The organism is Tunturibacter empetritectus (genome assembly GCF_040358985.1).
GTDB classification, from domain to species: Bacteria; Acidobacteriota; Terriglobia; order Terriglobales; family Acidobacteriaceae; genus Edaphobacter; species Edaphobacter empetritectus.
This window is the reverse complement of record NZ_CP132932.1, coordinates 3,274,544-3,332,214: the sequence shown is the minus strand read 5'-3', so window position 1 is coordinate 3,332,214 and position 57,671 is coordinate 3,274,544. Positions and strand designations below refer to the sequence as shown.

Below are 57,671 nucleotides of genomic sequence, written 5' to 3'. Positions count from 1 at the left end.
CATCTGCGCCCGCCCCTCCATCACCAAGACGCTCCAGCCGAGAAGCGCTGCCATGCTCACGACCGGCTTTGCATCGTCGCCCGCCCCCAGAACAAACAACCTCTGTGGAGCCACGATTCGCTCCACAAAAACTCCCGAGTCCGAACTGTTAATGTCAGCCTTCAGTAGAACATTAGCTCTTGCCTTAACCAGTTCAAGCTCGGTCAGTCCTTCGCTGGCAAACGTAAAGTCCCCATTCGCAGCCAGCACCGCACGTTCCAATCGCCTCCCTGCCCGTGGCAGCCAGGTCAGCACCGTTACCTCGTCCCCACCAAGCGCACCGTCCAATGCCGCAAGGACAGCTCGGCACTCAGGAGTCTCGACCGGTTCGATCAGCAGATCAACAACGCCGCCACACCCCAACCCAAACGGCATCTCGGCCGTATCGTCAAACATCGTCGAGTACCGCTCCATGACGGCACCCTCGCGAATCAGCCACGCTGCCTTGCGCACTACCTCGGCCTCCAGGCACCCTCCGCTGATTGTGCCGGCGTATTCTCCTGCTTTGCCCAGCAGCAGGCGAGCTCCAGGTCGTCGATAGCTCGACCCCTCGGTCCGCACCAGCGTCACCAGAGCCGTTGCTCCACCCTGACGCCACAACCGAACGATCTGCCGACCTTCTCTCATGCCAGAAGTCCTCTTTCCATCGCTCTGACTCCCATTCTCCACGCGGACAGTCTCATCTGTCTATCAAGACAGGAAGAACCACGATCACTCCCGATGAGCGATTAAACCATGAGACGTAGTTTCGCTATCGCAAAGGGATCTACGCGAAGAGATCGGAGTCTCGCGAAAAACCGTACCCTTGCTCGCACCCCTGCCACAGCTCTGCTCCAATATCGCCAAAAACTCAACCATCCAGAGGCGTCTACAACTGCCACTTTATAGGTAGTTCCCCCAAACCCTCTATATGCAATACTTTTGGCGCAGGAGACCGGATTTCGATCTTCATCGGAGGGGGTTGTAGCTCCGAAGAAGCGCATTACCTGCTACTTGCGCTGTTTTGATTCACTTTGCAGCACGAACCTAGGAGCTTCACCCCATGCATCTCAGACGTTTTTCTGGTGTACAGACTCTCTCTGCACTGGTTGTTCTTGTCGCATACGCCATCACTCCGTCTCTAGCGCGCCCCCAGGCCCTGACCTTGGTGCAGAGTGGAACCCGATATGCCGGAACCATCACACCAGGTTTCAACGGAGACTTCGGACCGGCGACGACAGTCAGTCTCAACACTCCGTCTTATATCGTCTTCGATTCAAACGGCAATCAATACCTCTCGGATACTCTGAACAACTGCGTTCGAAAGATCGACACCACAGGCTCGATGAGCACACTCGTCGGACTCGCCGTCTCGGGTAAAGGCGACACCTGTTCCACCGCCTCAAACAGCACCCCGACACCCGTCCAAGGCCTCTATCTGCCCACGGGCCTCGCCATAGACAGCGCCAATAATCTCTACATCGCAGATAGCAGTCACAACTGCGTCCGGAAACTCGCTGCCGGAGCTTCAGGCGTCGCCTCGCTTACTACCATCTCCGGCACTTGCGGCTCCACTGTCTCCGCCACTCCTAACCCCAACGGTATCGTTCTAGACGCCAGCAATAACCTCTACATCGCTATCCAGGATACTGAAGTTCCTGCCACTCTCAGCAACTATCAGGTCCTGCTTCAGGCTCCCTCCTCCGGCCTCTGCGTCGTCGCTGGCGCACCCTCTGCACTCGTTCCTACAACCTGCGCGGGCATTACCGGCAGCGTCGCGCTGAATGCTCCCTCTGGTCTCGCAATTAGTGGCGCAGGAGATCTCTTCATCGCAGACACAGGCAACAACTGCGTTCGCCAAGTCGTCGGTATCGCAACGTTCCAAACAGCCGTTGGCCAGTGCTCCAATGACAACTCAGGCTCGATCGCCACGGCAATAAATAAACCATACGGTCTAGCCTTCTCGCCCACCCAGTCCCTCTACATCACCGAGACCAGTCCCGATGTCGCCGTCAGCTACGTCCTAGGCTCCAATAGCGCGACCATTGTCGCTGGTCTGCCTAATGGCGCCTCCGGCTCCTACAGCCCTGTTCAGGACGGAACCTCCGCCCTCAACTTCCCTCTTAACGGTCCCCGAGGAATGGCTGTCGACAGTCTTGGCAACTTCTCTCTCTCCGACTCCGCCAACAGCATCCTGCGCAAACTCAGTGGCAATATCATCTTTCCGGCTACGCCAGTCGGCAGTCTTAGCGCCGGTCTCCCGGTGACCTTCACCGTCAACCAAAAGGTGAATCTTACCGTTACGTCAGGGCCAGATTTCAACATCACTACAAATACCTGCGCAGGAGTCCTTACGCCCGCGGCGCCGGGCACCCCGCCTGTCACCTGTCAGGTCTTTGTGCGCTTCACACCTACTCTTCTCGGCCTGCGGAGCGCCCCCATCAAGCTCGCTGACTCGATCTCCGGAAACAGCATCTCTCAGGGCCTCGAAGGTACGGCAACCGGCTCGCTCGGTGTCTTCACCCCTGGTATCGTCAAAACCGTTGTCAGCTCTCTCACCGCGCCCTCTGCCGTTACAGTTGACCCCGCCGGCAACGCGTACATCCTCGAGTCAGGCGCAACTCCCGGCAGCGGCAACCTACTTAAACTTCTAGTTGGTGGTGGACCACCTTCCCCCATCATTCCGGGAGGCTCTGGTCTCCTCACCTCCTCGGCCATCGCGATCGACTCCACAGGCAACTACTTCATCACCGACGCCGTCCACGGCACTGTCGCCCGCTTCGGGGTCGACGGCAGCCTGAACACCAGTTACGTCACTGGACTTATTGCCCCGACATCCATCTACGTCGACGGCTTCGACAACCTCTTCATCGCCCAGGCTGGCTCGGCCCATAACGTGATCGAGGTCTTTGCGGGCGGTGGCAGTCGTACCATCGCCGGAAGCGGCAGCAATGCCTCCGCCAATAGCGTTCTTGCGACCACGGCCAGCTTCATCTCCCCCGGCGGGCTAACCCTCGACATCAGTGGCATCCTGTACATCGCTGACACTGGCGGCCACTTAGTCTATGCAGTCGATAAATTTGGCATCATTCATCAGATCGCTGGCAACGGGACCGCAACGACCACTGTTCCCGGACAAGCCACCGGCACCGCTATCCTCGCTCCCTCTTCCCTCGCCTTCGACGCAGCCGGTGACCTGTACATCGCCGACGCCACTGCCAATCTCGTCTATACGGTCTTCGTCTCTACCACCAGCACCGGCAGTAACATCTCAACCACTCTCGGCACTGGCATCGCAGGAAATACAGGCGATGGTGGCTTTGCGAACCTCGCCCAGATCAGCAATCCTGTCAGTATCGCCGTTGAAGGCAATAGCGATCTCTTCGAGGTGGATAACGGCAACAACTCCGTTCGGGAGATTACATATCCCAACCCCACCCTAGCCTTCGGCAGCGTGGTGGTCGGCCAAACCTCGTTTGTCCTTCAGCAAAACCTGAGCAACTTTGGCTCGGCCCCTTTCACACTCAATGGTTCAATCACCACCTCCGACCCGCACTTTACCGTTGATCCCGGAACAACAACTTGCGGTACTACTATCATCTCGGGTTCTACGTGTAACCTGGGTTTCGTCTTTACCCCTACCGCTAAGGGCCAACTGACCGCTTCCGCTACCATTATTTCCAACGCCTACAACAGCCCTCTTACGATTACGCTCACAGGAACTGGAAAGGTCATCGCGCCGCTTCAGTTCACGCTGCCAACGGAGACAGAGGTCTACGGCCAGCCCCTTTCTCAGACCGTCAACGTAACCAATGGCAGTCCCGCTCCAACTGGCACCATCACCTTTAGTCTGGGTGCACGAATCCTGTGCACCACCACCGCGACTCTAGGAGTCGGTTCTACGTGCAGCGCACTCAATACCGGCCTTGCCGTAGGCACCTACGGGATCACCTTCACCTACTCCGGAGATACCAACTACTTGCCAGCTACTGGCAACACAACCCTGACCGTTACGCCAGCCCCACTCACCGTCACAGTCAACAACATCAGCCGTCTCTATGGAGCGTCGAACCCCACCTTCACCGGCTCCCTTACCGGCGTTGCCTCGGGCGACACCATCCTCGTCGCCTACTCCAGCGTCGCCACTGTCACCTCTCCCATCGGCCCCTACCCCATTATTGCTACTCTCACCACGGCGGGAACCACAAGCCTCTCCAACTACACCGTCACCAACACGCCCGGGACTCTGACCGTCACTGCGATTCCCATTACCGTCACAGTTCTCAGCACGAGTCGTCAATACGGCCAGTCCAATCCTCCCTTCAACAGCACAACCCTCGGCGTCCTGAACGGCAATACTGTGAGTGGCGGCACCATCAACGGCGACGTACTAACCATCGCCTACTCCTCGCCAGCTACCGCCACCTCACCCGCTGCGACCTATCCCATCAACGCGACCGTCGCCGGAGCAAACGCCGGTAACTACGCCATCACCGTCACCCCCGGAACGCTCACCGTTACTCAAGCCATACTCACCATCACCGTTGGCAACGCAACCCGGGTCTACGGGGCAGCCAACCCCGCCTTTACCAGCCTGGTTACTGGCGCTCTCAACGGCGATACCTTCACAAACTCTTACTCGACCACTGCCACCGTCGCGTCCCCAGTCGGCTCCTATCCTATCAACGACACCATCGGGGGCCCCGCGGCCTCCAACTACACTGTTCAGGTCACTCCCGGAACCCTCACCATCACTCAAGCCTCCGTCGCCGTGAACGTAACGGCGAACAATGCCACGCGCAGCTACGGCGCAGCCGATCCCACCTTCACCAGCACAGTCACTGGCGCGCTCAACGGCGACACCTTCACCATTACCTACACCACCAACGACACCCCGACCTCGCCGATCGGCACCTACACCATCGTCCCCACTGTCTCCGGCCCCGCCGCCGCCAACTACAGCACCATCACAACGACCAACGGAACACTCACCATCAGCCCGGCCACACTTACGGTAACCGCGAACAACGCCACCCGCATCTACGACACAGCGAACCCCGTCTTCACCGGCACGACTACAGGTCTAATCAAGGGCGACTCGATCGCCACAACCTACAGCAGTTCCGCCGTCCTCGGTTCGCCTGTGGGCACTTATCCAATCATCCCCGCTGTATCCGGCGCAGCTCTCTCCAACTACTCCGTCAACCTTGTCAATGGCTCACTCTCCATCACCCAGAATCAGACGGCCTTGATCATCAACGTCAACAGCGCCAGCCGTCTCTACGGAGCACCAAACCCTGCCTTCTCCGGAGCAGTCACCGGTGTTGCCCCCGGGGACGACGTAGTCGTTAGCTATACCACCACGGCAACTCCCGCCTCGCCCGCAGGCCAATATTCCATCGGCGCCAGCGTCTCAGGAACCTCCGCGGGCAACTACATCGCGACCATCCACCCGGGCACACTCGACGTCAGCCCCATCAGCACTCTTACCACTGTCACAAGCTCCGGCTCGCCCGCAGCTGCTGGCACTAACATCACCTTCACCGCGACGGTCACCAGCGCAACCAGTGGGCCCACCGGCACAGTCAACTTCACTGACGGCGCCAACCTACTCGGTACTGGGACCATAAACAGCAGCGGCGTCGCCACCTTCTCCACCAGTTCGCTAATAGCAGGCAGTCACACCATCACTGCCACCTTTCTGGCCAACACCAACTTCGTCACCAGCTCAGCGACCCTCACCCAGGTCATCAATGCGCCGGTGGGCAGCTTCACAATCTCTGCCACACCTCCCACTCAGCTCATTCGCGGCCCCGGTGCGACAACCTATCAAGTCATCGTTACCTCCGTCGGAGGCTTCACCGGCCAGATCAATCTCTCCTGCTCAGGCCTTCCTGCTGACGCCAGCTGCGCCTTTGCCAGCAACCCGACGCTCACCGCAGGAGGCACAGCCACCGTTGCGCTGACCATCAACACCACCGCAGCCGATGCCCAGCTTCGCAATTCATTCATCCCCAGCCTGAGCCCGAGGGATCTCGCGCCGATCACCGTTGCCGCCGTCTTCCCGGTCGAGCTCACCGGCCTTGGCATCTTCTTCGCCGGCCTCCGACGCCGTAGAAAGCCAGGTACTCAAAAGATTCGCCTACTCGCAGTGATCCTCCTTTCTTTCGGTATCCTTGGCCTGGCGGGTTGCTGCTTCAACAACACATTTCAGACCTACACCGTCAGCGTCACCGGCACCAGCGCGAGCTCCACGGCGCTGGCTCAATCCACCTCGGTCTTTCTGTCCGTCGGAAATTAGCAGCAGTGTCCCGTAATGTCCTGCCAATCTCACAGGACATACAGGGAAGAAAAATCAGGAAGCACCGCAGTTGGAGGTTTCATTCTTATGCATCTTCGTCCCGTGAGCCCCGTCAGATTGAGCTCCCGTGCCGCGCGACTCGCCGGCGCCCTTCTCCATTCCGGGACAAGGCTCCTCGTCGCCCTTTGCATCGCAGCTTCGCCATTGTCCGCAGTGGCGCAGGCTGTCAAAACCGGCTCGACACCGCCTCCCGATTTTTCCCGCTTCGACCTCTACGGCGGCTACGCCTACTTCCATCCCTTCAACAGCGGAATCACCCCCTTCGTCTATCAGCCCATCAATCTTGGGGCAGTCGCCAACGCCACCGCCTACTTTAATCGCTACCTCGGGGTTCAAGCCGAAGGCAGCTTCTTCCCCGACGGTCCAAACGATTGTTATTACACCGCCCAGGCCGGCCCTGTACTCCGTTACCAGAAAGGCCGGCTGATTCCGTTCGTCCACGCTCTCGGCGGCGGTGCCAGAGCAGGTGGTCCAGCTTTCCAACCCTGCACCTGGGGTTGGGGAATCACCGCCGGCGGGGGCCTCGATCTCGTCCTGCCGGTCTTCAATAATCACGTCGCCCTTCGCGTAGTCCAGGCCGACTTCAACTACTCCCACGTTGACTACGGTCCAGTCGATCCCGCCCAGGTAACCGGAGGCATCGGCGACATCACCGCCTACCGACTCTCCGCCGGCGTAGTTCTCCGCCTAGGCCAGCTGACGCCTCCCCCACCCGTCCAGCTCGGCTGCACAGTTCAACCCACTAACGTCTTCCCAGGCGACCCCGTTACCGCCACCGCCACCGCGACCAATCTCGAACCAAAGAAAAAGCTCTCCTACACCTGGACCGCCAGCGGCGGCGAACTCACCAATAATGAAGCCACCGCTAACATCAACACCGCGGGCCTGGCTCCAGGCGACTACACCGTCTCCGGCCATGTCAGCGAAGGCAAGCGCCCAGGCGAAAGCGCCAACTGCACAGCCGGCTTCCGCATCCATAATCCCGCACCACCGACCATCGCTTGCTCTGCCAACCCCAGCACGGTCATGCCGGGTGATCCTTCCACCATCACAGCCGTTGCCAGCAGTCTCGAAGGCCTCACGCTGAGTTACTCCTACTCTTCCACCGCTGGCCAAATATCCGGAACCACCCCCACTGCCACACTCGTTACAAGCGGTGCTCCTTCAGGCGTCGTCACCGTCACCTGCAATGTCGTCGACGATCTCGGCAAACATGCCTCCGCCGACACCACCGTCACCATCGTCACTCCTCCGCCACCTCCGGTCCCGAAGGTACGTCCCCTCTGCAGCATCTCGTTTGAGCGTGACATAAAGCGTCCTGTGCGCGTCGACAACGAAGGCAAAGCCTGCCTCGATGACATCGCTCTCACTCTCAACCGCGACACTACTTCCAAACTCGTAATCGTTGGCAGACACTCCGACGACGAGACACCTGATGCCGCAGCCCAGCGCGACCTCAACGTAGAGCAGTACCTCACCGACGAGAAAGGAATCGACCCGGCACGCATCTCGATGCGCACCAGCGGACAGCCCGGCCGCATCCTCGACAGCACCCTCGTTCCCGACGGAGCCTCATTCACCCCCGGAGACACTGCCACCTTCGACGCAGATTCCGTGAAACGGCAGGGCCAGCCTTACGCTAAACCAAAGGACACACCGAAACACTAACCCCAGCAGATTCGATCGACCATGCGATTCAAGGGGAGTTCGAGAGAACTCCCCTTTTGCACCGTCCCTCAACGCACAACTATCTCGAGCGAGGACAGTAGAGCATCATCATCGCGATCGAGCATCAAGACATCATCGCGTAGTCGAGCAGTTGCCGCCCTCGTTTCGTATTTTTGATACTTCAAAGGTCGCGACGAAACTCCGCAACCGAATCTCCCCGGGGCTTCCCGCTCCTTCGCCAACCGCCGCGAGATCTGCTAAACTACCTGAGTTGGTAGCGATCCACCAAGCCCGCCCGTGTGCTTGAGCCGTACGGAACGCACTCCTCATCGACACTCATCGCAGCACATTCGGGGCGTAGCGCAGTCTGGTAGCGCACCTGGTTCGGGACCAGGGGGTCGGAGGTTCGAATCCTCTCGCCCCGACCATTTAAATCCCGCGTTATCAACTATCTAGAGCCTTCGGCTTTTTGGCCTCTGGCCCGATTTGGGTCCATTTGGGTCCAATCGCCAATTCCTCGATCCGGCCCACCGCATTTCGCGACTCCGAGGGGACCGCGTGAATGTAAGGCTCTGTTGCATTAACTGGGACACACGCAACTCGCTTTTACCGATGTTGCACATCAGGCAGCAACATTGAATAGCTTGTTGATGAATTGAATTTCGCCGGCGACCTTGGGCTTGCAGAGGAGGCAATGGCGGCGGCGGATCATCCGCGTGACTTCGAATCCCTTGATGGTGGCAGACGCTGTTCTCATCGTTTTAAAACCGCATGTGGGACGGATCACCCGCTTAAGGCCACCGTGGTCTGCCTCAATGATGTTGTTTAGATATTTCGACGTGCGGTGCTTCGTGTCCTGTGGCAACTTGCCTTCGCGCTGCAGCCGGCGAATCGCCTTGGGATAGGAGCCCAGCTTATCGGTTGTGATCGAGTGCGGTGGCCAGTTACGCATCTTCTTCAGTGCCTTGCCCAAGAAGCGGTGTGCCGCGCACGTGTTACGGCGGTCCAGCAGCATGAAGTCGATCAACCGGCCATGCTTGTCGACGGCGCGGAACAAGTACTTCCACTGTCCACCGACCTTGACATAAGTTTCGTCCACTCGCCAAGAGCTCGAGCGGTAGCCTTGATACCAGCGGATGCGCTTTTCGAGCTCAGGTGCGTAGCGCTGCACCCACCGGAAGATCGTCGAGGCATCGACCTCAACTCCGCGCTCTTGCATCATCTCCGCGAGATCGCGATACGTGATGCCGTACTTGCAATACCACCGCACGCATACCAGGATGATCTCAACCGGAAATCGGCGGCGCTTGAAGATAGACCTCTGCTGGACTCCTCCACTCACCTCTCACCATACACGGCCTTAGTTAATGCAACAGAGCCCTATACACCAAATTAGACGTCCCAAAGGTCGCACTTGGGCTAGCTGATGTGAGAGCCACTTGCTTCAATGGGACTGCTCCAGTCAGTTCTGCACTCTAGTGTTGCGGCGTGAGCAAGAGTAGATGAGACGGCTCGCCTTTGCGACGAGCAGAACAAGCGATCTGTCCTCGATCGTTGATGCTGAACGCATCCAGCAGAATCCAGCTCGAACCTCCTGGCAGGAAGACATTTAGATCTTTGATCTGTCCGTCCCGCCATAGAAAGGCATGCCGTCTGGTACCGGTGATGTTCGAGGCGCCTACCACTTCGCTATGGTTATTTATTCCCGAGGCTTCGCTTGGATCGCTTCCCAAGGTCCCGAGATCCTGCATTACGCCGTCAGAATACAAAAAAGCATGAACACCATCGGGAGTGTCGCTGAAGCCGACGATCTGCCCGCGGTCGTTCACTGAACGGGCGCTACTAACGATCCCTTTAGGGAGAGTCCCGAGATCGACAATCTTTAGGTTTGACCATGAAACTGCGTGATTGGCCTTGGCATCGACGTCGGAAGAGCCAGCGATCAGACCACTATTGTTGATGGCATAGGCCGTGCTCGATTTGCCGAAAGGAAGGGTGCCAAGGTCGGCGATCTTGGAGCCCGAGATCACAAATGCATGCCGTGTGCCATCGGCAAGAGTCGCGGCACCGACAGCCGAGCCTTTGTCGTTCAGACCGAAGATGCGACTATCACGTCCGCCCAATCCAGTAACGATCCGAATGCGCTTCCGATGGCGAACAAAGCCGCGAGTGGTCGACAGGCTGTCCACAAGATTGCCGCTGGTGTTCATCCAGCCAGCGATGTCGCCTTGTCGATTGATCGCATGGGGGATCATGTTTGGGTAGCCTGGCATCTGTTCAACCCTTGTAGCTTTGCCGCTTCGCCAGAGCATCGCATACACGGAGCCATTGGTTCTGGTCCAATACGCTACGGTCCCATCCTGATTCAGGGATACTGTCACATCTTGCGAAATCGGGGACAATTCTCCGAGATCCTCGAGTTTGTAGGTTTCTACAACAGCGGGGTTCGCTGTATTGGGTGGTTGATCGGCGTGTGCCTGTGTATGTTCGGCTCGCGTAAATGCGAACAACGAGAAGGTTACAAGAATGAAAGAAAGCCGAATAGGCCCTGTCGCGAATAGAGAGGAGTGAATACTGGAAGATTGGGTGGAAGAGATGACCGGCATGGGGGGATGGTACCGTATTGTCTTTGCGTGATGAAAGACATCATCTCTTGATGAGGCAGCACGTCATAGGAGTGCAAAAGCGCTGCTTTGATTCTAAAACGATCACGTATGCACAACATTCTTAGAGCAGTCGCTCGTTTGAATTGCGTCATAATCACTATCGAGCAATAGACTGTAATCGCCATCATGGGCTATGGAGAGCATGGCCATGGAGAGATGCTGAGAGTCTCATTCGAAGGGGAGTGGCAGTCAAAGTAGCCGGAAGAAGATGAAATTGATCTCGTCAAACGCAGGGAAGAATTTCGCCCGTGTTATCTTGCGGTCGACATCAACGGGAGTATGCTTTGGAGGCGATGAAAAAGGAGTAGTCCCCAATGCTTCGAATTACTGCGCTTGCCCGTCATACTACCGCGTTACTAGGTGTTGTCTCGCTGATGTTGTCGTTGCAACCAGGCACCAGCATCGCGCAGAGCGTGCTTACGCAGCACAACGATCTGAGCCGATCGGGGGCCAATCCGAACGAGACAATTCTTACAACAAGCAACGTTAATGAGAGTTCGTTCGGGAGGCTGTTTTCCCTGTCGATTGACGGCTTCACATATGCACAGCCTCTCTATGATCGCGGCGTTTCGATATCCGGTGGCACGCACAATGTTCTTTATGTTGCGACGGCACACGACAGTGTGTATGCGTTCGATGCGGATTCGGGGGCGGAGTATTGGCACGTCTCCCTCGGAACGCCGGTTCCAAGTTCTGTCATCAATACGCAAAATATCCTGGTCGAGGTTGGCATCATCAGCACGCCAGTGATTGACAGTTCTACTGGCACTCTTTACGTCGTCGCGAAGACCTATGAGAGCAAAGTGCAAATCTTCCGCTTACATGCCCTCGATATCGATACCGGTGCGGAAAAGTTTGGCGGACCTGTCGAGATCGCAGCGTCTGTCAGTGGATCCGGGCAACAGAGCAGCGGAGGACAGGTTCCATTCGTTGCCTCCCAGGAGAACCAGCGCGCCGCTGTCACACTGGTGAATGGAATTGTCTACTTGGCATTCGCCTCTCACGAAGACTATTCTCCTTATCACGGATGGTTGTTGGGATATAAGGCGAGCAATCTGCAACAGGTTCAGGTCTATAACGTGACGCCTAACAGTGGTGAGGGGGCGATCTGGATGGGAGGCCAGGGTCTTCTGGCGGACTCATCGAACAACCTCTACCTGATCAGCGCCAACAGCACGCAAACTTCCGAGAATGCCGCCGGCGATTATGGAGAGAGTTTTCTGAAGCTCGTCCCGAGTGGTACCACTTTGAGCGTCGCCGATTACTTCAAGCCAAACGACTACGACCGATTGAACGCAAATGACACTGATTTAGGGTCTACCGGCGCATTTGCCATTCCCGGCACCAGCTACATCGCGGGTGGAAGCAAGTCTGGCATGTTGTATGTGGTCGACACCAACAACATGGGCAAGTTGAACACGTCGTCCGATCAAGTAGTCCAAGAGTTTCAGGCCGACAATGGGTTATGGGGGTCGCCCGCGTTCTTTAACAACACCATGTATATCTGGGGCGTAAACGAGCCGCTCAAGGCCTATCAGTTTTCCGGCGGCCACTTCAACACCTCTCCCTCTTCGCAAAGCGCGTACTCGACACCTGGAGGCACGACCAGCGGCTCAGTTTCCGTATCCTCTAACGGCACTACGGCTGGTACTGCGATTGTCTGGGCGACAGCTCCCACTGCTGATCCCGACCATTCCACTGTCGGCGGCAATATGTACGCCTACGATGCTACCAACCTGGGAACGTTGTTATGGAGCACTGCACAAAATTCATCGCGAGACAGCTATGGAAGTTACGCCAAGTTTGTCGCGCCAACCATCGCCGATGGCAAAGTGTATGTCGGAACCGATTCCGAACAGGTAGCAGTTTATGGTTTGTTGCCGGGCGGCGGCTGCACGGCGACTGTGATTACTCCCTATCTGCAGGTGAATGGAGCGGCTTGGCAACAGGTTGCGAGCGCAACCGTCGCCTCTGGATCGACGGTTAATCTTGGTCCGCAGCCCCTGACTGGCGGATCGTGGAGTTGGACCGGTCCCAATGGGTTCAATTCCACATCGCGTCAGATCAATAGCATTCCCTTGAGCTCAGGCACTAACACTTACATTGCTGCTTACACAAATCCTTGCGGAAGCAAAAGCACGCAGACATTTGCCGTCACCGTAACGGGCGGCAGCGGCAGTTTGATTCCAAATGGCACGTTTGTGATCACAAGCGTTCACAGCGGCCAGGCTATTGACGATCCTGGATTCTCGACGAAGAGCGGCCAAGACATGCAGCAATATACCGTAAACAATGGTACCAACCAGCAATGGAACGTCACCAACCTAGGCAACAATGTAATTACGATAACCAATGTGGCAAGCGGCCAACTGCTCGAAGTCACTGGAGCATCCAAAGCGAACAGCGCACTTGTCGATCAAATGCCCGCAAATGGCAAATCTAACCAGGAGTGGAACGTCATATCGGTGGGTGCTGGCGCCTTCGAACTCACCAACGTCAACAGCGGCCAAGCGCTCGACGTGGATGGTGGAGGAACAACCGTCGGTGAAGCAATTGATCAATATCCATACCAAGGTACTTCGTGGCAGAAATGGATCTTCACCCGACACTAATTACCAAACACTTTTTGTTCGGTGTTCTGGATTGCCCAATTCTTTACGGGTTAGAGTTTTAGTGTACGCAACGAACTTCGTAAGTAGCTCGTGGCGTTAGAGAGTGCGTGTGGAAATGGACAGCGTAGTCTGCCATTCGCTTCTTGATATGCTGCCTCAAGAGTCGCCACTTCTCTGGTGCTCGAGCGAAGAGTGTAGACGGATGGCGTTGTAGTTCGTTGCCAACGTTCTGCAAGCACCTGCACTTTTCTCAACGACTAGAAGATCCCAATTCACCACAAGTAGAACCGGCTCCAAGGGTACTGTTCGCTTATGCAGGGTCAGGCAAAAAGAGCAACCCTTGTGGGCCAACGTGTGCTAGGCTTCACAGCGCTGACCACTCAGATCCCTCACTTCGCAACAAAACCAACCTGGCGATCCTGGTGCCTCCATTGGACGACGCTTCCGAGATTTTCTGGAACGGGGAGAAGGTGACAAGCGATGGTTTGTAACTGGAATACCCCAACTTGCGAGAAGTGTTTGAATGAGCAAGTTAACGTTGTCAAGGTTTGTTCTTAGCTTTTCCTCAAAGGGTTTGCTTTTTGTTATTGCTCTTGGTTTCGTTGCTTTTGACCGGGTTTGTATTTGTATTCTGGGAGCTGTCATGATGCAAGCTCCGTGCTAGTTGGGGGTCCGATAGGTGAGTCGATGCTGCCATTTCTCGGTCAATTTTATGAAGGCCAAAACGCGCACGCATTTATCGGAACACATAGAAAGTTGGTGGGCATTTTGGGAATGCTCGCGAAAGGCAAGTGTTTATGGGTCATAGACAGCAGAGATAAGACGCATGAGTTTCGAGGTTGCCTTCTGACCCTCCTGTTAGTCTCTTGAAGGTCACTGGAAGGGCGGCGGCACACCCGAGGCCTCGAGCCGGATCAGCTGGGCCGGCATGAAGACTAATCTTCATTAGGTAAACCTCACCTGAATCCGTGCGTGCTTCAACGATGCAAAGCCCCTAACAGAATGATACGCGTCACCTTGAGTGCTGCAACTCCGGGTAGGAATGGAACGCTCTGCGGAGGATCTGCTTCTCGCCTCTGTTCCGCGTGCTGACGACGTTTCAACGCCCTAAATGCTTGTCGAAGAAAGCCGCAATCTCTCCAAAGGCTTCCTTCGTTTCGGGTAATCGGTCGTCCCTGCTGAACTGCGCATGAGACTGTCCCTCATAGATTTCGAGCTCCGCCTCAACGCCTGCCTTGCGCAGCTTGCGATGCACTCGCACCGTATTGCTTAGCAGAAGATCGCGGGTGCCCGTCGTCAGAATCGTCGGTGGAAATCCGTTCATATCGCCATACACCGGCGACAGCAGCGGATCTTTCAGATCATGCCCTTGCGCATAAACCTTCGTCGCCGCGTCGCAGAACCCATCCCGCGACACCAGCACGTTATCCACCCTCTCATTCGTGTAGAAGCTGTCACCCACCTTGGTCACGTCGGACATCGGCGTACTTGGTGCGATCGCTCCCGGCATCGGCAGCCCAAGCTGCTTCGCCCGCAGCATCATCTCCAACACCAGCGCCCCACCCGCCGATGTCCCCAGCACGCCAAGGTTTTCCGGCTTCATGGTCTTCAAGACTTCCGCATACACCTTCATTGCATCATCGAGTGCGGCTGGGAAGTAAGCCTCGGGCGGCATCCTGTAGTCGACCGCGATCACCTTATAGTGCCCGAACCCCGCCATCATGATCGCCTCTGACGTCCCGGACTCACCGGGAAACAGAACATAGCATCCGCCATGCACCTGGATCAGCACCTTGTCCTTATGCTCCGGCGGGATCACATCCGGCGTCTCGATGTATACCTTCACTCCCGCAATCCTGGCAGCTTCGACCTTCACATGCATCCGCTCCCGCATTGCGGGAAGATTAGCCACGGTCTGTGCTGCTTGCTTATCCGCTGCCGCTCGCCACTCTTCACCCGTCTTCCACAGAATGTTCCACGCCGGATTGAGCGGGGCCCCTATAATCGTCTGCATTCCCGGACTAACGTCAGTCGGAACCGGCAGCGTGATCGCCGGAATCTGCCGCGGCGCAAGGGGCGCGGTGTTTGCTTGAGCGAAGACAGGGACTGTCGCTAAAGTTGCCGCACCATAAATAGTTATCTTCCTGAGTGTATTCATTCGGCCTTGTATCCCGCGCTGCTCGTAGACTGTGCGGCCGCCCGTCACCGTCATCAGCGCCAAGGCATTATCTGGGTCGATCGCAGCAAGTCGCGGCCGTTGTCTCTGCATTTTAATCAGTTTATACGGAAGGCGTATAAAACATTTGTCAGGGTAGGCAGCATCCCAAGCTCATCGCAGACGTTGTACGCCGCTTGCTCTGGCCATAACCTGCCCCTATTCTGCTTCGCCACGGAAATAGCTTGGAGTCGAACGAGACGATTTGGTGATTGAGTTCCAGTTTGAAGATGATGTCGCTCCGATTGTTGCGGTTGTAATCGTCACTGCAGCATTCCGTTGGTTGCGATTGAAGTTCCTCGTCCTCACGATACATTTTTTGGAGTTAGCAACTACCGCCGCCGCTGCCCTCTCCATCCGGAATACATCGGGGATTTGAGGGTGTACCTGATGTTGGGTTCCTGGGCTATCGCGGGCAGGAATGAGAATGAGGCGAGCAGGGTGACAAGGAGGCGCGCGGTCCGGACGTGGGAACGCATGGCTCAGAACATGTACGAGCGTGCTTCAATCCAAATACGAAAAGATAGAAGCAGAATGTGAAACACGCCCGAGTAAAAAAGCTCGAGAATGATCGGGATGTGAACGACTAGGACAGCAAAGTTGGCGAGAAGCCGCGATCACAACTCTGTGTTTTCGATTATCTAATTAGACGGCCTAAGGACTCTAAGTCACGCTCCCCATGCGATTGGCGCATATAGAGATCTGCTTCCTGATAACGACGTGACGTCTCTTCGTTCATGGACAATGGATGTGGACCATACGCTCGAGAGAACCGTTGGAGCGTGTTAGTGCCCATCTGTTCAATCAGATGACGAACCTGTAACGCGCGACTCTGTGCAGCCTTCGAATCGAATGGTGCTGCATCGATCTCCCCGCCTGCCTGCCTGATTAGCGCGTACATACCCCAGACACTAGCCTTCATAGCGCCAAGATGAGCGAAGGTATGAGGGTCGTCACGTTTACTAGCGAGTGCAAAATCTAATAGCCCCGCAACGCCGCCTGCCCAGCACGCCGCAGGTCCGCACGCACCATGCCAGAAACCCGGTCTCTCAAGATACCAACCTGGATCTCCAATCAAGGAGTCCTGTGACAGCCGCAGTTCCATGAATTTGATCGCCCCCGTCTGTGTATTGCGAAAAGCGTCCGTCTTCCAAACGTCGAGATCCAAGCTGATCTGGTTTGGATTTTTCCTTAAATCTACCTCGACGAGGCGCTCGTCGGGAAGTCCAATGGTGAGCAGGGCTCGATCAACTATTCCGAGCCCACTGCAGAACGGCTTTCCGCCGCTGATGTGAAAACCATCTGCGGTTCGCTCTAGGCGAATTATGTGATTTGGAATCTCGGAAGCCCAAACCGCGTAGAGCATATTAGGTTCAGCACTGCGTCCGGCCTCCGCGAGGATAGCCACCGCATCCCAATGAGCTTCTGCGAGCTTCGCCAAGCTGAGATCCTCTCGCGCTATCTCGGCCAGCAGATGATGGCGCTCGGCTGTATGACCCCGTCCCGGGAGTGGCAGCTTCTGCTTAACCACGTCGGAGAGTCGGGACTTCAGTTCGTCCGCTGTCATCCTATAACTCCATTGTGTGCGGCAAGAGCATCTGCGAAGCCGAGCGGCGCACGCCCCATCCGTCTTCCACTGGTTATGACACGTAAGCTAGCGTCTGAAATGCGTTGATGTATTCCTACATTCAGACGCCGCCACAGATCATGATCTTCTGCGCTTGAAAGATCTTGCCAGCCCCCGGCTTTAAGATACACATCCGCTCTCACTCCAAAGTTGGCTCCATGCACGTGGGGATGAGTTCCGTCCGGGTGGATCAAATAAGAAAGACGGAATCGCTCCGGGACGGAGGAGTCGTGGTCGATGAAGGAGTCCACATCGATAATGCCCGCAACCGCAGCGACTCCTGTCTTCGCATACTCCATTTGATCCTGGAGCCAGGTGACAGGTACTTCACAGTCGGCATCGGTATTCGCCAGCCAGCAGACTTTCCTTGGTCCCTCATAGCGCTCTAACGCCAGCTGCACACCTAGTGCCCGCGCGGTACCCACACAGCCCGCTTCAATCCCGATGACTGTTCCGCTTTCCTGGACGATCTCCTGAGCGATGCCGAAGGAATTATCTGTTGACTGGTCGGTCACGACGATCAGGTCGCTTGTTACGTGCGAGGGCAGCATCAGACGAGCCCTTTGTACGGACCGAAGGCATCTGGGAAGGAGGTCTTGTTCGTCCCGAGCCGGAATGACGATCGCAATATGCCAATTAGCTTTCACAAACGCACCAACCGATCAAGTCTCATATTTTGGTTGCGTTCTGAGTGCTCGACCAGAAGCCCTGGGTGGGCAAGCAGAATCTCGTGGACCTCATCGCCCGAGATGTAATGATCCTGGGAATGGCCTAGCCAATGCGCGGCCAGAACGGTAGCGCCTTGAGGAATCGAATCGACAAATGTGGAGGTTATCTGCTGCCAAGTTTGAGGGGAGAAGTAATAGCCTATTTCGCTCAAAACGAGGAGATCAAAATCCTTCACTGGCACTCCGTCTGGTAGCGCTGCGCAACGTACTTCAACATTCGGCAGATGAGCACATCGTCTTTGAGCCTGCATACTTGCAGACGGCGAAAAGTCGATGGCATCAACGGCGTCACAGTATGCAGCTAGACGTTCTGTGAGAACGCCGATGGAACAACCCGGTTCAAATGCCCGGCGATAGGTCCTGTGAGAAATTGCATTGATGATTGAATCGTAACGTCTTAGTTCGTAAGCACTGCGCGAAAAGTCCCAGGGGTCAGCATTCTCCCGATACTTCGCTTCAAAGAAATCAGGAGACGACTCGAATTTGGTATCGACACTCACCGGATGTAGACCTCATATGCACGTTGAGTGGGCATCAACAACTCGGGCGAAAGGATAGGCTGGCCATCAGCATGCTCGAATTGAGAGGCATGAGCCTCCAAGGCATGACGTTTTATTTGGAGCTCCGCATCTGTGAGTGAGACCTTTTCGACCGATAGTCCTTCAAGCATGTCGGGTACTCCCCGATGCCATGTCCAAAAGAGGTAGGAAGTAAGAGGGACACTTTTGATTTGGGCGACTCGAGCTGCCGCTCTTCCAACTGCCTCATGGTCGGTATGAAAGTCGCGTTTCCACGGGGCGACTAGGTGCATCTCACCTTTGATCATCGGCAAAAGTAAATCTACGAGCCGATCCTCGCAGGCCGACACATCTCGATCTGGCAGGCAGAGACGGCGAACCATGGATTCCGGTACGCCAAGCCGATGAAGGGCTTCAACCTGTTCCTGCACTCGAATGTCTCCCATATTTTGTGTGTCGGAATAAGCGTTCTCTCCATCCGTAACAGCCACTACTATCACCGTTACGCCTTGCCGGCAAAGTCTGGCGATAAGACCACCCGCCCCGAGAGTCTCATCATCGGGATGCGGGGCTAGCACGAGCGTCGGAATGAGGGGTGGCTCCCAATTGGGGAGATGCCGTAATTTAGGAAGCCATTTCGTTTCTGAAGTTAAGGGGACAATCGTCGGCATCGTCTATGGACCACTTGAGGGAGAAATGAGAGACAGACAGCATCGATACCTAATGTCTGATGCCGTCCCATATAGGTCTAAGTTCCTGTGATTCGAAATTTGTAGACAGATAAGTTCTGCAGACTTTGTGAAAATTCATAATGTCAAAAATTCCATGTCTGCCATATTTTGCATCCCACATCCAGCAGCCATACCAGCGCCCATCTTGCAAGACCGACGACCGTCGAGGACAGACCCCGGTATAGCAGTAAGTTCAAAAATCATTACGTAAAGGGTCAAAAAATATGTCTAAGACGAAGAAGCCGGCTAAAAACTTAGGGGCTGAATATCAAATAGGCGCCGGTGGAGAACTCCATCAAACTGCAGGTGGTACGCATCCTCAACTAACAAATCAACGGGGTCTTGTAGTCGGAGATGATGAAAACTCCCTAAAGCTCGGAGAGCGTGGTCCTGTCCTGATTGAAGATCATTTGCTCGTTGAGAAGACTCAGCACTTCGACCATGAGCGTATTCCCGAGCGCATCGTTCATGCTCGTGGATTCGGTGCGAAAGGCTATTTTGAGCTGACGCACTCATTAGGCGGGATTACCAAGGCGCGAGTGCTGACCAAGGTTGGAGTCAAAACTCCGGTATTTACTCGGTTTTCGACTGTTGCTGGCAATATGGGCTCAGCGGATACGGCTCGCGATGTTCGAGGCTTTGCCGTCAAGATGTATACCGATGAGGGTAACTGGGACATCGTTGGTAACAACATCCCTGTCTTCTTCATTCAGGACTCCATAAAGTTCACTGATCTCATCCATGCGGCCAAGCAGGAACCAGATCGCGGATTTCCGCAGGCACAGACGGCACACGATACGTTTTGGGACTTCGTGTCACTCGTTCCCGAATCGACGCACATGCTTATGTGGATCATGTCTGACCGCGCAATCCCTCGATCTTTCAGAATGATGGAAGGGTTCGGCGTGCATACCTTCCGACTTGTCAATGAAGCTGGTGACTCGACGTACGTGAAATTTCACTGGCGTCCAAAGCTTGGCATGGCATCGATCATTTGGGACGAAGCCCTAAAGATTTCGGGCGCCGACCCTGACTTCCATCGTCGAGATCTGTGGAACGCGATCAACGAAGGAAACTTTCCAGAGTGGGAGCTCGGTGTTCAGCTTTTCGACGAGGAGTTCGCGAACAAATTCGAGTTTGATGTACTTGACGCGACCAAACTCATTCCGGAAGAGACGCTCCCTCTAAAGATCATTGGCCGATTAGTACTGGATCAAAATGTCGACAACTACTTCGCAGAGACGGAGCAGGTCGCCTTCGCAACCACCGACGTGGTTCCCGGAATCGACTTCACGAACGATCCACTGCTCCAAGGTCGCAACCTTTCCTACATCGATACTCAGCTAAGCCGCCTCGGTGGGCCAAACTATGAGCAGATTCCCGTCAATGCTCCCCGCTGCCCGATGGCCAACATGCAGCGAGACGGCCACATGACCATGATCCCGCAGAAGGGCCGTGTTTCGTATTCGCCGAGCTCTCTTGAAGCAGACTCCCCTCGTCAAGACCCGAAGAACGGATTCACATCATTCCATGCCTCCAAAAGCGGAGATAAACTGCGTGTCCGAGCCGAATCTTTTAGCGATCACTTCTCCCAGGCGCTGATGTTTTTTAACTCCCAAACGGAACCGGAGCAGAACCACATTATATCGGCGTTCATCTTCGAATTAAGCAAGGTGGAAACCAAAGCAGTCAGAACAAGAATGCTCGGGCAACTTGCAAATGTTAGTTCAGAGATTTCGCAGAGGGTGGCGAATGGGCTCGGTATGCTTGGCGTAACGAAAGCAATTCCGGCTAAAGTCGCGGCTAGAACGGACCTTCCCGCCTCTGATGCACTCAGCATTCATAAAAAGTCGAAACCGGGACTCAAAACTAAAGTAGTCGGCTGTCTCGTGGGGGACGGTTCCGATGCAAGGGCGGTGCTCGCTCTACGAAAAGCTGTGACTGTGGCCGGGGCCAACCTGAAGATCGTCGCCCCGAAGATAGGAGGCGCCGCCGCCTTGGACGGAACTATTATTGAGGCCGACTTTCAGCTTGCCGGTGGCTCTTCAGTACTCTTCGATGCCGTGTACGTTTTGCTTTCGAAGGAAGGCGCAACGAAGCTTTCTACCGAGGGCGCTGCTATTGCTTGGGTTCACGATGCGTTCGTTCATCTAAAGGTCTTGGGTGCCTCAGCTGCTGCGAAGCCGCTCCTTGACGCTGCAGGCGTTGTTAGGGATGCCGGTGTCGTCATCGGAGATGACCACAAAACTTATTTGAATAAAGCAAGCAAAGGAAGAATTTGGAGCCGGGAACCCAGCGTTCGATCGGTCTTCTAATTGTGTGAGAGGGACAGAAGCAGCAGGAAGCGTTCGAGCATCGGCTGACTGACAGCTGTGGCACGTCAACAGCCGCACGGCAGCTGTTTGTCTCTGATAAACGACTCAAGACTCCGCTGTATGTCTGGTCTCTACTCCGAACTAGAACCGTCTTACGTGTTCTAATATCGCCCGATCCGGAACTCTTATGGACTCATTGAACCCCTGAGCATCTTTCAGGCCAATTTTTTCGTCTACCTCTGTAATCCATCTCGATGGACACCGACCCGGAGTAGACAGATGAAAGATTTGCTTGGTATGGAACCCAGCCGCGAAGATTGCGAACAGGAAGAGCGGGAACTGGAAAATAATGGGTTGCAGTTTGAGCTGACGCGGCGGCGGTTTATGCAGACGGCAAGCGTGCTTTCGGCGGCAGTCGCAGTTGGATTGCCGGGAATTGCTGTTGCCGAGACCTCAGCGACTCTGCCAGTGACACTGAAAGTGAATGGTAAATCTCAGCTGCTTTCTCTCGACAGTCGTACTTCGCTGCTCGATGCTCTGCGAGATCATATGGAGCTGACAGGCACCAAGAAGGGTTGCGACCATGGACAGTGCGGAGCATGTACGGTTCTGATCAATAGCCGCCGCGTGAACTCCTGTCTGACTCTGGCATTCGCCGCTCAAGGTGCCGAGATCACCACTATCGAGGGACTAGCAAAGACTTCCGAGCCAAAGGATGTTAGCGAATTGCACCCCATGCAGGCGGCTTTCCTCGAGCATGACGGTTATCAATGCGGCTATTGCACACCGGGCCAGATTTGCTCAGCGGTGGCCGCAGTCGACGAGCAAAGACGGGGAGCCTTATCAATCGTGAGTTTTCATACCGGCAAGACCGATCAGCCGGAGATGACAGACGATGAAATTCGAGAGCGAATGAGTGGCAATATCTGTCGGTGCGGGGCCTATCCAAACATCGTAGCCGCAGTTCGTGCAGTGTCGAGAGGGGTGTCGGCATGAACTCCTTCAGCTATGAGAGAGCACTAGCACCGGATAAAGCGATTCGCTCAGGGTCTGCGCGGGGGGCAAAGTTTCTGGCGGGCGGAACGAACCTCGTCGATCTGATGAAGTACGGAGTTGAGTCACCGACGACCCTTGTGGATATCAACCATCTGGAACTGGCCCAAGTGACCAAGAGTGCCGACGGTGGCGTAGCAATCGGTGCGCTGGTGAGAAACTCCGATTTGGCAGATCATACATTGATCAAGAGTCAGTATCCGTTGCTCTCGCAGGCGCTGTTGAGTGGCGCTTCTCCTCAACTACGCAATATGGCAACGACGGGAGGCAATCTGCTGCAGCGGACTCGCTGCTATTACTTCAACGATGTCAATTTCCCTGCTTGCAACAAGCGTGTGCCGGGATCTGGTTGTGCAGCGATTAAGGGCTACAACCGCATTCACGCAATTCTCGGCCAGAGTGATAAGGGCTCAACCAGCGGAGAGAGCTGCATCGCGACTCATCCCTCCGACATGTGCGTCGCGATGGCAGCGCTGGACGCGAAGGTGGAGGTTGAGGGGCCAAAAGGAAGACGCATAATTCCATTTGCCGAATTTCACAAACTGCCGGGGACGACCCCTTGGGTGGAGACGGCACTTCGTGCAGACGAGTTAATTGTGGGCGTGACATTGCCGCCACCTAAGTTTGCGAAGAATGCTTACTATTTGAAGGCTCGTGACCGAAACAGCTATGCCTTTGCTCTGATCTCCGTTGCAGCGGGGCTGGAGATGGATGGCGATCACGTTCGGTCCGCAGGCCTCGCGCTTGGCGGCGTTGCATTGAAGCCCTGGCGGAAAGCCGAGGCGGAAAAAGTGCTGGTAGGCAAACCCGCAAGAGCGGAGACGTTCAGTCAGGCCGCAGACATTCTGCTTCAAGGGGCGATCGGCTACGAGCATAATGCCTTCAAAATTCAACTGGCAAAGCGCGGTGTGGTGCGAGCACTAATACTTGCCTCTCAGGGCACCACCGAGGGAGTACAGGCATGATGCAGGATACGGAAGCGGCACCAAAGGCAGTCAAGCAACTCGATCACCGTTATGAAGGAATCGCCAAGGTAACAGGGAGAGCAAAGTATGCGGCTGAGTTTTCGGAGCCGTTTTCTAAGGCTGACCTCACGTATGCGTACATCGTTCAGTCTACGATTCCAAGTGGCACCATTGTTTCGATCGACCGCGTTGCTGCTGATCGAGCTCCCGGGGTGATCGCGATTCTGACACCATTCAACGCGCCGAAGCTGAATCCGGGACCGCCGCAACCACCTGCAAGAAGAAATCTGAGTCTTTTGCAGAACGCCGATGTGAACTACAACGGGCAGCCAGTGGCCGTTGTAGTCGCGCGATCGCTGAACGAAGCTAAGGCGGCAGCCGCCCGGCTGAAGATCAAGTATTCATCAAAGGTTTCGCGGGTGAATTTCATAGAGAACCTGAGCGAAGCAAGGTGGCCGAAGAACCCCGGCAAGGAGCCAGCCGGCAATCATCGCGGAGACTTGCAGGCTGCGTTCGCCAAATCCTCAGTCATTGTAGAGAACACTTATGTCACCCCGATTCAGCACCACAATCCGATGGAACCACATGCAACGATTGCGTGGTGGGAGGGTGAGAAGCTCAATGTTTATGACGCAACGCAGTACATCTCTGGTGTTCGCATGTCCTTGGCAAAAACACTGAACGTCCCCTTCGACTATGTGCGCGTAGTGAATCCAGTTGTGGGTGGAGGTTTTGGATCAAAGGGATCCATGTGGTCACACGTTCCGCTTTGCGCCATTGCTGCGAAGGTGACCGGAAAGCCAGTAAAGCTTGTTCTTGATCGCGAGCAGATGTTTGGACCCGTAGGTGGACGCCCTTCCACGGTCAATAAGATCAAGCTCGGTGCGAGCGCAGATGGAAAGCTGTTGGCAATGCAGCAAGATGTCGTGATGAATGCGTCGGTGATGGAAGACTTTGTCGAACACTCCGAAGGTCCAACGAAGAACCTCTATATGAGCGAAGCAAACTCGGTCACGGCGAAGGTGGTGGAGGTAAATCTCGGAGTCTCGACCTTCATGCGTGCGCCGGGCGAGGCACCTGGAACTGCGGTGCTCGAGATCGCCATGGATGAGTTGGCAGAGAAGCTGAAAATGGACCCGGTGGAGCTGCGACTGGTGAATTACGCAGATAAAGATCCGAGCCACGATCGGCCGTGGTCAAGTAAACACCTGCGCGAATGTTATACGCAAGCGTCGGAACGTTTCGGATGGTCAAAACGAGGTATCACGCCTGGCGCCAAGACCGAAGGCAACGCGCTGATTGGGTACGGCATGGCAACGGCGACTTATCCGGCAAATCGTAGCGCTGCGCAGGCGGTTGTGCGGATGCTCTCCGGCGGAAGAATGTTTGTAGGATCGGGAACCCAAGATCTCGGCACCGGTACCTACACGATCATGGCCCAGCAGGCCGCGGCTGGTCTCGGAATCGACCCCAAAATGGTTGAGGTAAGGCTTGGTGACTCTACCCTACCGAAGGCGCCCGTGTCCGGAGGGTCGCAATCTTCGGCTTCTGTACTCCCAGCGATTCAGGACGCAACGACTCAGTTGAAATTAAAGCTGGCAGACTTAGCTATCTCTGACACTGGGTCTCCATTACATGGACTTAAGACGCTAGACATCGAGGCTAAAGATGGCAAACTCATCAACAAGAAAAATCAATCGCAGACCGACAGCCTCGTTGATCTGATAGCGCGGAACGGGGGAAAGCCAGTGGAAGCGACGGGGTCTGCCGAACCCTCAGAGTCTAGGGATGCTATGACTTCAAACTCGTGGGGCGCGGTCTTCGCTGAAGTCGCGGTCGATAGAGATACTTATATGGTCAAAGTGCGGCGAGTTGTTGCAACGTACGACATCGGGACGCTGCTCAATGACAAAACAGGTCTGAATCAACTAATGGGTGGCATCACATGGGGCGTGTCCTTTGCCCTATGTGAGGAGGCCCATGTCGACCCGGTCTACGGGCGCGTTGTCAACGAATCGTTAGCCGAGTATCACGTTCCAGTGAACGCTGATATAGGAACGCTGGACGTGACCGTGCTGAACATTCCGGATGTCAAATTCAATCCGATTGGATCACGCGGTATTGGAGAGATAGGGATCACTGGAGCCGCTGCCGCGGTCGCGAACGCTATTTACAACGCAACCGGCAAAAGAATAAGAGAATACCCGATCACGCCAGACAAGATTATGACGGCTTAAGCTCAACAGATGCCGAGTTACTAACTAAGACTAAGCTGCGATCCTGTTGCTTGATACTCGCTGCTCGCTCGTGGATGATAACGCAAGGTGCCATCGGTAATCCTCTGGTGCTCGGCAAACCGGGAATCCGTTTTTATGCGGGGGCTCCTCTGGTTGCCCCGAACGGGCACATGCTAGGCTCCCTGTGCGTCATCGATACGAAGCCCAGATCGCTTTCTCCTCGACAGGTCCGGGCCTAGAGGCGCTATCCCGACAAGGCTACTACTTCACACTGGTCCTGAAACCAATTCACCCAACGAAGATGGTCGAATTGATCCCCGGACTTTAGAATCATCCAGAAGATAAGACTTGGAAGCTCTCTAACAGTTGTGAGCTTAAGTAGGACCGTCACAACTCACCCATAGTTGGCAATACTCAAGTTACAGACGGGGCATACTTCGGCGAACGTAACAACCGTTCACAACCAAAGACCTGTGAGAAGGCGTCCCACACATTGTGCTTGTGCCTGAGTCGATACGCGAATTCTTTCGTTGTAAGATACTGCGCCCTCTACTGCGCCAACTACGTGGAGGCGTAACACCGCGCCGTCTGGCGTGGAGCTTGGCGTTGGGGATAGTTGTAGGGATCAATCCTTCAGTGGGAATCACCACGATTCTGGTGGTTATGATCGCTTGGGTCTTCGGCTTGAATCAGATTGCGTCGCAGATCGGTGCACATGCAATGACACCGATTCACTTACTCCTGTTTATCCCATTCATTCAATTGGGAGTACATCTTTTTCATACGAGCCGCCTTCCGCTAAGTAGACAGCAGATCGAGCATCTAAGCCATCATCCTTGGAGACTCATTCACAACATCTGGCAATGGGAGTGGCATGCACTCGTCGTGTGGGGTCTGATTGCTGCGATCGCGATGCCGTTACTTGCAGTGTATCTTCGACGGGCACTCGTGCACCTGATGCGTCGCCATCGAACCTTGTTTCGTTCGCGTCCCGCGCATCATTGATCCTCCTACCAGCACCTTTGTACCAAGACTCTTCAACTGCTGAGAGGAATCGAGAGAGTCGGCGATCCCGCGGCGGTCCTGATCGCCTTTGCGAGGCCACGGCGATCCAGTAGGAACGGACGCAGATCATAAGAGATCGTTCTCGCCCGTACTTGAACCCAGAAACGCTTCGATCAAGAGTTCAAATTCGGTTAGAAGACAAATCTTCCTAAGAGTTGAACTTGACGGGGACCGTAAAGGATGTTGGAGGTGCTGGTGGGGGCTCCAAAGGATGGGTTGGGAGTGAAACAGCCTGACGATCCTGGGAAGTTGCAGCTGGTGGGAGAGGTCGGCGTGGAGGCTGCTGTGTAGTTGACGAGCGAGTTGTTGACCGAGAGGATGTTGCGGTGGTTGAGGACGTTGAAGGCCTCGGCTGCGACTTCGATTGCCATGCCTTCGTGCACCGGGAAGCTGCGAGAGATGCGGGAGTCGAGGTTGTGGACGCCGGGACCGGTGAAGGAGTTGCGGCGAGCGATCTGGTCGGGAACGCGGGTTCCGGTGCCGGAGGTGAGGACTGCGCCGGTGACACCACCGTCGCCGCCACCGAGCGCGGAGGAGATAGTTCCGTTGATGAAGCCGGTGACGGGGAATCCTGTCTGGGCGGTGTAGCTTCCGGAGAGCTGCCAGCCATTGGCGGCGTAGGCGGCGTAGCGGTTGGCGATAGGGAGCTTCGAGGTTGCAACGATGGAGCCGACGAAGCGGCCGCGCTGATCGATGTCGGAGCGGGCGTACTCTGCGCCGCGACCCTGACGGTGACCTTCGGCGAACGGAATCAGAGGAGCGTCGGTGCCGTTGAAGGTACCGTTAGGTGCGCCGGACTGGCCGCCGTCCATGGTCTTGGCCCAGGTGTAGTTGGCGAGGACCTCGACGCCGTAGCTAAGGGGCTTGCGGACGGAAACGGCCATGGAGTGGTACCAGCTATTGACGTCCGATTGGCCGGTGAGGATGGACCCGGTGGCGGTGGAGAGGCGTTTGGTGTAGATGGGGACGATGATGGGGGTGATGCCGGATGCGCTGGAGGAGTAGTAGGGGCGGTTCGAGATGACGCCGTTGACGGGATCTACGTTGGTGTCAACGAAGATGGGAAGACGCATGCCGCGGGTTCCGACGTAGCCGATGGAGAGGGTGGAGTGGAGCGGAAGCTGTTGCTCGACTGCGAGGTCGTAGGAGTGGGTGAAGGGGTTGAGGAAGTTAGGGGCGGCCCCACGGATGTTGAGTGTGGACGCCGGGAGGCCCGGGTTGAGGGCGGGCGTTGGGGCTCCAGTGACCTGGTTGATGGGAGCCGGGCCGGGAGGCGTGAAGGCTGGGATGCCGCCCTGCGGTGCGAAGCTGTCGTAGACGGCGCCGGAGTTGCCGCTGAACTTACGATTGGGCCCACCAGTGGGAGCGCCGGTGATGGCGCTGTAGGTGCCGCTGGGGCTATAGGTGCGAGTGCTGAACTGCTGTTGGTAGACGCCATTCTCGCGGCGCAGGGTGTACCAGGTGGAGTTGGAGGTCAAGCCGAAGAAGAGCCCGTATCCGCCGCGGACGACGGTTCCCTCGTGGGGGCTCCAGGCGAAGCCGATGCGGGGCGCGGCCATGTGGTAGTCGGTGTTGATGACCGAGGTGGCGTTGAAGGCCGGGGTGCTGGTCGTGTTGGGACGGTCGGGCTGGGGAACGAGTTGGACGTCGTAACGCGCACCGAGCGATAGCAGGAGTTTAGGTGTGACCTTCCAGTCGTCTTCGACGAAGATATCGAGGTTCTTGTTCCAGAAGTCGTCTGCACCGATGCCGGTGATGGGGTCGGTGGTCTGAGAGAAGGAGCTGTAGTGGCGGCCGCCGTTGACCTGATAGACGTCCTGGATCCAGTTGGCGAACTCGGCCTCGACGGTACCGGTGGAGTAGGTGAAGCTGCCGTCGCCTCCGAAGAGGTTGGCGATCTGCTCGTGGATGAGATTGACGTCTACGCCGAGTTTGACGGAGTGCTTGCCGAAGATGGTGGAGTAGATGTCGGTGATCTGGATGCGGTGCTCGTCGGGGAAGGCTCCGCGGGGGAGGGCGGAGGTTTCGCCATAGGCTGCTACGCCGACGGTGGAGCTACCGATGTTCATAGCAGGACCACCGGAGTTTGTGCTGGCGGTCTCAAGGTCGCGCGACCATTGGAAGTGGACCACGTTGGCCGAGTTGGTGGTGAGTGCGGTCTCGGCGTTGGCCACGACGTAGCGCTGATGGAAGTTGACGCCGCCGTTCTGCGTGACCGAGCCGTTGTTGACGGTGGTGGAGGTGTTGTAGCCGTTGGGCTGCTTGAAGTTTTCGAAGAGGAAGCTGGCCGAGAGATGGGTCTTGGAGTTGAGCTGGTAGTCCAGGCGCGGGAAGTAGATGTCCTGAGTGGTGTTACGCGCGAAGGAGCCGAGCAGCTTGGTCTGGATGAAGTCTACCGCCTGCGAACACTGGGTCGGGCTGACGCCGGTGATGGTGGTGGGGTAGATGTTTCCAGCGTCCGAGACGTAGGTGGTGCCGCCGTCGCAGAGATGAGCGAGATTTGCCACACTGGTAGTCGCGGCGTTGTAGGTAGAGAGATAGGTGATGGGATTGACCTTGCGGTAGCCATCGTAGGTAAAGTGGAAGAAGAGCTTGTCCTTGAGAATGGGTCCGCCTATCGAGACACCGAACTGGTTCTGCGTCTTTACAGGCTGGTTGAGGAGGAAGGGATTGCGGGTGAGGTTTCCATTGTACTTGTTCAGTGGGTCGAGGGCGTTCCAGCCGGGGGTGCGGTAGTACTCGAAGACATCGCCGTGAAACTGATTGGTTCCAGATTTTGTGATGGCGTTGACGATGCCGCCAGCGGCCTGGCCTAGCTCAGCCGAATAGCCGCTGACGCTGGACTGGAACTCCTGAATGGATTCGAGCGGATAGACGTAAGGCGCTCCGATGGAGCGACCGCGTGCTTCCGAGAAGAAAGCCTGCTGGTTGTTGGCGCCGTCGACGAGGTTGGTGTTGTAGAGGCCGGAGACGCCGCGGTAGCTAATAAGGCCGGTGTTGCCGTCGGGAGCAACGTTGGGGGTGGAGAGCACAAAGTTATCCCAACGGCGGCCGTTGACTGGCAAATTGGAGATAAGGTGCTGGTCGATGGTCTGCGAGATCTGGTTTTTGTCGGTGTCGATGATCGGGGATTCGGTCGAGACCTGAACCTCTGTGGAGACCGAAGCGGTGGGCAGAGCCGCGTCGACGGTGAGGACCTGCCCCACGGTGACGGTGAGATTCTGGCGATCGATCTTGCCGAAGCCGCCGCCGCCGAGGAGGACTTCATAGTGGCCCGGCTGGAGGAAGGTGGCGCTATAGGAGCCGTCGGAGCCGGTGGCGAGGGTGCGGGAGACGCCTGTGTCGGTATTGGTGACGACGACGGCAGCGCCAGGAACGGCGGCTCCTGAGGTGTCGGTGACTGTGCCGGCGATGTTGCCGACTGCGGCGGTCTGGGCGGCAATGGGATAGCCAAAGGACGCGACGAGGAGTACTGCTTCGGCACACGTGAGGAAGCCGTTGGACGCGGGTGAAAGTTTCATATGCACTGGCTCCTGAAAACACCGATTGAAAAATACGATTTGTGAAGGATTAGCGATGGTTCGAATCCAGGTTTCATGTCTTCTGGAACGTTCGCGTGCAACCTCAAATGACTTTTAGGTAGTGGTTAAACATTCAAGCTTCGACGCAAATGCTGTCAAGCGAGCTTGGATTGAAAGGAGGAAAGTTTCATGAAAAAAACATCCCAGTGTTGATAGGCCGCACAACGTATTAATCAGTTAGTACAGTTCTAGCACTGTGAAAAGGGGCGAAGATCGACGCCCAGTAAGGTTGGAAAAGTTCATCGTGCCGTGAATACTCCCGCGACCGATTGGAACGGCGCCGTTGTTTGTACTACACCCGCCCATCCTTCCAATCCGCAGTAGAGGCAGTGACGTCCGAACAATGCTCCAAGTTGGGTCCAAACGTGGGTCCAATCACTCCGAATACGAGATAAGATGGTGTACTACGACGCAACACCGGACCAGAAGAATCAATACGTTAGAATACCGGCTTCAGTTTCGGGACCAGGGGGTCGGAGGTTCGAATCCTCTCGCCCCGACCATTTAAATCCCACGTTATTAACTTGCTAGAGCCTTCGGAGTACCACTGTTCCATCACCTTTGCTCAAGAGCTAGTGTGCCGTCAACCGAGGAGGGGTTTCGCACTTTCACTCTGGCAGCAGCTCTTAAGAAGTTCATTGCTGTTATGTAGGATAACCTTGTGACCGTGAAATCAAGGACTTCGGCAACGTGCGCAAGAGTAAGCGGTGGATCCGCGCAAACTGTTTCGGATTCAGTCTGGACTCGATATCGCGAGCGTATTCCGTAGATCGTAGGCTATCTCCCTTCAAAGAGAGATAGCTGAACAAAACCACTTCCCTAAGATCGCGCAGCGTGCATGCTGGCTTTCTCGAGCTCCTTGGTCAGCGACTTCGTAATCTTATCAGCAATATTGAGACTGTCAGTGTCGCCACGCTGCGAGGCTTTTAGGTCCTTGTCAATTAGCATCCTTCCGTTTAGAGCCTGCACTTGGACGTAGAACTTCAGCTTGGTTGCCCCAACGAAGAAACCAACTGGGCCAGTGGAAGCTCTCACCGCCGCATTACCCTTTTTGAAAGCATCCAGTGTCAAAACGAGGTGGTACTTGGGACAGGCCGCCTCGGGTTCGCCGTCACTGTCGCGATAGACGGCGGTAAATCTCCCTTCTTCGCGAAGGCGGCGCACGAGCTGCTCATAGATCAACATCCTATATTCGGCGGGCACAGGGTCACCCGGTGTAGTGATGACCGCTACTTTGATTGAGTCGGGTAAAACGCCGCCGTTCGTTTCGCATCGTCCCTGTGGAGGTTCCGTCGAATGCGGCGACGTCTGTTCTCCCAGCTGCTGCTGCGCCTGTAATGCCTCATCCTTTGGCAGCAGAAACACGGCTCCATGGAGAGCATTGCGCTGATCACGAAACTCTATTGTGAGAAGGCCTAATTGTTTGTGAGTTACTGTGGCTAACGCAGAACCGCCGCCAAACGGAATGATGGCTCTGGTGATCTTTCCTGCAGTGCCACCCGTCTCTACGTTCACGTCGCCTGTTGAAACATTTGATATCTCCGCCCGTTGCACGGAAGCGCGCCCTCCGGGCGAAGCAAACGTCAGTGCAGTTGGCGAGATGGAAAGCAATCCCTTTTCTTTTTCCTTTATCTCAGGAAGGCCGATCAGATGTACCGTCTCACCCGAGTGCCATTCTTCGTAAGCACCGGACGGGGCACTTTCATGGGACGGCAAAGCAGAGCCGTCCGGCTGTTGAGCCTGCAAAGGAACGATGACACCGATCACCGCGAGTGTGCAGAGCGCACTCGCAAACCTGTTGAACTTAGAGAAGTGCGTTTTGCAACGAAATATCATTTGGTCTCCGGACCGTGCGGGTTAGAAGAACTTAGAGGCCGCTTACTTCCGTTTGCGGCACTTCATGACTGGGTCGTGCTGAACCTCGGGGACAAGTCATTCGATATGAACCTTTGGTTCAACCGACATGCCCGCCCTCAGTTCGTCGAGCCCGTCCTGGCCGTCTTTGAAACGGATGCGAACAGGCAGACGCTGAATCACTTTGACGTAGTTGCCAGTTGCATTTTCCGCAGGCAACGTGCTGGCGCGATCCCCGGTCGTCGCGGCCATTGCTTCAACTTCGCCAATAAAAGATTTGCTCAGAGCATCTACCTTGATGTCCACTCGTTGGCCAGGATGCATCTTGTGCAGCTGCGTCTCTTTGAAGTTCGCGACTATCCAAGGATGGTCGATCTGAGCAATCATAAGAAGCTGTTGGCCGCCGGTGATTCTGCCCCCAACCTCCGCGCTTCGCTGTAGGACGATACCGTCGACAGGAGCCACGACGTGACAGTAGGTGAGGTTCAATTTAGCCTGTTCGAGCTTCGCTCCGTATGACTCCAGGCTTGCTTCTCTCATGCGATTGTCAGCATTCTTGATCGCAACTTGCCTAGGCGCATTGCGGAGTGTCTGGGTTCTTTTGGCTTCCTGCTCTTTGAGCTGCGCGCGACGCTGATCGATCAACTTTCCCTGCGATGCGGCCGCGGCCGCAGACGCATCGACGTTGGCCGCATCGGATTTCGCGCTGGCGAGATACTGGTCGTAGTCCGATTGCGCCAACTCTCTCTTCTCGACGAGCTGTTTGTAGCGACGCAAATCGGATTGCGCCTTTTCGTTGGTTGCCTCCGCCTGGTGCAACTTCGCAACGTCGGAGTCGTAGTCGTGTTGTGCCCCTGCGAGCGCGGCTTCGGCATTGACTACCTCTGAGTCGGCATTCACAACGTCGGTTTCGTTGCTGACCTGCTGAATTGGGAGGTTGGGAGTTTCGGCGCTGCGCTGCTCGAGCGCCTGGTCGTAGTCGGCCTGAGCCTGAGCCACGCTGACCTCGGCATCTTTCGTATCCAGATCAAGAAGAGGCTGGCCGGCATGGACAGTTTGATTGTCTTCGATATAAACGGCGCGAATGGTTCCATCGACACGAGCTGCGATGGGGTTCAGATGGCCGTCAACCTGGGCATCATCGGTGGACTCGTACGTACCTGAGTAGAGCCACCAGACAATACTTCCGATGAGAAGAATTGCAACGACGACGACACCAAGGATGATGTTCCGTCGATGCTTTGCCGGGTCGAAGGGAGCTTTTTGTTCTTTAGTCGCGTTCTGTTCCTTGCTCTCTTCACCGTTTTGTTCAAAGTCTCCTAGAGAGATAGAAGCTTGACCCTTGTCGTCTTCAATTTGCGTTGGCATGACTTAGTTTCCTTTCAGCATGTCGGGGATAGTTTCTTCTGCGTTGCCCATGGCACGGGCCAGGCTGATCTTGCTGAGATTGAGCGAGTAAAGGCTGCTGATGTAGTCGTGCTCTGCCGAGGCCAGGGTCTCCTGCGACTGAACGACTTCAACAGAGTTGGTGACGCCTGCTGCATACCGGTCCAAAGACTGCTGCAACGTGCTCTTTGCCAAGGTGCGATTACTCTGCGCAACCTGCACTTGATGCGACGCTACCTGGAGATCGACCAACGCGCTGCGCACATCGTCTTCCACCACACCGCGCTGATCGGTCGCCTCAGCCTTCCGTTGCATTACCGCGGCATCGGCCTGCTGCACATCGGACTTAGTCTTGCCGCTGTTGAAGATAGGAACCGTCAGCGTTGCCGACGCGGAGAATACCCCGGCGCCCTTGTTAGGGTTGGTGCCTTGCAGGCCGTAGTAGCCGCTAACGGCGAAGGAAGGAAGATACTCCGACTTCGAGGCTCGATACGCCTCCTCTGCGGCCTGAAGTTGCTGTCCGGCTGCCTGCAGGTCCACCCGATGCTTCAACGCGTACCCGATCGAAGCATCAGCACCATCAGAAACGGGGATGTCTGTCGAAAGCTTTTCCGCCAAGTGCAGGTCCCGGCCTGGATTGATGCCGATGATGCGGGCCAATTGCATCTTCTGTTTGATCAGATCGCCCTTTTGCGAAGAGAGGCGCTGCTGCTCTGTCTGTAACTCGACGAGGCTCTTATCGGCGTCGATCTCGGCCTTGGTTCCGGACTGGAGTTGCGCCGCAGTCTGCTGATAGCTGGCCTGTGCATACTGGACTTGGACCTCTTGTGACTCGACCAGCGCGATCGAGGCAAGCACGCGAAGATACGATCCGCCTACTGCGACAATCACGAACTCGCGAGTATCACGCATATTGAGCACTGCCGCCGCATGCGCCGCATTCGCAGACTTGAGGTTATGCAAATCGGTGAGGCTTAGCTGCTCCGATAGGTTTCCTTCAAGGCTGTAATAGTGATATGGGCCAACAACCGCCGGTATGGATAGCCCCCCGCCGACGCTGCCGCTGCTGAAAGTCGAGGAAGAGATTCCCGACGTCTGAAGATCGGTCTTTGCCGCACTCTCCGCAAGAGTGGCGTAGATGTTCGGAAGCAGATTGCTCAATGCGCTGAGCCGTTGCGCGCGTAGTTGTCTCGAAGAGGCGTCCGACGCGATACCACCGAGGTTATAGTGAAGGCCCAACTGGATTGCCTGAGCAAAGGTCAGATCGACAGGCCCGGTTCCATCCATTGGAGCATTGATGCTGCCGGCGTAATTTCCTTGCACCTGTACCGTCGAGTTGATCGTGTTGACGCTCGAGCTTGTGCTGCTGGAGCCTGACTGCTGCACCGACACGCTGGCGCCACCCTGGCTTCGCCCCGATAGCTGCACCTGCTGCGCTTTCGAACTCTGAGAGCTAGAGGAAGATCCTCCTTGTGCCTGCGCGATCACCGCAGTGAAAGACACTAGAGCAATCGTTGCGAAGATCGGACGTGAACGAGTTATAAATTTGTGCTTTTTCATGGAAGAATCCTCAATGCATGACTGCAGTACTGCTGGCAACGCCCCTCTTCATGAAGAACGCAACGGGAATCATTAATAGACAGGCACCCGCGAAGAACAAGATGATGTCGATGTACGACATGACGCCTGCCTGCGCCTGCAACTGTTGATAGAACTGCTGAATGGCATGCTGTTTCGCGGCCATACGCGACATTCCGCTCGCCATGTGCTGCTGCGTCATCGTGTTGATACGGTTGAGATAAAAGATATTGCCGTTGGTCGCGTTCTTGATCAGCGCATGTTGATGCACCTGCTGGTGACGCGCATATACGGTGGTGAGATAGGAAGTTCCACAAGACCCTCCTATATTTCTTGCAAGATTCGTCATGCCTGAAACATCGTTGTTCTTGTTCTCAGGGACCCCGATGTAAGACATCGTGCTGATAGGAATGAAAAGGAACGCGATGCCGAAGCCTTGGAAAAACTTCAGTGAGCTCGCGTGGGCGAAGCTCATCTGCAGATCCATTCCGCTCATGTAAAAGAGACTTGCGGCCGTGACGGCAAAGCCAAAAGCTGCCAGCTTTCTCGGATCGACCTTGGAGGAGATCGCCCCAACAATGACCATGCAGATCATGGTTGCGAGGCCGCCGCTGGCCAGCGCCAGTCCCGATTGCTCGGCGGTGTATCCCATCAAATTTTGCAGAAACTGGCTAAAGAGCGTGTTGACTGCATAGAGTGACGCGCCGAGAACAAACATCATTCCCATGGACAACGCAAAGTTTCGATTGGAGAAGAGTCTCAGGTCGAGGATCGGCCGTTGCTTCTTCCGAGCCAAATAAAGCTCCCAAAGAATTACTGCGATGAAGGCCACCGCCGACACGATGACGAACGTAGTAATCAAGTGCGAGCTGAACCAGTCATCCTCCTGACCTTTGTCGAGCACGACCTCCAAGGTTCCAAAGGTGAGCGCCAGCAAGCTGAATCCGATATAGTCCACCCGGAAATGGCTGCTTCTAGCCTCTTTCACTTCCTTCTGGATCGCAGGTGGGTCTTCGACCAGTTTGTGCGTCAAAAAGAGAGACAGAACAACTACGGGCAGGTTGATGAAGAAGATCCAACGCCAGTCAAAGTTGTCCGTCAGCCAGCCGCCGATCGTGGGGCCTACTGTCGGTGCCAGGATCACCGCCATTCCGTATAGGGCAAACGCCTGCCCACGCTTAGCCGGCTCAAAGGTGTCTGCGAGAATGGACTGCTCCGACGGACCGAGCCCGCCACCGCCGACCCCTTGCAGCACTCTGAAAAACAACAAGAGCGGAAGCGTGGGCGCAAGACCGCAAAGCAAAGAGCTGATGCCGAACAGAGCAACGCAGGACATGTAAAAGCGTTTGCGGCCGATCAACGTCGAGATATAGGAGGCAAGCGGCAGAACGACAGCGTTTGACACCAGATAGCACGTGAGCACCCAGGTCGATTCATCCTGGCTGGCACCTAAAGAGCCAGCGATGTGGGGTAACGCCACATTCGCGACCGAGGTGTCCAACACCTCCATAAAGGTCGCCATGCTGACGACAAGCGCAATCAGCCATGGGTTGTGCTTTGGTACCCAACGTTGCTCTGCCATCACCGCCTCCTCTTGTCTGCAGTGATTGACATCAAGCGACTAGAATTCTTGGTTGAGCCACCAGATGCCGTTCGAACTCTTTTACTCATCGACTTTGCGTCAGGCTCCGATTCGCTACGTTTGTAGAATGCAAATCGCATCAACGTAACTCCAATAAGTCCGACGGCGATCGTCAGAAGCCAACCAGTAAAAACAATCGTCGTCGTGCTGAAGTGTGATAAGTGCCGAATGGAGAATGCTTTGTGCCCATCCAAGGCTGCCCACAAGAAAACCGCGAGACAGGCAATCCCAAGGAGTAGAACAATCCACTGTTCGATCTGAAAGAGCAAACTCGTGCTGAACTCCCGGTGACGCTTCACGTTTGATTTCACGGTCATGCCTCCAACTCTTGTCGACTTTGCGTCCGTTGCACCTGAGACTGCGTCAGCTACTACATCTTACCGTACCGTACGGTACGGTCTCTAATATAAGATGGAGGTAAAGTGAGGAAGGATGCAAAGAAAAGTTCACAAATCGTCCGAAGTCTCAGTCTCAAGACGCCCGAAGGATAGCGGCACATCCGTCCCGCCAGTGTCGCCAACCTCGGACTCACGATCCAATTTTCTTCTGGATAGCGCAGCGGAGTTGTTTCTTCAGAAGGGCTTCGAAGCTACAAGTGTGGGCGAAATTGCCCATCGCGCCCATGCCTCCAAAGAGACTTTCTACAATAAGTTCACAAATAAGAACGAATTGTTCCGAGCGGTGATCCACCGGCTCACAGATCGTTTTGCCAGCGACATTGGCTTAGCGCTGGGAAAGAATCAGGAGCCTCGGCAAGCTCTTTCGTCATTTGGCGCCATTCTTCTGGGGCGCTTGCTCTCAGATGAAGGAATAGGGCTTCAAAATATCGTATTCATGGAATCCCGGCGGTTTCCTGAAATCGCCTCAATCTTCTACGAGCTAGGTCCTAGCCGGACGCTTGCTGTATTGGCGGAGTATTTCGATGCCCAAGCCAAAAAAGGGGCTTTGCGCAGAATGGACTCCAAACTCGCCGCCTCCCACTTCGTGGGTCTTCTTACATCAGACATGATGATGCTTAGGTCCCTCGGGCTTTTAGGCAAGCCGACCCCCGAGGAGCAGGCGAAGCGCTGCCGCGATGCAGTCGAGATATTCTTGCGAGCCTACGGACAGAAAGACTGATCGAGCCAACTTTAAATGCATTCTTACCTCTTCGGTCTTCCTTTCCTACGAGTAGCTTAACTCTAGGCGCCTTTAAAGTTTGTCCATTATCTATTTTTGGACAGAGAACACACCGAGCTGAGAGTAAGCGAAAGAAGCCATGCCTGCTCACAGGGGACAAATCTTGGCAGCCGTTGCGAAACGATCTAAGAATGTGGTTTCGACGGAATTAGCATCGCGGACAGCTATTCAACGCGCAGACAATCCACCTCAGGACCTTGGTATTACATTTTGCGAAATACGTTTCTTCATGTTTGCACTAGATGCTCCACACTAAGCCACACAAACTCATGCAAAGCCAGGAACAACACGGCCCCTGCCGCCCAGACTGGGGCAGGCAGGGGTGCCTTGTTTGCTTTGTCGACTCCAGTCGACTACTAGCGCTGCCGAAGCCATTTAGCCGTTATGGAGCCGTGAACGTACCAGTGACGGAGGTCGTACTCTGTTCCCCGTTAATGTAGTAGGTGACGGTGTGACTGCCCGAGGAAGGAGCCGTTGGGAAGACATAGGTCAAGTTATGCGTGCCAACCGGCGAGCTGTCACGAAGAACTCCCACATACTTGCCGTCAATCAGAAAGCGAATACCACCTGCCACAGACTGGTAGACGGTCCCTAAAAGCGTCAGCGACGAAGACGTATAGGTCAGCGATTCAATCTGCAACGCTCCGCCCGGATTCGATGCGCTGAACATCACGCTGATTGCATTGCTCTTGGTCGCACCGTCGGTCACCTGCACCTGGTAAGTGCCGGCGACGGTATCCGTACCAGGGATCGTTACAGTGTAACTAGTTCCAGATCCGCTCACGGGTAAGGTGTAAGAAGCGCCACCGACCGTGACTGTAACGTTCTTGCTGACCGCGTAGTTGCTGGCAATCGATAAGGTCGCGTTGCTGCCGGCAACCAGTCCTGAGGGCGCGGAGATCGACATGGAGTTGGTGACTGGCTGAGTAGTCCCGTCCTTGGCCGACCACCACATATTGGCGATCTCGATCCAGTTGTCAGGAGTCTTGTCATACCCGGTTGCCTGCATCGCCATCTGCGCGCCCAGCGTGTAGTTGCAGCCGCCATGCGCATAGTCGGCGCGAACCTGCGCAGTTGGCGCAGACATCTGCACGACGCCGTCGATCTTGATTACCAGTGAGCCCGGTCCCCAGATCGCATCGAAGTCGTGCATCGCAGTCATGTCTCCCGAGCCGGCTGGAAAGGTATCCGGAACGTTCATGATCTGGCCGTTATTGCCCGAAGCGTTTGCGTCGAAGTAGTGGAAGGTCGAAAACAGAGTATCGTTCGAGGCGTAGTTCACCTCGCTGATATCCACTTCCCCGATGTGGTTATCGCTCGACCCCTTGATGATGCCGGGCCAGCCCGGATCTCCGTCCGCCGGCCACATGATCTGGTTGGAGCCAGGACCGGCGGCACTCTGCCCCTCGGCGCTGCGCCAATGAAAGTCGCCGTAGCCGAAGCCGGCCGAGCAGACGGTATCCTCCTGCATCATCCCTGTATTCGGCCAGCCAAGCGCGGAAGAGCTGGTAATCCACAGTCCGGTGCTGCCCGCGAAATAAAACTGTGGACCGGGATTATTGGTGCCTCCGTCCCAGAAGATGTGGTTCCACACCGTCTGATTGATGCCGTTGGACGCGTTCCATGCGGTGTTGACAGGAACAGTGGTGAAGTCCTGCCCGGTATCGGTGGCGGCGTTGAACACCTGCGGAGTGTAGGTCCCCTGAGCAGCGACCGGTTTGGCCGCTAGAACAAGTGCGAGCAACAAAAGTGAAGTGCAGAGCAGTGTAAGCGGCGCTGATCTTGAAGAAGGCGGCGTTGGGGAGGGCATATTTTCAATTCTCCTTGGGTCATCGTTTTTGACTCGTGAAGTTATTCTTGAAAAGTGCCGATAATGAATAGTTAAGAGTCGTTAATCTGCAGTGAAAGCCTGTTAATGTGTTGCAGCAGGCCCACGCGCATGCCTCTGAAACGATTTACGACGGGCGGTCTTTGTCCTACAAGCGCCCCGCGCAGATCGAGCAATTTACTGAGGCATAATGCCTTGTCCAGCCGATCGGTGCTAAAACAGCCAACACCTCAGTCCCCACGCAAAAGCAGCCTGAAAGGCGGCCAATCGAGCGTCATAACAGCGTTAAGTACGCATAGCGCTAAGAGTAGACGCGATCTACCGAGCAGAATCGACGAGGACGCATCGTCATCATCCGAAGAACGCTAGTCTGCAGATGCTTGGATTGGTGCAGGGCTAGCGATGGCGGCGCGGGCAGTGAGCTACACCAACACTAGGCAAAGATTTCTCACTGAACTCTTCCATCTTTCATCAGTGTAGTGCCAGGCTTTCAGAGGACAGTTAGCATAAAATAGTCGTTGTCGCCCTGCGCTCGAGACAGGCCGGCTTGGGTTATTGGTCATGCATCCACAACTGCAACGCTGACACGTTCCTACACGACACTTGCTTAAAGGGTGGGCTAGTGAAAGAAAGAACAAGCCGCAGAACCTTTGTTAAGCAGGCTGCATTGGGAGCCGTGCTACTACCGAAGCTGGATACAAATCTGCTTGCGTCACATGGAGTCAGTAACGAAAAAGACTCTCCGGCAGCAACGCCTTCTTCCTCCAACGCAACGCCGACGCCTGAACTTAACTTCCCGCGCACCTTTACTGGACGCAACCTGGCCCGCATCGCGTTTCCCGTTGGCGGCATCGGCACAGGCGGAGTGGAGCTTGGCGGCCGGGGCGATCTTCGCTTATGGCAGATATTTAACCGGCCCGAGAGCGGCGACCTTCTCCGCTACACCTTCGCCGCCATCCACGTAGAGGGCGCGGGGGCAGCGCCGTTCACCTCCATCCTCGAGCGCAAGTTGTTACCGCCCTACGATCAGTGGGACTACCGCGAGGGCATCCGCGGAGTCGGCGCACTCGATATGCCGCGCATGACGGAGGCTGTCTTCTCTTCGAGCTTCCCCGTCGCAAAGATCAACTTCTCCGATCCGCACTGCCCGGTGGACGTCTCACTGACGGCCTTCTCGCCGTTCTACCCAGTTGACGCGGACGACTCCGGTCTGCCCATCGGCGTCTTCGAATACAACGTCAAGAACACTTCACAGACCCCAGCAACAGTGGCGATTGCGCTTTCCATCGAGAACCCATGCCACGGCGCAAAGTGGGGCACCAATGTATTGCGGTCGATCCCAGGCAGCACTCTTCCGACAGGCGTCTTCATGACCAATCCCACGTTGGCAGTGGACGCGCCGAAGAGCGGCAGCTTCGCTCTGCTTGCGCTACCGGAGGAAGGCTCCTCACTGCAACTGACCGAGGCCTGGCCGAACCAGGGCATCTACTCTCTGGAAAAAATCTGGAAGTCCTTCGCGGCGGATGGCAGCATCCCGAAGGACTTTGCATCGGAGAAGGAGAAGGACCCGATCGGCTCGGCTTCAATCCGCACGACAATCGCAGCGGGCAGCACCGCGAGGTTCCGCTTTCTACTGGCCTGGCACTATCCCAACCGCACCCCGGAGGGCATCGGTTGGGGCGCGCCCAAAGGAATGGAAAAGGTAAACCTCGGCAACTTCTATGCGACTCGCTTCCACAATGCATGGGAGGTGGCCGAGTACACGATCAAAAACCTTCCGGAACTGGAACGTAGGACACACGCCTTCGCCGCCACCATGCGCGACGCTACCCTGCCCGCCTCGGTGAAGGATGCGGCCGCCTCGAATCTCTCCACCCTGGTCTCGAATACCAGCTTCCGCATCGCCGACGGCAGCTTCCACGGCTATGAAGGATGCAGCAACAGCACAGGAGGACAAGGTCCCGGCTCTTGTACTCATGTCTGGAACTATGAAGTAGCGACCAGCTACGTCTTTCCGGCGCTCTCCCGTTCTATGCGCGAGACCAGTTTCGGCTATGCCACTCAGGCCAGCGGCCACATGGACTTTCGCCACAAGCTGCCGCTGGGCTATGAGCACTTCACGCTCACTGAGCCGGACCATCAGGCCGCCGCCGATGGGCAGATGGGGCAGATCGTACGGCTCTATCTCGACTGGCGCATCAGCGGAGACACGCCGTGGATGTTGAAGTATCGGCCGGCCGCGAAGCGTGCGCTCGCCTATGCCTGGATCAAGGGCGGATGGGATGCCAATCGAGACGGCGTGATGGAAGGTGCGCAACACAACACCTACGACATCCAATTTCTCGGCCCAACGGGGATGATGCAAAGCTGGTACCTCGCGGCTCTGCGAGCCTCTGCCGCAATGGCAAAAGCCGCGAACGACAACGAGTTCGCTGCAGAGTGCGAACGCATCGAACAAGCCGGAAGAGAGTGGACCGACAAGCATCTCTTCCAAGGCGAGTTCTACATCCAGCAGATACGCCCTGTGCCTCTGGCCGACGTGGACCCCGCGCTGCTCAGCGGCGAGATCAACACCGCCGACCCTCACTCTCAACTAGGTCCCGCCTGCCACATCGACCAGATCATCGGTCAGTACATGGCAGGGATGGCCGGTCTTGGCGATCTGCTTTCCGCAGACAATATGCGCACCGCGTTGAGATCGATTCATCGCTACAACCAGCGCATGGGACCCTACGCGATGCTGGGAACGCATCGCATGTATGCCGTTAACGACGAACCGGCGCTGCGCATCTGCGCTTACAAAAAGCCTGAAGACATTCCCGTGAATCCGATGGCCTACTCCAGCGAAAACTGGTGCGGGTTGGAACACGCCGTCTCCGCCACCATGATCCAGTACGGCCTGATCGACGAAGCCATCCAGCATGTTACAGACGTACGCGCGCGCCACGACGGCGAAAGTAGAAATCCGATGGACGAGCTGGAGTGGGGCCACCACTACGCTCGATCGATGGCAAGTTGGGCCTTGATCCCCGCACTCTCGGGCTTTCGCCACGACGCCGTACTGCAACAGCTCACCGTACAGCCAAAGATGTCAACGAAACAACTCTTTCGTTCTCCATGGACCTCCAACACTGGCTGGGGAGAGCTGCGGTTTGAGGCCAATACGCTGACGCTCACAGTGATTGCGGGTGAGCTAAACTTCGATTCGCTCGTGCTCCCGCCTGAGTGCGGCGTACAAACGATGAAACTTGGCGAAGAAAAGATAACTGCAGCATCTCGCAGGAATACAGATAGCTGCACTCTTCAATTTAAAAAAGAGATAAGCCTGACCCCGCAACAATCCCTGCGGATCAGATATGCGGCCCCAAATTTAACTTAGCCAAGCAGACCGAAGCTCCTGCTCCCCACCTCACTTCGCCGTGAACTCCGCATAAACAGCAATGCGGTGATTGCGAACCTTGGGCGTGAGGCGTTCTCCCGAGTTGTCCGAGAACAGCGTGTTCGAATGCTGCAGAGGCATATGACACTCGACGCAGCGAGTTTTGATGGCCGCAGGCAGCGTCTTATACTTCGGGCACGCCTTTTGTGTATGGCACCCAAGGCACTTTGACGAGAGTGCCGCTACATCCCGCTGCTCCTCATGCGTGTCGTGGCAGGTAGAACAAGTCATATTGCTCGACAGAAAACACTTGCTCTCACGAAGCAGTTGCACCTGGTTGGTGTGAACGTCCAACGGCGCACCCGGAAGTACGGCAGGAGATCGAACATACTCCGCCAGCACATCGCCCGGCTTAAAAGAAAGCGGCTGTGCCAATGCCTCTCCCGCTCCCGCATGGCACAACGCACAGACGTCGATCTGCCTCTCACGATCAAGCCGCGCCGGATTCACAATCGCTTCTTCCGAGGAGCCCGGACGCGGCTGCGGACTCAACCGCTCGCGGCGCACATGCTCTGCACCCGGCCCATGGCAGCGCTCGCAGCCAATACCCAGCACCAGCTTCGTCCGGTCAAATCGATTCACCGGCGGAGCGAGAGACTCGAAGTAAGAGGCATGACACTCCAGGCACTGTGGCGCAATGGGGCGGTCAAAATGCGCCGTGCCATCCTGATATCCCGGGCTGTTGATCCACTCCTTGCCGACAGTCCAATACGAGACCGGCAACTCGAACAGCAGCTCTCCTGCCCAGTAGAGATATGTCTGCCCCTTCCGCCCAGACCCCGTAACAAGATCGATCGGCTGAGTCAAGGTCTGTAGCGTGCCCGTCCGCGTGACATAGTTGGCAGTCTGCGTGAAGCTGCCATCCGGCATCGCCTGCATCTCAAACGTCAATCCAGGATTAGCGGTCTTCAGCGCATTCGCCCCGGCGCTGAAACTGCCGTGAATCGACTCCGCAGATGCAACCTGCGACGTCAAATGATGCGCAGTATGCACATAGCTTTCAGAGATCTGTTGATGGCAGGCGAGGCACGCGGCATCACCCGCATAAGCCGATAGCGCTAGAGGAGTATGCAAAGCAGAGGACGCCGTCTGATCTACCGCACGTTCCGAAGCTCTCACGCGTGCGCTCCCAATACAAAAAACATTAGCAGCTACACACAAAGTAATCAAAAGAACGCCAAGCAGGCTGGCGCGACGTCTTCGAGTGGAGAAAGAAAAGCTGACGCCCATTCGGCTACTTCTCCTAAATCCCCTTGCCTTCGACGATCGTGATGTAACGATCGATCGGCAGCTTGTCGAACCTCTCGGTCTTGCCCGAAGGCAGTGGCCACTTAATCTCAATCGCATCGATCTTCGCAGCCTGCCCAATCCCAAGCACCATCCGCGGATCGTGCGAAGACAGATAACTTCCGCCGCCCACCTTCTGCCGTGTGCGTGTCGTACCGGCAAAGCTCCAGGTGACCACCGTACCTACCGCATCAACATTCGCCTTCGTGCCGACCAGCTTCAGACCCAGCCAGTGATTCTTCTTTCCCGTGCGATTCTCAAGCAGCAGCGGCGCGCCTCCATTGTTATTGATCAACACATCCACGCCGCCATCGTTGTTGAAGTCGCCAAGAGCAAGTCCCCGCGCTCCCCACTGCATGGCAAACTCCGGGCCAGCCAGCTTGCTCACGTTCTCAAATGCGCCTTTACCGTCTCCGTGGAACAACAGCAGCGGCTCTTTCCAGGTGACGTTCGGCGAGTACTGGTCCACCATATCGTCCGGGTGTCCGTTCGAAAGAATGAGGTCGAGGTCGCCATCGTTGTCATAGTCAAAGAACTTTAAGCCCCAGCCGCTCAATGTCGCAGTCGCAAAACCGATGCCGGTCTTCCCCGCAAGGTCCGTGTAAGTCTCGTTGCCGTCATTGTGATAAAGCGCAAACTGCTCGCGGTCGATGTTGGCCACGAATAAATCGATCTTGCCGTCGTTATCGTAGTCCCCCGCATCCACTCCCATCCCGGAGCGCGCCTGCCCTCCTTCGCTGAACGAGACCCCGGCGTTGAATCCGACCTCCTCCCACTTACCGCCTCCGCGATTCATGAAGAGGTAGTTCGCCGCCGTGTCGTTCGCAACGAACAGGTCCATCCTGCCGTCGCCATTCAGATCCGCCGCCACAACGCCATGAGCCTTGGTCGGGTTTTCTCCAATCGCACTGCTGTGCCCCACCTCTGTGAACGTGCCATCGCCGTTGTTATGAAACAGTAGGCTTGGCCGCGGCGAAAAGATGCGTGGTGTGCAGTAGTAGCGCACCCCCAGGGCATTATTGCCGCAACTTACCTTGGTATCCCGCGAGTACTCTACGAAGCTGCACACGAACAGGTCCAGCCTGCCATCGTTGTCGTAGTCGAACCACACCGCCGAGGTAGACCATCCCTCTGCCGCGACTCCCGCCTGCTTAGTGACATCCGTAAACGTTCCATCGCGATTGTTCTTGTACAGCTTGTTCGCTCCATAGGCCGTCAGATAAAGATCGGGCCACCCATCCCCGTCGTAGTCACCAATAGCAACACCCTCGCCCCACACATTGCCTTGCAGTCCTGCCTTCTCGGTGACATCGGTGAAGGTGCCGTCGCGATTGTTCTTGTAAAGCGCGCAGCGGGTCGGCTTCTGCGGTTTGTAGAAGTCGCTCGGGCCTGTGTTGACGAGAAAGATATCCATCCACCCGTCGTTGTCAAAGTCAAAGAACGCGCAACCAGAGCACATACTCTCCGGCAACCATCGCATCGAGCTTTTGCCATTGTCATGCACCCAGGTGAGTCCGCTCTGCGAAGCGGGAACGCTCCGGAACAGCGGCGAAGAAGCTATCGGCGGCAACACGGCTGAGAGATAAGGTGAGGCAGCGCCGGCACATGCCCCCGCAATAAAATTACGGCGAGTGAACTTCATTGCGGCCCGGGAATGACGGCCTGTGGATGGCCAAGGTTGCTGGTCTGTGCAAGCGCTGCCTTTGCTTCGTCACTGCCGGCAGCGGCCGCCGCCTGCAGCCATCGATCCGCCTGAACAGGATTTATCTCGACTCCTAGATCGCCGTCCCGCAGAAGCATGCCAAGCCGATACTGGGCCGCGACAACCTTGTTCCTGGCAGCCTGCTGCAGCCACTTCAGCGCCTCCTTCGGATCACGGTTCACCGCTCTGCCTTCCAGATACAACGTACCCAACTCCATCTGCGCCGGCCCGTTGTTCTGCATCGCAGCGTCTCGCAAAAGTTTAAGCGCTGCTGCCGAATCTGCGTCGACGCCTTCCCCCTGTAGCAGCAGAATTGCGAGACTGTACTGCGCATCCACCTGCCCCTGTTCAGCAGCCTTGCGCAGCCACATCACGGCTGCCTTTGGATCACGCGCAACCCCCTGGCCGAGCAGATAGCGCTTGCCCGTCGCAAGCTGCGCCGAAGCATCCCCCTGCTCAGCCGCCTGCTGCCAGTATTGCGAGGCGAGTGTGTCGTTCTTCTCCACGCCAAGTCCCTGTTCGTAGTGGAACGCCAACAGCTTTTCGGCATCGCCCTGGTTGTGCGCCGCGGCAACTTTATACCACTTCACCGCCGTGGAGTAGTCCCGCGTCACGCCCGAGCCACGGCCGTATAGCAGACCGAGATCGAGCGCGCACGCCGCATCATCGCGCTCTGCGCAGGTCGTGAACCACTTTGCCGCCATGGCATAGTCCTGCGTTGTCCCAATCCCCTGCGCATACATTGCGCCCACTAAGAACTGCGCCCTCATATCGTGTCGCTCCGCCGCCTTCAACACCCACGGAAATCCCATCGCGGGATTCGGCGTCTCCCCGGCAGCACCACTGAGGTACACCGAGCCAAGCTTCGCTTCTGCTGCCACATTGCCCGCCGCCGCGCGTCGCTTCAATACCGCAAACTCAACAGGCGTGATGGTCTCTGACGCCTTAGACGCCGGTTTAGGCGCCGGTTCAGTACCTACAACGTTCCCTGGAACTTGCGAGAGAGCCGCGGGAAATCCCTCAGCCAACAATAGAAGAAGCGTCACAACAGCGCCGCATCTTCTCTTGCAGCGAGCATGTCTCCACCAACAGGCGCCTGCCTCTTCACGGAACTTCACGACCTGCGCCCAAACATTTTGCAAAGCAAAGTTTCCTGATGGTCATTCTACTCGTTCAACTTTTCTGTCCGATCCACAAAGCCGACCCACAAAAAAGAGGCGAGGGCCGCCACAAAGACTGTGACCGCCCTCGTTGGCCAAAAAGCACCGCTTAGAAGGTAATCCTCCCTTGCAGTTCAAGCTGTCGCGGATCGTAGAAGTTCAGCGGCTCCGTCTGAAGCGAGGACGTTCCGATTGGTCTTGAGGTGGAGCTGGTGTTGATGCCGCCCACGCCAATAGCCTGGATTGGCGTGAACTGCGTCAAGTTCAGCACGTTGAAGGCGTTCGCCGCCACCGAAAAGTGGACGCGCTCCGTGATGCGGAAGTCGCGCTGCAGTTGCGCGTCGAAGAATATGTTGTTCGGACTGCGGATATCGTCAAAGGCAACTCGCGAGTTGCCGTACCAGAAGATATCCGGCTCGATCTTGCCGTTTGGCGTCGTCACCGTTGGACCTGCGAAAGCAAGCGGATTCAGGTAAGGCATGCAGCCCGTGCAGGTCACGTTCGCTGTGCCGCCGCCATCCAGTCCGGGTAACTGGATCGTCTGGCCGCCTTTAGGGTTGTAGAAGAAGTGGCGCTCCGACTTCGGCAGGATCGGATTGACTCCCGGAACGCGGTTCGGGCGATTATTCAGGCTGCCCATCGAGGAGCTGATCTCGATCGGCGTTCCTGTCTGCGCCTGGAAAGACGTGCCCAGTCGCCAGCCCCCGAGTAGCAGATCCGCAGCCTTGCTATTCGCCAGGAACTGTCTGTTCCGGCCAAAGGGCGATTCAAACAGCGCCGTGACCACCACGCGGTTCGGTATGTCGTTGTAGCCGACGTGCCGATTCTCGTAAGGGTCATTCAGGTTTAGCAGGTAGCCGGTATTCTGTTCGCCCGCATTGTTGAACGCGTCGTTGCTCTGCCCGATGTTCTGCGTGTCGTCGATCTCCTTGGACCATACATAGCTTGCATCGAACTGAATGCCCTTCGACAACGTGTGTCGAACCTCGGCTATCAAGGACTGGTAGTTGGAGTGTGCCTTCTGCTCCAACAGATTCAAATCCGGAAACTCCGGATACGGAACCTGCAGCCGCCACGCCGGAACCGTAGCCGCAGAGAGCGCGCCCCCTTGAAACCCATTGCCGTGGTAAGGGTTGGCAATAGGCAGTGTGCCGGGATTGGTGCCATTGGAGGAGATGTAAGACTGTCTCCACGAAGCAAGCAGCGCCGGCGAGATGGTCTGGAAGCCCGGAGGCGAAAATGTTCCCGTGCCGTTAGCGCCAAGACCGTTGACAGGGACGTTGGAAAACGGCAGCCTGTCTCCGTTCGAAGCCGAATAACCCAGCGAGAAGATCGTCGACGGCGTAAAGCTCTTCTCGAAGAAGACGTTCCACTGCAGCAACCGGCCGTCGTACGTGCTGCGGTAGTCCTGCAGATAAGAGTTTGAGCCGCCATACTGCAGCGGATTGGTAGTGTCGGACCCCAGCGCAGGAACGATGTTGCCGGACACCTGCCCATCGTAGAACTTGCCGATCGGAATTCCGTTCGGGTTCGCTCCAAAGACGGCACTCGAGCTCGCGACATTGTGCGTCGTGAAGGCTGTATTGTTCTGGGACGTAAAGCCGAAGCCGGAGTTGGTAGGAAGGTACGCGATCCCGAAGCCGCCGCGAATCACCGTAGTGCTGTCGAGGTTGTAGGCCACCCCAAATCGCGGGCCGTAGTCATTGTAGTGAGACAGATAAAGGTTGCGGGAGTAGCCGTTGGTGCCCGAGAACACATAGGAGCCCTTGCCATACGGGTTGGTGCCCTCCGTATCGAACGCCGACTGCTGGTTGTGGCGCTCTGTCGGCCCCGCCTGCAACTCAAATCGCAGCCCGAAGTTCAGCGTCAGCTTCGGCGTAGCCTTCCAGGTCGTCTGTTCGTAGAACGCACCATACTTCATCGCCAGCGCCGAGGCGACTGAGCTCGCCGCCACCTCGTACCCGGCTCCGGTCAGCCACTGTGCCGCTGGAAAACCTTGCTGCACATTTGTGGTGTTGTATGAGCCCACGTTATTGCCGTTCGCATCCGTATACTGCGACGTATAGTTCTGATCGGAGTAGTAGTTACCGACCTCGAAGTTCGCATGGACCGGATTGGCCGTGTTCAACAGGCCGACACGATACTCGCCGCCTACCTTAAAGGTAAAGCTGCCGTGCGTCTTCGTGATGCTGGCTACCGCGCTGTGGTTGGTCTGGTGCTCGTTGATGTGCTGACCCACCGTGTAATTCAGACAAGTGTATTGAGTGCTCGATCCCGGACAGAAGTCGAAGGGCTGGCTTGGGTCGTTGACCAGCGACTGCACCGCAGCTGGCTGTTGATAAGGAGAGTTGTCGAAGGTGCCTGACTTCGGCCCATATCCTTCGATGCTCTGCATCCGGTTGACTCCATAGCGAACATCAAGCACCAGCGTCGGGCTGAAGATCACCGTGTCGCCAATGGCTGCGTACGGGTTGTTGTCTGTGATGGTCTGACCCCAGGTGATATTGGGATAGAACGGGTTGTTAGGACCCAGGAAGTTCGGAACAATCACCGAACCCTCTGAGATACCGCCGGTCGCATAGATGCTGTTGCGGCTGTTCAGCTTGTAATCGACGCGGATCTGGCCCGTATTGCGGAGGAAGTTCTGCGTGGTGTTGACGTTGTAGTTATTGTTTCCATAGACGTCGGAGGCCGCCTGGTTCGGCAGCGGGTAATTGGAGTACACCTTCACGCCCACCGCATCCAGGTTGCCTGCTGGGATGGCAGAACCACCGCCGACCGCGCTGCCGCCTCCGCCAAAGTTGCCGGCTCCCGCGCAGTTTGCCGAGCCTGGGGCGAATAAGGCCCGTTCATAAACGTTTGGTGCTACCTGGGTCGCCGTGTAGGGGTTATAGATCGTGACCGGAACGGGGTTACCATTGTTGTCCTGAATCTTTGTGCAGGAAAAATCGCCGTTCCGCTCGAGCATCGTGGGTACGGTGATGTTCTTGTTGATGGGCGCGACGTGCTTCAAACCCTCGTAACTGGCAAAGAAGAAGAGCTTGTCTTTGATAATGGGGCCGCCGAGTGAACCGCCGAAGTAATTGATCTTGAACGGACCGCGCACACCGGTCTGGGTCGCTGGATTGGTCTGCGCAGAGACAAAATGGTTGAAGTTGTTTCCATAACCGTTCGCATTGAAGGCTTCGTTACGGTTGCGATAGACGACCTCGCCATGAAGCGCGTTGGTCCCGCTCTTTGAGAAGTATTCGACAATCCCAGTGCCGCGGCCATACTCCGACGAGAAGGTATTTGACTGGACCTGCACCTCCTGGATGCTCTCCTGGTTGGGAGTGATGCCCTCTTCGTTGTAGTCGCTGGCCAGGATCGGAATACCGTCAAGCTGGATGTCGGTCGTGAATCCGAGACCGCCGTTGACGCTGATCAGCGACTCAACACGGCGGGCATGAGGTCCGATCCCGAACGAGTCCGTACTCTGAGTCTGGTGCGCCGATTTCTCCGCCGCAACCCCCGGCTGCAGCGTGGCATAGAGCAGCGGATTCTGATTGATATTCGGCAGGGCATCGATCTGAAGCGCGTCGATCGTCGTCTTCACGGTGGTGTCGTCGGTCTGCAGCGCAGCCGCGCCCGCGTCTACCTGCACGATCGTCTCCGTGCCGCCCGTCTTCAAAACCACGTCGACATGCACCGTCGCGTTGTTGCCTACCGGCGCGTTCTCCGCCAACTGGGACGCAAATCCGGAAGCAATAACCTGCACCTTATAGGTGCCTGCGATCAGGTACGGAGCCGTATACTCGCCCGTCCCGGTCGTTACCGTGGACACCGAAACACCCGTAGCCTGATTCGTAATGAGGACCTTGGCCCCCGCAACTCTGGCACCCGACGAGTCCGTCACAGTCCCGGTCACAGTCGAAGAGTTGACCTGTGCCACCAGACGGCAAGCCGCAACCTGAAGAATTAGAAGCAGAACCCACCGGAACGCTCCCATCCTTTTATCTCTTATAAGAATCTTTTGCATACAGTGAAGCCTCCGAAGTAAAAGCGTGCTGAGTCTATTTCGCCGAAAAGAAGACAGTAAAGTTATTGGCAAGGCTTTTACTGCAAACGAAGGCTGTTAACGCCTCTCTTAACAAAATGACATTACGTTTCGCGGGTTGCACCGCCCTCTCCTCCGTAAGGAGGAAGTGACGGTAGACAAAGCGGTTGATTGAGCAAGCGCCAGGCAGCAGATAACTTCTGTGCCCTAAGAGCTAACTTCCGCGAAGTGTATCGACCTTGGTTCTGCTTCCAATGCTAGTCGGCATTCCCAAGGACTCGTGTGTTGCAAGGCTTACGCTCCAGTCGTCCGACTCTTGCAATGGTCAGGGAAGGAATAAAGGGCGATAGGCATTTAGTTGGTAGGTATGTCCCCGAAGTCGAGCCGTCACCGCACGATCCACCTCGATCGCCGTGACTGCTCCGTGACTGATCTGAACGACGAAGCCGCACTCGCGGTTGAACCGGAGATCGGCTCTTCCGCCTTCCTTCAGAGCGACCTCGCTGCCCCGCCCGCCAGCGAACGTCGGACTTATATAGATATCCCCTTCGACCCGCCCGAGCGCCGACACGAAACCTCGCTCCGTAATCCGAAAGCTCTTCAGGACGGCATCCGCATCAGGCTGTCCCGCGTCATGCGGATAGACAAAGGTATGCGAGGTTGCGCCGGCAGTTCTCATGCGTACCGGAAGCAGATCGCCAAAGGTCGAGCGAACCGGCTTCATCTTAGCATCCAGAGTGGCATCACCATCGACCGCTAAGAAGCTCTCCGTGTCGGCCCCAGCCGCAAAGCTGGCCTCCGCGATGCGGCCATCGATCCGTGTACGCAACGGCTGCCCATCATCGACCAAAAGCGGCCAGGTAACGCCCCAGCTCTCATGCTCCTGCGCGATCTCTTTAACGGTCGAAAGCACCCCATCCGGAGTAATCGCGAACCGGTCGCGAAAGCTGGGGCCATCGTGCCCTGCGGTCGGGTGGTACTCCATTGTGCAGCGAACGATCGCAGGATTGACCATCTGCACGCTCCAGGTCGCCTCATAGACATCGGGAATCGCCGATAACCTGACCCACTCGCCGTTTCGTTGAATCTCTGGAGCAAAACTCGCCGCAGCCGACGCGGTCTGCGCTCCGTCCGAAGGTCCCAACCGGGTCTCCCACGCTGCCCGAGCGATCCGGACAACGCCCAGCGGCGTCCACCAGTTGTCGTTGGTCTCCTTCGTCTCCCCGTGCAGATTGAACTCGAGTTGAAGTCCCCCCGCGTTGGCAAACGACGCCGCAAAAGCCGGATCGAGCTGCACAGCATACCCACCAATCTCTGCTGGGGAAGGCACGCTCACCGGCTTGATCGCAAGCTTGCTCCGCAGCCGGTACATCTCGGCCAGATGAAACATCAGCGAACCGCTGTAGTTCGAGTACTGCGACGCATTCTGATACCCCACCCGAAGCGCCGGATCGAAGTGATTCTTCGTAATGTAGTAGCTCCCGCTCCACCTGCCGTCGCTTCGCCGCCACCGTTCCATCCCGGCAAAGCTCAATTCAGCCAGCCGCTCCATGGCGTCGGCCGTGCGCGCATCTCCCTCCGCCCGCATCATCGGCGCCGCCGCAGAGAACAGCAGTTGCAACCCCACCTCCGTCCACACATGGTCGTCGGTGCGTCCGTTCGCCGGCACCTGCCCCGTCGGATCAACCAGCAGCACAGTAGCCCGCAGCGCTGCCAGCACCTTGGCCTTGATCTCCGCGGCGCTGGGTCCGTCATAGTCTTCCAGCACCAGCGCCAGCAGGTTGCCCTCCCCAACCAGCGCCACACTCAGCGTATCCGGATCGCTGCTTCGATCGTGGTAAAGAAAAGTGGGCGCCGCGGCAAACCGTCCCAGCTCATCCTTCTTCCAGTTCTCCTCGATAAAGGAGACAGCATCGCTGTGCGAGACCAGCCCAAGCTTCGCCCTCTGCCACTCCCCTTTCATCGCGTAGGTTCGCCAGTTGCCTATCTGCTTTTCGGCGATCATCTCCGCGATCGGAAGACGAAGCCGATTGCTCCAGCGCAGCCAGGTCTCCTCCGGCACCAGCCCTTTGTAGACGGGCAGCGCTTCGCTAAGCGACGCCAGAAAAAACTCGCCGTGTCGATCCGGAACAGCGGCGTCTCCACCACCCAACTGCCGCGTCGCGCTCTCCATCGCCGCCACCCCATGCGGCAGCAGGTCGCGGGAACGTCCAGCCTCAACCAGGGTGCCGACCGCAAAAGCGAAGTAAGGAGTCGCATACTGAAACTCGCGATGCACGAACGGATCGATGACTGCGCCGCTGGCATCCTGCCACTGCACCGTGAATCGGCACAGGCCATCCAGTCTGTCGAGCATCGCCTCAGCGGTAATCGGCTGGACCGCGCTGGCCCGGACCACGCTGGGACGGGGAGCCAGGTGAAAATGTGTCTCCTGCGTGCCTCCCATGCCCTCCTGGGCGCACACCGGAACGGCGTTTAGTCCCAAACCGAAGAAGAGTAGGAAATAGCCGACGATCCCGAACTCTAGTGGGGCCAAACGGATCGAATGCAGATACCCCCGGTTCCCCGTCGTGTCCTTTTGCAAACCTTCCCCACTTCCGGATGGTGCCTCGCCTCCATAGAACAATCCCCCAGAGCCCGGATCAAGTTTGAACAATGTTAAAGGGTGTTTTTGCATAAAACCTAAGGTTTTTGGCAAATGTTAAGACACCTTCGGCAAAGAAACCTACGCCACCCGGCCGGCCTTTTCCGTCGACTCATAAGGTCGAATCGTTATGGTAGACTCGGTTCGCAGTTGAAACAATCGCAGTAATTCCAACCAGTCGCAGCAGGGGCCGCGCCATAGGCGAGCGCGCAACATGATCGAATCACCAGTGAGTTCCACCAAGACCATACACGCAGAACGGGCCGAGCTCGATGCAGTCCTCGCCTCCGAAATGTTCCGCCGAGCTCCGACGCTCGCCCGCATCCTGGAGTACCTCTGCGAAAGTCAGTTGCGCGGCGAGACTTTCATCAAGGAATACGAGATCGCCACTCAGGTGATGGGTCGCAGCAGCGACTTTGACCCTCAGCAGGACGGCAGCGTCCGAGTCAACCTCCACCATCTCCGCAAGAAACTGAAGCAGTTCTATGAGACCGAAGGCGCGGATCACACCCTGTGGATCTCCCTGCCTATCGGTCAAAGCCTGCCAAGCTTCGTGGTGCAGAATCCGGAGACCGACCCCAGCCAAACCCCGTCCGCTGAAACAGGCGCGACCTTCTCCAGCGTCAACCATGTTCTTCAGGCCACTGCTGCCACCGGAGAGGTGCCTCCACAGCTTCAACCCGGTGCGGCGGCGCCAGCAGAAAGTCCGGTCACAGCGAAGTCAAAGCCCAGGACCTCCGCGAGTCTCTTCATCGCCCTGCTGAGCATGGCCTTGCTGGGAGCAGCAGTCACCTGGCTCTGGTTTAGCCGCAAAGCCCCCGACACTCCGCGGCCTATCATGACCGACGCCGCAATCCGCATAGGCTCCGGTCTAAGCCGCCCGTACCAGGACACCAGCGGACGCACCTGGAACGCCGACGTCTTCTTCACCGGCGGCAACACCTTTCACCGCAAGCTGGCGCAGGTAGGCGGAGCCACCGACCCCACCATCTATCAAAACGGCCGCGAAGGCGACTTCAGCTACGACATCCCCCTGCCCCGCGCCGCCTACGAGGTCCACCTGTACTTTGCAGAGAGCTTCGCCCACGGTGAAGGCTTCCGCGCCATGAACATCTTCATCAACGACAAACGCGTCGAGCAGTTGATGGACGTCACCTCCGATGCAGGCGGATTCGGCATCGCCACCGGAAAGATCTACACCTCCGTCTGGCCTGCCGCGGACGGCAAGATTCATCTGCAGTTCAAAGGCATCACCCTCACCGCATTCATCAACGCCATCGAGATCCTGCCCGCCAACGGGGACACGATGCGTCCCATTCGCCAGACCACCCTGCCCACCTACTACTATGATCCGCAAGGCACCGTCTGGGCGCCCGATGCCTGGTTCCACGGCGGTCGCACCAGCCAGCTCACCGAACTCTTTCCCGAGCTCCCCCTGCAGGGCTTCTACCAACACGAGCGCTTCGGCAACTTCAGCTACTCCATCCCAGTCGTCTCCAACCGCACCTATAGCCTCACGCTCTACTTTCAAGACGCCTGGTTCTCCCACCAGCCCAAGGGAAAGGGAACCCCCGGCATGCGCCGCTTCGACGTCACCTGCAACGGGATGGAGCTGATCAAGCAGCTCGACATCCTCGAGGAGACCAAAGGAGCCGGCTTCCAGATCACCCGGCACTTTACCGGAGTCAAACCCACCAGCCAGGGCAAGCTCCTGCTGAACTTCATCCCCAGCCAGAACTTCGCCATGATCAACGCCATCGTCATAGAAGAAGAGCCCGTCGCTCCGGTCTCTCCATAAGCTGCGTTTCCACACGTCTTACCCGACTTTAGCAGCCGTACAAAGGCCAGGGCCGCTGCAGACCAGCAAAGCCTCTTCGCCCAAGCATCAAGCGCCCAGGCATCAAGTGAAGACAAACCCAAACCCGCGCCGACCCGTCATACCTACTGCTTCGCCGTAGGCGGCTTCGGCTCCAGCTTTGAAGGCGTCACCACCCCCGGCCCCCCCACCAGTTGAATCTCAGGAATACGGTCCGCAATCGCAGGCAGCGGCGGCAGCGGCGCATGCGGCAGCGTCTGATACCAGTAAGCCGTCGCATAGTAGCTATCCGAGCGATGATTCGCGCTGCCATGCTCGATCCCCGCAATCAGCGACTTGGTAAATGGAATCGGCTCCTCCAGGTGAAACCGATAGACCGTGTAGCGGCTCCCGATATGCTCCTCGCCCATGCGGAAGATCCCGAACCGAGGCCCCGTGTAGTTACCCGGCCAGAAGTCGAACGCCCCCAGAAAGTAGTCCTCCGCCCCCGTCCCCGCAATCGACGGCGTCTTCTCCCCATCGACGAAGAACATATCGTCGCCCTCGCCCCACCACCCATCCTGATTCTGCAGCACCGACATCACCACGCCGACATACTGCCCCTTGCCCGTCGCCTCCAGCCAGTTGAAGTTTCCCTTCCCATCCAGATTCGGCTTGGCCGCAACGTCCCGATTGATCTTCCAATCGTCCGTCCAGCCATGCGCCGGCTGCTGCTGCGTAAAGCAGGCGTGGAAGTAAAGCGTATCCGCAGGCAGCGGCTTGTTGTGAATCACATAATCCAGATTGAAATAGATGCGTCCGATCTTCAGGCTGCCCTCGTTGGTCAAAGTGATCCGCGCATGCTTGCGAAACGGCATCGGGAAGAACGAATTCATCGAGCGGTCCGGCCCCACCGAAAGCATCTCCGAACTCCAAGGCCGCAGATCGCCGAAGTGTTCCCCAAAAAAGTCCGCCAGGGTCGTCTCTACGCTCGGCTCGGTCTCGTTATCCCAGTACATGCGCAGGATGATCTTCTTGAGGAAGTAGTTCTCCACCCCACCCGTCGAGATCGTGAACCAGATATGCGTCACCGTGCCGGGACCATCCGCATCCAGCAGCTCCAGCGTCCCTCCCGGTGCGATCTCCCGATGGTCCTCATTGCCGCCCAGCGGATCGGCCGACGAGCTCCGATGCGCCCTGTACTCCTGCATCCGCGTCAAGGCAGGGCGCTCTACCGGGCTCTGCCCAAGCAGGCCGGGCGTAAACGCAAGAGCCACGCACACCAGCAGCATGAGAAAAATAGGCCGCAGATGAATCCTCATAGTCCTTGCAGCCGCCGGCATACCCGCTGACTCAGACTCACCGCAGAACATCATCGAGCTCTTCCTCACCCTAGCGCACCGGCACCAACGCGTACCGGTGCCTCACCGGCTGCGCCAACCGTCTCTGCTCCGCATCCGCTGCCTGCAGCGCAGTCTTCACCGCAGCCAGCGACTCGTCATTCGACGCGCTCGGCACATTACGCAGAAGATGGTTGCGATTCGTATCCAGCGAGATCTTCCCCTCGTTGGCCAGGAACACCAGCATCGCCTGCCGCCGCATCGGTGTGTCCAACCGCGCCAAATTGACCCCGCTCCGCAGCTCTTCGCTCGTAAACGTGCCCACCGCCGCATCGTCGATCCGCAGTTCATACCGCCCCACAGCCAGATCCCCCACCGTCAACATCTCCTGGTCGAGATCTTCAACCACCGTCGACGCACGCAGCGCAAGATCCGTAACCG

Annotated in this window: 34 protein-coding genes and 1 tRNA gene (2 of these 35 running past the window's edge); 14 read left to right on the top strand and 21 right to left on the bottom strand. The window is 56.7% G+C overall.

Annotation, left to right across the window (positions count from 1 at the left end; genetic code table 11):
* Window positions 1-666, bottom strand: the 5' portion of a protein-coding gene (locus RBB75_RS13760) for an XdhC family protein (protein WP_353068402.1). The gene continues 459 nt to the left of window position 1, outside the view; 666 of the gene's 1,125 nt are visible here — the first part of the coding sequence; its start codon is at window positions 664-666; the stop codon falls past the left edge of the window.
* A 415-nt stretch (window positions 667-1,081) separates the two neighbouring features.
* Here RBB75_RS13760 and RBB75_RS13755 point away from each other — a divergent pair, with 415 nt between their 5' ends.
* From RBB75_RS13755 to RBB75_RS13745, 3 genes are all read left to right on the top strand, one after another.
* A complete protein-coding gene (locus tag RBB75_RS13755; protein ID WP_353068401.1) occupies window positions 1,082-6,319 on the top strand; it encodes an MBG domain-containing protein in 5,238 nt (1,745 codons plus the stop codon).
* A gap of 87 nt (window positions 6,320-6,406) precedes the next feature.
* Window positions 6,407-8,047: a hypothetical protein gene (locus RBB75_RS13750; protein WP_353068400.1), complete on the top strand. Its 1,641-nt coding sequence runs from the start codon at window positions 6,407-6,409 to the stop codon at window positions 8,045-8,047.
* A gap of 351 nt (window positions 8,048-8,398) precedes the next feature.
* Window positions 8,399-8,475 (top strand) — tRNA-Pro (locus tag RBB75_RS13745).
* 194 nt (window positions 8,476-8,669) lie between these two features.
* On the opposite strand, the gene RBB75_RS13740 is transcribed toward RBB75_RS13745, so the two are convergent.
* Together RBB75_RS13740 and RBB75_RS13735 are read right to left on the bottom strand one after the other, a co-directional pair.
* Complete coding sequence (locus RBB75_RS13740) at window positions 8,670-9,389, bottom strand: IS6 family transposase (RefSeq protein ID WP_434557135.1); 720 nt, start codon at window positions 9,387-9,389, stop codon at window positions 8,670-8,672.
* A gap of 133 nt (window positions 9,390-9,522) precedes the next feature.
* Window positions 9,523-10,653 (bottom strand): hypothetical protein, encoded by a 1,131-nt coding sequence (locus RBB75_RS13735; RefSeq protein ID WP_353068399.1) that lies wholly within the window; start codon window positions 10,651-10,653, stop codon window positions 9,523-9,525.
* 374 nt (window positions 10,654-11,027) lie between these two features.
* Between RBB75_RS13735 and RBB75_RS13730 the strand changes: the two genes are divergently transcribed.
* Complete coding sequence (locus RBB75_RS13730; RefSeq protein WP_353068398.1) at window positions 11,028-13,325, top strand: RICIN domain-containing protein; 2,298 nt, start codon at window positions 11,028-11,030, stop codon at window positions 13,323-13,325.
* Window positions 13,326-14,424: 1,099 nt separating this feature from the next.
* On the opposite strand, the gene RBB75_RS13725 is transcribed toward RBB75_RS13730, so the two are convergent.
* Window positions 14,425-15,594 carry an alpha/beta hydrolase gene (locus RBB75_RS13725; RefSeq protein WP_353068397.1) on the bottom strand — a complete coding sequence of 390 codons (1,170 nt, stop codon included), beginning with the start codon at window positions 15,592-15,594 and terminating at the stop codon, window positions 14,425-14,427.
* 154 nt (window positions 15,595-15,748) lie between these two features.
* On the opposite strand from RBB75_RS13725, the gene RBB75_RS13720 reads away from it, so the two are divergent.
* On the top strand, window positions 15,749-15,919 hold the full coding sequence (locus RBB75_RS13720) for a hypothetical protein (protein WP_179637313.1): 171 nt from the start codon (window positions 15,749-15,751) through the stop codon (window positions 15,917-15,919).
* A 258-nt stretch (window positions 15,920-16,177) separates the two neighbouring features.
* Here the strand turns inward: RBB75_RS13720 and RBB75_RS13715 are convergent, their stop codons facing one another.
* Genes RBB75_RS13715 through RBB75_RS13700 form a run of 4 tightly spaced genes read right to left on the bottom strand, consistent with a single transcriptional unit; the run spans window position 16,178 to window position 19,084 of the window.
* A complete protein-coding gene (locus tag RBB75_RS13715) occupies window positions 16,178-17,107 on the bottom strand; it encodes a hypothetical protein (protein ID WP_179637312.1) in 930 nt (309 codons plus the stop codon).
* A complete protein-coding gene (locus tag RBB75_RS13710; RefSeq protein ID WP_179637311.1) occupies window positions 17,104-17,814 on the bottom strand; it encodes a glycosyltransferase in 711 nt (236 codons plus the stop codon). The genes RBB75_RS13715 and RBB75_RS13710 overlap by 4 nt, the downstream gene beginning before the upstream one ends.
* The gene (locus tag RBB75_RS13705; protein ID WP_179637310.1) at window positions 17,811-18,395 is read right to left on the bottom strand and encodes an SAM-dependent methyltransferase; all 585 of its coding nucleotides are present in this window, start codon (window positions 18,393-18,395) and stop codon (window positions 17,811-17,813) included. The genes RBB75_RS13710 and RBB75_RS13705 overlap by 4 nt, the downstream gene beginning before the upstream one ends.
* Window positions 18,392-19,084 (bottom strand): PIG-L deacetylase family protein, encoded by a 693-nt coding sequence (locus RBB75_RS13700; protein ID WP_353068396.1) that lies wholly within the window; start codon window positions 19,082-19,084, stop codon window positions 18,392-18,394. Before RBB75_RS13700 ends, RBB75_RS13705 begins: the two co-directional genes overlap by 4 nt.
* Before the next feature lie 284 nt (window positions 19,085-19,368).
* Between RBB75_RS13700 and RBB75_RS13695 the strand changes: the two genes are divergently transcribed.
* The 6 genes from RBB75_RS13695 to RBB75_RS13670 all read left to right on the top strand — a co-directional run bounded on the left by RBB75_RS13695 (window position 19,369) and on the right by RBB75_RS13670 (window position 26,719).
* On the top strand, window positions 19,369-21,459 hold the full coding sequence (locus RBB75_RS13695; RefSeq protein ID WP_179637308.1) for a catalase: 2,091 nt from the start codon (window positions 19,369-19,371) through the stop codon (window positions 21,457-21,459).
* A gap of 279 nt (window positions 21,460-21,738) precedes the next feature.
* The gene (locus tag RBB75_RS13690; RefSeq protein WP_257030863.1) at window positions 21,739-22,455 is read left to right on the top strand and encodes a 2Fe-2S iron-sulfur cluster-binding protein; all 717 of its coding nucleotides are present in this window, start codon (window positions 21,739-21,741) and stop codon (window positions 22,453-22,455) included.
* On the top strand, window positions 22,452-23,477 hold the full coding sequence (locus tag RBB75_RS13685; protein WP_179637307.1) for an FAD binding domain-containing protein: 1,026 nt from the start codon (window positions 22,452-22,454) through the stop codon (window positions 23,475-23,477). The genes RBB75_RS13690 and RBB75_RS13685 overlap by 4 nt, the downstream gene beginning before the upstream one ends.
* On the top strand, window positions 23,474-25,714 hold the full coding sequence (locus tag RBB75_RS13680; protein WP_179637306.1) for a xanthine dehydrogenase family protein molybdopterin-binding subunit: 2,241 nt from the start codon (window positions 23,474-23,476) through the stop codon (window positions 25,712-25,714). The genes RBB75_RS13685 and RBB75_RS13680 overlap by 4 nt, the downstream gene beginning before the upstream one ends.
* 74 nt (window positions 25,715-25,788) lie before the next feature.
* Window positions 25,789-25,953, top strand: coding sequence for a GAF domain-containing protein (locus RBB75_RS13675; protein ID WP_353068395.1), 165 nt, complete (start codon window positions 25,789-25,791; stop codon window positions 25,951-25,953).
* Window positions 25,954-26,209: 256 nt separating this feature from the next.
* Window positions 26,210-26,719: a DUF2062 domain-containing protein gene (locus tag RBB75_RS13670; protein WP_179637305.1), complete on the top strand. Its 510-nt coding sequence runs from the start codon at window positions 26,210-26,212 to the stop codon at window positions 26,717-26,719.
* 191 nt (window positions 26,720-26,910) lie between these two features.
* Here the strand turns inward: RBB75_RS13670 and RBB75_RS13665 are convergent, their stop codons facing one another.
* The 5 genes from RBB75_RS13665 to RBB75_RS13645 form a co-directional block, all read right to left on the bottom strand.
* Window positions 26,911-30,300, bottom strand: coding sequence for a TonB-dependent receptor (locus tag RBB75_RS13665; RefSeq protein ID WP_353068394.1), 3,390 nt, complete (start codon window positions 30,298-30,300; stop codon window positions 26,911-26,913).
* Window positions 30,301-31,179: 879 nt separating this feature from the next.
* Window positions 31,180-32,196: a hypothetical protein gene (locus RBB75_RS13660; RefSeq protein ID WP_353068393.1), complete on the bottom strand. Its 1,017-nt coding sequence runs from the start codon at window positions 32,194-32,196 to the stop codon at window positions 31,180-31,182.
* Between the two features lie 96 nt (window positions 32,197-32,292).
* Window positions 32,293-33,582, bottom strand: a complete 1,290-nt coding sequence (locus RBB75_RS13655) for an HlyD family secretion protein (protein WP_353068392.1) — start codon at window positions 33,580-33,582, stop codon at window positions 32,293-32,295.
* 3 nt (window positions 33,583-33,585) lie between these two features.
* Entirely contained in the window at window positions 33,586-35,160 is a 1,575-nt protein-coding gene (locus RBB75_RS13650; RefSeq protein WP_353068391.1) for a TolC family protein, read from the bottom strand.
* A gap of 10 nt (window positions 35,161-35,170) precedes the next feature.
* Window positions 35,171-36,760: a DHA2 family efflux MFS transporter permease subunit gene (locus RBB75_RS13645; protein WP_353068390.1), complete on the bottom strand. Its 1,590-nt coding sequence runs from the start codon at window positions 36,758-36,760 to the stop codon at window positions 35,171-35,173.
* Between the two features lie 492 nt (window positions 36,761-37,252).
* Here RBB75_RS13645 and RBB75_RS13640 point away from each other — a divergent pair, with 492 nt between their 5' ends.
* Window positions 37,253-37,939, top strand: a complete 687-nt coding sequence (locus RBB75_RS13640) for a TetR/AcrR family transcriptional regulator (RefSeq protein ID WP_353068389.1) — start codon at window positions 37,253-37,255, stop codon at window positions 37,937-37,939.
* Window positions 37,940-38,381: 442 nt separating this feature from the next.
* Here the strand turns inward: RBB75_RS13640 and RBB75_RS13635 are convergent, their stop codons facing one another.
* The gene (locus RBB75_RS13635) at window positions 38,382-39,809 is read right to left on the bottom strand and encodes a hypothetical protein (RefSeq protein ID WP_353068388.1); all 1,428 of its coding nucleotides are present in this window, start codon (window positions 39,807-39,809) and stop codon (window positions 38,382-38,384) included.
* A 640-nt stretch (window positions 39,810-40,449) separates the two neighbouring features.
* Here RBB75_RS13635 and RBB75_RS13630 point away from each other — a divergent pair.
* On the top strand, window positions 40,450-43,206 hold the full coding sequence (locus tag RBB75_RS13630) for a GH116 family glycosyl-hydrolase (protein WP_179637298.1): 2,757 nt from the start codon (window positions 40,450-40,452) through the stop codon (window positions 43,204-43,206).
* Between the two features lie 30 nt (window positions 43,207-43,236).
* Here the strand turns inward: RBB75_RS13630 and RBB75_RS13625 are convergent, their stop codons facing one another.
* The 5 genes from RBB75_RS13625 to RBB75_RS13605 form a co-directional block, all read right to left on the bottom strand.
* Window positions 43,237-44,385 carry a multiheme c-type cytochrome gene (locus RBB75_RS13625; protein ID WP_179637297.1) on the bottom strand — a complete coding sequence of 383 codons (1,149 nt, stop codon included), beginning with the start codon at window positions 44,383-44,385 and terminating at the stop codon, window positions 43,237-43,239.
* Window positions 44,386-44,509: 124 nt separating this feature from the next.
* Entirely contained in the window at window positions 44,510-46,195 is a 1,686-nt protein-coding gene (locus tag RBB75_RS13620; RefSeq protein ID WP_353068387.1) for a CRTAC1 family protein, read from the bottom strand.
* Window positions 46,192-47,163: a tetratricopeptide repeat protein gene (locus RBB75_RS13615; protein WP_353068386.1), complete on the bottom strand. Its 972-nt coding sequence runs from the start codon at window positions 47,161-47,163 to the stop codon at window positions 46,192-46,194. The genes RBB75_RS13620 and RBB75_RS13615 overlap by 4 nt, the downstream gene beginning before the upstream one ends.
* Before the next feature lie 361 nt (window positions 47,164-47,524).
* Complete coding sequence (locus RBB75_RS13610; protein WP_353068385.1) at window positions 47,525-51,403, bottom strand: TonB-dependent receptor; 3,879 nt, start codon at window positions 51,401-51,403, stop codon at window positions 47,525-47,527.
* 373 nt (window positions 51,404-51,776) lie between these two features.
* A complete protein-coding gene (locus RBB75_RS13605; RefSeq protein ID WP_353068384.1) occupies window positions 51,777-54,035 on the bottom strand; it encodes a hypothetical protein in 2,259 nt (752 codons plus the stop codon).
* Window positions 54,036-54,309: 274 nt separating this feature from the next.
* On the opposite strand from RBB75_RS13605, the gene RBB75_RS13600 reads away from it, so the two are divergent.
* Window positions 54,310-55,893 (top strand): malectin domain-containing carbohydrate-binding protein, encoded by a 1,584-nt coding sequence (locus tag RBB75_RS13600; RefSeq protein WP_179637292.1) that lies wholly within the window; start codon window positions 54,310-54,312, stop codon window positions 55,891-55,893.
* A gap of 143 nt (window positions 55,894-56,036) precedes the next feature.
* On the opposite strand, the gene RBB75_RS13595 is transcribed toward RBB75_RS13600, so the two are convergent.
* Window positions 56,037-57,212 (bottom strand): glycoside hydrolase family 172 protein, encoded by a 1,176-nt coding sequence (locus tag RBB75_RS13595; protein WP_353068383.1) that lies wholly within the window; start codon window positions 57,210-57,212, stop codon window positions 56,037-56,039.
* A 70-nt stretch (window positions 57,213-57,282) separates the two neighbouring features.
* Window positions 57,283-57,671: the end of an SGNH/GDSL hydrolase family protein gene (locus RBB75_RS13590; RefSeq protein WP_353068382.1), read on the bottom strand. Its footprint extends 823 nt past the window's final position; the window shows 389 of its 1,212 coding nt (coding positions 824-1,212); its start codon lies off the right edge, out of view; its stop codon occupies window positions 57,283-57,285.

Bases quoted from the DNA above. Each gene is read 5' to 3' on its own strand.
- RBB75_RS13755 (WP_353068401.1), top strand. From the start codon at position 1,082: ATGCATCTCAGACGTTTTTCTGGTGTACAGACTCTCTCTGCACTGGTT.
- RBB75_RS13750 (WP_353068400.1), top strand. From the start codon at position 6,407: ATGCATCTTCGTCCCGTGAGCCCCGTCAGATTGAGCTCCCGTGCCGCG.
- RBB75_RS13735 (WP_353068399.1), bottom strand. From the start codon at position 10,653: ATGCCGGTCATCTCTTCCACCCAATCTTCCAGTATTCACTCCTCTCTA.
- RBB75_RS13730 (WP_353068398.1), top strand. From the start codon at position 11,028: ATGCTTCGAATTACTGCGCTTGCCCGTCATACTACCGCGTTACTAGGT.
- RBB75_RS13725 (WP_353068397.1), bottom strand. From the start codon at position 15,594: ATGCAGAGACAACGGCCGCGACTTGCTGCGATCGACCCAGATAATGCC.
- RBB75_RS13715 (WP_179637312.1), bottom strand. From the start codon at position 17,107: ATGACAGCGGACGAACTGAAGTCCCGACTCTCCGACGTGGTTAAGCAG.
- RBB75_RS13700 (WP_353068396.1), bottom strand. From the start codon at position 19,084: ATGCCGACGATTGTCCCCTTAACTTCAGAAACGAAATGGCTTCCTAAA.
- RBB75_RS13695 (WP_179637308.1), top strand. From the start codon at position 19,369: ATGTCTAAGACGAAGAAGCCGGCTAAAAACTTAGGGGCTGAATATCAA.
- RBB75_RS13690 (WP_257030863.1), top strand. From the start codon at position 21,739: ATGAAAGATTTGCTTGGTATGGAACCCAGCCGCGAAGATTGCGAACAG.
- RBB75_RS13685 (WP_179637307.1), top strand. From the start codon at position 22,452: ATGAACTCCTTCAGCTATGAGAGAGCACTAGCACCGGATAAAGCGATT.
- RBB75_RS13680 (WP_179637306.1), top strand. From the start codon at position 23,474: ATGATGCAGGATACGGAAGCGGCACCAAAGGCAGTCAAGCAACTCGAT.
- RBB75_RS13675 (WP_353068395.1), top strand. From the start codon at position 25,789: ATGATAACGCAAGGTGCCATCGGTAATCCTCTGGTGCTCGGCAAACCG.
- RBB75_RS13665 (WP_353068394.1), bottom strand. From the start codon at position 30,300: ATGAAACTTTCACCCGCGTCCAACGGCTTCCTCACGTGTGCCGAAGCA.
- RBB75_RS13660 (WP_353068393.1), bottom strand. From the start codon at position 32,196: ATGATATTTCGTTGCAAAACGCACTTCTCTAAGTTCAACAGGTTTGCG.
- RBB75_RS13655 (WP_353068392.1), bottom strand. From the start codon at position 33,582: ATGCCAACGCAAATTGAAGACGACAAGGGTCAAGCTTCTATCTCTCTA.
- RBB75_RS13650 (WP_353068391.1), bottom strand. From the start codon at position 35,160: ATGAAAAAGCACAAATTTATAACTCGTTCACGTCCGATCTTCGCAACG.
- RBB75_RS13645 (WP_353068390.1), bottom strand. From the start codon at position 36,760: ATGGCAGAGCAACGTTGGGTACCAAAGCACAACCCATGGCTGATTGCG.
- RBB75_RS13640 (WP_353068389.1), top strand. From the start codon at position 37,253: ATGCAAAGAAAAGTTCACAAATCGTCCGAAGTCTCAGTCTCAAGACGC.
- RBB75_RS13635 (WP_353068388.1), bottom strand. From the start codon at position 39,809: ATGCCCTCCCCAACGCCGCCTTCTTCAAGATCAGCGCCGCTTACACTG.
- RBB75_RS13620 (WP_353068387.1), bottom strand. From the start codon at position 46,195: ATGAAGTTCACTCGCCGTAATTTTATTGCGGGGGCATGTGCCGGCGCT.
- RBB75_RS13610 (WP_353068385.1), bottom strand. From the start codon at position 51,403: ATGGGAGCGTTCCGGTGGGTTCTGCTTCTAATTCTTCAGGTTGCGGCT.
- RBB75_RS13600 (WP_179637292.1), top strand. From the start codon at position 54,310: ATGATCGAATCACCAGTGAGTTCCACCAAGACCATACACGCAGAACGG.
- RBB75_RS13595 (WP_353068383.1), bottom strand. From the start codon at position 57,212: ATGAGGATTCATCTGCGGCCTATTTTTCTCATGCTGCTGGTGTGCGTG.